Raw genomic sequence first — 45,411 nt, forward strand, 5'->3', positions numbered from 1 at the left:
CCGCCGGTGACGTGACCGGCGGCGTCGCGGTGCTGATGTCGCCCCCGTCGCCGGGCGGCTCGAAGCGGCCCGGCGACGGGGAGGAACCGTTACGGGTGGACGAGAACCTGGGACAGTGCCACGCGTCCGGTGCCCGACGCCACGATCTTCACCGTGCGGGTGCGGCTGTCCAGATCCAGGACGGTCGGACGCAGCGCCTTCCCGCTGACATGGATCGTTCCGTCGTCCGTGACCACATCGAAGTCGGCGGTCGTGGAGGAGGAGTTGTTCCAGATCTCGATCTGGCGGATCCGCTGCTCGCCGCCCAGGTCGACCTGCCACCAGGCCCCTGCCTCGGACAGCGTGCGGGTGTCCGTGTTGGTGTCGCCGTCCAGGGCGAGTGCCGCGCCCGCCGTGCCCTCGGTGGAGGACTGGGTGGCCGTGCCCGTGCGGGCCAGGTCGGTGCGCAGCTGCTCGACCGGACCGCCGTGGGCACCTGCCCGGCGTGCGACGGCGAGGGCCTCGGCCGGTAGCCGGTCCAGGCCGGTGCGGTTGTCCGTCATGACCGAGCCCTCGCCGCCCAGGGCGGGCGCGGCGGTGTCGGTCCAGTTGCCCCGGGCGGTGTTCTGGATTCCGTAGTCCGCCCAGTTCGAGACCCACTTGTACCCGATGCGGGTGATGACGTTCTTCTCGACGAGGATGTGTGAGGACTGTTCGTCGAGGTAGACGCCGTTGCCGTCGCGCTCGGTGTTGCCGAAGGCGGAACGGTTGATGTAGTTGCCGGAGACGACCGTGCCCGGCTGTGCGCCCTGGGTGTAGATCGCGCCACCGTCGTGCTGCGCCTGGGCGACTTCCATGACGTTGGTGATCCGGTTGTCGGTCACCTTGTTGTCGCGCAGGACGGACTTCTGGGACTCCGGCTGGTTCCAGCCCCAGCCGACCGAGATCCCGGAGTACGGGAGGTGGTCCAGGCTGTTGTGATCGATGGTCAGCCCGGCCTCGTACCCGGCCCAGATGCCCACCGCGTCGGTGTACTCGACGCCGGAGCGGGTGATGGTGTTGTACGCGACGGTGTTCCGCTCCCCCGCGAGCGCCGCCGACGGCATCGGTTCGGTGTCGCCCACGTAGACGGCGCCCGAGGACAGGTCGGTGAAGGACGAGCGGGTCACGGAGCTGTCCTTGGTGCCCGCTTCGAGGATCGCGCCCGCCCCGCCGAGCCGGCTGAACCGGGCGTTCTCGATGCTGACGCGCTGTCCGCCGCGGACGGTCACCGCGGCGGACGGCTTGGTGTAGAAGCGGCCCGCGTGGTCGACGGGGCCGGTGGCTCCGGTCAGGGTGAGACCGGCCTGCATGCCCGCATAGCCCTCGTCGGTGCCGGGCTGGCGGTATGCCGCGTAAGCGAAGCCGATCCCACTGACGGTGACGTCATGGGCGCCGTCGACGACGAGCAGCTGTTCGGTGTGCGGGGTGACGGCCCGCGCGTGGCGCATGTTCTCGCCCTTGCGCGGCAGGTAGGTGACGGAGCGGTCCTGCGAGTTCCAGACGAACTCACCGGGCTGGTCGAGGAGTTCGGGGGCGTTCTCGAAGTGGGCGACGCCGCTGTAGCGGGTGGAGTCGACCGTGGTGGAGTCCCAGGCGGGTCCGGTGCGGTTGGTGCCGCTCGCCGAGTTGGTCCAGCAGGGCTGGGCGAAGGTCATGACGTCGCCGTTCACGCCCGTGATTCTGCAGTGGTAGTTGCGCCAGCGGACCCGGATGACGGCTTCGGCGTCGGTGGGGCGCTGCCACTGAGCGATGCCAGTGGCGACCGCGCCGGTCATGCCGGTCCTGGTGGCGTCGCAGGTGCTCGCCGCGCAGGCCTCGCCACGGGCGCGGGTCGCGCGGCGGCCGTCGATGAAGAGCTGGCGGGGGTCGACTCCGGCCGGGACGTCCGCGGTCCAGGTGCCATCGGCGTTCTGCCGCCAGCCGGTGATGTCCTGTCCGCCGGAGAGGACGGGGCGGGCGCCGGGGGCCGCGGTCCAGGTGACGGTGTGGCCGTTCTTCCCGGAGTCGGCGGCGCCCAGCCGCAGCGGCTGGTCGAGCCGGTACGTGCCGTCCGTCAGCAGGACCCGGACATCGCGCCCGGTCTCGGTACGGGCCAGGTCGCGGGCGCCCTCCGGGGTGCAGGGGCGGGCGGCCGTGCAGGAGGTGCCGGCTCCGTCCGGGGCCGTGTACAGGGTGCGGGCGCCGGGGGCGGCCTGGGCGGTCGGGGCCACGAGGAGCGCGGCCAGGACGGCGGCGGAGGCGGCAGCGGCGGTTCCTCGTACGACATTCAGGGAGCGGCGGTTCACGCGGAGGCCTTCCAGTCGGGGTGGCCGGGCATGGGCGGGTTCACGGCTCCGAAGAGCCAGTCGCGCAGGAACGGGTCGAGGGAGGCATCGCCGGTGACGTCGACGGTGTGCCGGATGAACGCCTCGCTGGTGTACGTCGAGTCCTTGAAGCGCTGCACCCACTCGCGCATGACCCGGTCGAACCTCCGTTGACCGATCTGGAGGCTGAGGGCGTACAGGACGAGGGCGCCGCCGTCGTAGATGTTGGTGCCGCCGAGCGCCTTGGGCAGTCCGGGCGGGCCGTCGGCGGCGCGGACCGCGTCGAGCTTCCCGTACGTCGCCTTCATCTTGTCCTCGAAGACCGACCAGCCGCGCTCCTCGCCGTACAGGCCGGCGTAGTACACGGCAGGGCCCTCGTTGAGCCAGGCCTGCTGCCAGTCGTTCGGGGTGACGGAGTCGCCGAACCACTGGTGGACCAGTTCGTGGACCATGGTGGTCTCGTAGCCGGGCTGACCGTTGGCGTTGAGCTTGAACCAGTTGGTGGAGAACAGGGAGAGGGTCTGGTTCTCCAGCGCGTCGGTGTAGCCGTCGTAGATGTGGACGCCGTAGACGGAGAACGGGTAGCGGCCGAACTTCGCCTCCAGCCACCCCAGATGGTCGGCGGTACGGGCGACGATCGGACCGTACTTGTCCTCCTGGCCCAGCGGGACGATGTGCCGCAGCGGCAGTCCGCGGTGGCTGGTGCCGTAGAGATAGGTGCCCTTGACCACGGCGATGCCGATGAGTTCGGTCGCCATCCGCTCGCGCAGGGCGAAGTGCCAGACGGTGGAACCGTCGGCGCGCGGGGTCTTGTGGAGCAGTTCGCCGTTGGCGGCGGCGACATAGCCCTGCGGGGCGCTGATGTGGAAGGTCCAGGTCGCCTTGTCGGACGGGGTGTCGTTGCAGGGCAGGAAGGTGTCGGCGCGGGAGGACTGGGCGGCGGAGGCGAAGCCGCCGTCGGTGCCGAACTTCCAGCCGGTCAGGCCGAGTCGGGGTGCCTTGCCGTTGCCCCGGTAGCGCACTTCGGCGGTGAACGCCTGACCGTCGTGGAGCGGGCGGGCGGGGGTGATGGTGAGCTCCTGGCCGCTCTTGCCGGGCGAGAGCGCCCAGCCGGCGGGGCGGCCGGCGACGATGACGGAGTCGATGGTGTGTCCGTCGGTGTCCAGGTTGAACGCGGAGAGGTCCTGGGTGGCCTTGGCGTTGATCCGCACCACGGCGGTGAAGTCGTAGCCGACCGGCGTGAAGTCGAAGGCCAGGTCGTAGTGGACGACCTGGTAGCCGCCGTTGCCGAGGGTCGGGAAGAGCGGGTCGCCGACTCCGTCCGAGCCCGGCCTCGGGTCGAAGCCTTGCGTCCGGGCGGAGGCGGGCGAGCCGAGGGCGGGTACGGTGACGGCCGCGGCCACCGCCGCGCCGCCGATTCTGAGGGCCGAGCGTCGGGTCGTCACTTCTTCCCCTTCTGGAAGGCTTCCTCGAACTCGCCGCGGGCCTGCTCGCCGCCCTTGGCCAGGTAGTCCTTGACGAGCTGGTCGTAGGCCGACATGGGCTTGCGGCCCGAGATGATGTCCTTGAGGGCGTCACCCTTCAGGGTGTTCAGGCTGCCCGAGCCCTTCGAGTCCCAGGTGGGCGAGGAGTACTGGAGCGTGGGGTCCGGCACCATCATCGGGATCATCTTGGTGAAGGTGTCGTGGACGTGGCGGACGCCCTGCTCCGAGTCGGCGCTGAAGACGGCCGGGACGGCGGAGGCCATGAACTTCCACGGCACGGTGACGTCCTGGGTGCCCTGCTTGGTGAGCGCCGGGTTGCCCTTGGCGTCGCGGGTGAAGTCCTTGCCCTCGACGCCGTAGTTGATGAGGGTGTACTCCTGGCTGCCGAACGGCGAGGCGGCGAAGTCGGCCAGCGCGAGTACCTGCTTCACCCGGTCCCCGGACGCCTTCTTGATGTGCGTGTTCTCCAGCTTGACGTTGTCCATCCAGGCGATGGCCTGCTTGCCGACCGGGACGAAGGGGCGGGGATCGTACTTCTTGTCGATCGCTCCCATGGCGGCGATGTACCCGACGCCGGGCGCCAGGTAGGTGGGCATCCCGTCGTAGACGTAGGCGCCCTTGCCGTTCTTGAACATGTCCGTGTACTGGGCCTTCTGCGCCCCGGACATCTGGAGGGTGCCCGGGTAGTAACAGCCGGCCTTGTACAGCAGCCGGGCGGTCTCCACCGCCTTGCGGAACTCCGGCGTCTCCAGGTCGGTGGTGAACTTGCCGGTCTTCTCGTCCAGCCGCCAGTAGTAGGGCGCGCCCGCGGACATGGCGAGCATGCTGGTGGCGCCCGCGATGATGGCGTACTGGTCCTTCTTGGGGCGGGTCAGTTCCTTGCAGACCTCGACGAACCGGTCGAGGTCGGTGATCTGGTCGAGGCTCGTGACGCCGACCTCTTCGAAGAGGTCGTGGCGGTAGAAGCCGGCGCCTCCGGTGCCGGTGCGGGCGATCGGGATGCCGTACAGCTTCCCGCCGAAGATGGCGGCCTGCCAAGCGCCCTTCGGGATCGCGGCCAGGTTCGGGTAGTCCTTGATCTTGTCCCCGGCGAGGTACGGGGTCAGGTCGGCGCACTTGGCCTGGAGGAAGGCGGCCTTGTTGTCGACACCTCCGACCTCGGGGTACATGAAGAGGTCGGGCAGGCTGTCGCTGGCGACCATGGTGGAGAACTTGGTGCCGTAGTCGTCGGCGGGGACGGCGGTGATGTCCACCTGGCCGCCGAGGAGCTTCTCGATCTCCTGCCAGGCGGCGTTGGCGCCACGGGCGGGCGGCGGCGGGGAGAAGGTCTCCATCGTCGCGCTGATCGGCTTCGCGCCCTTGAGCGGGGTGCCCTTCGTGGCCCGCAGCGGCTTGGCCGGGTAGCTGAAGAAGCCCTGCGGGACGCCGGCCGCGGTGCCTGCCAGGTCGGGTTTGAGGCCGATGTTGCGGACGGCGGTGTTGGGCAGCAGCGAGGCGCTCTTGGCCTCCGCCTTCGCGGTCGTGCCGCCGTCGCCGCAGGCGGCGAGCAGCGGGGCGGCGGCCAGTCCCAGACCGACGCCCGCGCCCATGCGGAACAGTGCTCTGCGATTGATGGGGGTGGAGCTCGACACCTGAATCTCCTTGAGAGAGGGGAAGGAAGGAGTGGGGGGCGGTGGCTGCGCTCAGCGGCTGGCGGGTGACCTCCGACCTGGCGGCCACGCCCTGGCACGCACGCACCGGACCGTGTCCGCTTTCCGATGGAAGGTCGCCCGACGGCCTCTCAGCCCTTGACGGCGCCTGTGAGCACGCCCTTGGTGAAGTAGCGCTGGAGGAACGGGTAGACGCAGAGGATCGGTACGACGGCGATCACCAGGACCGCCATCTGTACGGCCTGCTGCGGGGCGAGCACCTCGCCGGCCGAGGCTGCGTTGAGGCTCTGGCCCTGGAGTACGTAGGTGCGCAGCACCATCGGCAGCGGCCACTTGTCGGAGTCGTTGAGGTACAGGAGCGAGTTGAAGAAGGCGTTCCAGTACGTCACCGCGTAGAAGAGACTGATCACGGCGAGGACGGCCTTGGACAGCGGCAGGACGATCCGGACCAGGATCCTGAAGTCTCCCGCTCCGTCGACCTTCGCGGCGTCGTACAGCTCCTCGGGCAGGTTCATGAAGAAGGACCGCAGGACCACCAGGTTGAACGCGCTGACCAGGGTGGGCATGACGAGCGCCGCGTAGGTGTCGTACAGACCGAGGCCCTTGACCAGCAGGAAGTTCGGGATGATGCCCGCGTTGAAGAGCATCGTGAACAGGGCCGTCATCAGGATGAAGCGGGATCCCGTGACCTCGCGGCGGGAGAGTCCGTATGCCATGCCGACGGTGACGAGGAGGCTGGCGAGGGTGCCGAAGACCGTGATGCCCAGGGAGACGATCAGCGCCCGGGTGACGACTCCGCCGGTGAAGATGGTGCGGTAGGCGTCCAGGGTGGGGTGGTCCGGCCACAGGACGAGGCCGGAGCTCTTGATGATGTCGGTCTGCGAGGCGAAGCTCGTGCCGATGACGCCGACCAGCGGGTAGGCGACGGCGAGGACGACCACGACGATGGCGACCGCTTTGGCGATCTGTCCGACGCGGGTCGGCCGCTCCATCCACGGTGGCCGGCCGTCGGACTTCCGGACGGGGGCGGGGCAGGCCGCCGGTGCGGTGGATTCCGTTGTGGCGCGCGTTTTCTCAGCGGTCAGCACCGCGGTACACCCCTTCGTGGCCGAGTCGGTGGGCGAACTTGTTCGCGCCCAGGACGAGTGCGGTGCCGATGACCGCCTTGACGAGTCCGACGGCGGCGGCGACGCCCCAGTCGTTGTCCTTGATGCCGTGGTAGTAGACGTAGGTGTCGAGGACCTCACCGGCGTCCGGGCCGACCGCGTCGCGCTGGAGCAGGATCTGCTCGAAGCCGACGGAGAGGATCTGCCCGAGGTTGAGGATCAGCAGCAGGATGAGCACGGGGGCGATGCCCGGCAGGGTCACGTGCCACAGGCGGCGTCGCGGTCCGGCGCCGTCGATGGCGGCGGCCTCGTACTGCTGCTTGTCGATGTTCAGCAGCGCGGCGAGGATGATGATCGTGCCCCAGCCGGCGTCCTTCCAGGCCACCTGAAGGGTCAGCAGCCAGGGGAACGCGTCGGGGTCGCTCATCATGTCGTACCGCGGCAGCCCCATACCGCCGAGGACGTCGGGCAGGAGTCCCGCGCCGCCCAGGATCTGCTGGAAGATCGAGACGATGATGACCCAGCCGATGAAGTGCGGCAGATAGACGACGCTCTGCACGAAGCGTCTGATCCGGTCGCTGGCGATGCTGTTGAGCAGCAGGGCCAGGGCGATCGGGACCGGGAAGAAGAACACCAGCTGGACGAGGGCGATCTCCAGGGTGTTGAAGGTCGCGGACCAGAAGGCCGGCTCGCTGAACGCCGCGGAGAAGTTGGCGAACCCCACCCAGACGCTGTGCATGTAGCCGAGGTACGGCTGGTAGTCCTGGAACGCCACGACATAGCCGAGCAGCGGTACGTAGTGGAATACGACGAAGTACAGCAGGCCGGGCAGGGTGAGCAGCAGCATCACCCGGTCCCGCTTGATCCGCTGCCAGAGGCTCAGCCGGTGCTGTGCGACAGCGGCCCCGGCAGCGGGCGGGGAGGGTGTTTCAGCCTTCTGCCGCCGCTTTTCCCGCGGCAACGGGGGTGCTGTTTCAGCCATGGTGCGTCCTGTTCGGCTGGGTGGCGCGTGGTGGGCCTTCTGGGGCCGCAAGTTAGTAAGCGGTTAACCCAAGCGTCAAGAGATCCGGGCGAATGTCGTTGAGTCGCGATGTGTCGGCGGCCGAATCCAGCACCTCGAACCCGTAAATATGCAGCCGAATTGGACAGTTGAGGCGCCAGGGAGCTTGACGGTCGGCCATGACGCTCCATAGCGTGCCGGTCATCCGATAGAACGCGATTACTGTCCGGAGGCAGGGTGCGAACCACCGAAGAGGCGCCGGCTCATTCCGGTAGCGATGCTGCGGCACCGTCCCCGCGACGGCCGCGCACGCTCCTGGTCATGAGCCGCGGACTGCTGGACGATGTCTTTCCGCCACCGGTACGGGCCCGTCTGGAGGAGACCGCAGACCTCCTCAACCCGTCCGTGATCAGCGAGTTCGACTCCCCGGAGGCCGTCGCGGCGCTGGGTGACGCCGAGGTCCTGCTCACCGGCTGGGGCTGCCCGCCCGTCGACGCCGCACTGCTCGACCGGGCGCCCGCGTTGCGCGCAGTGATCCATGCGGCCGGCACGGTGAAAACGTTTCTGTCCCCGGTTGCGTTCGATCGCGGGATCGTCGTCTCGTCGGCCGCCGCCGCCAACGCCGTACCCGTTGCCGAGTTCACCCTGGCGGCGATCATCATGGGCGCCAAGCGGGTGTTCCCGCTGGCCGGGCTCTTCCGCACCCGGCGCACCCACCGCACCGGCGCCGATCTCGACCGGCAGCACTGGCTCGGCACGCACGGGCTGACCATCGGCGTCGTCGGGGCCTCCCGGATCGGCCGCAGGGTCATCGAGCTCCTGCGGGTCCTCGACGCGGAGGTGCTGCTCTACGACCCCTATGTGAGTGCGGCCGAGGCGGAACTGCTCGGTGTCACCCCGACCGACCTCGACACCCTGGTGGCGACCAGCGACGTGGTGACCGTCCACGCCCCCGACACACCGGAGACCCGCGGGATCATCGATGCCCGGCGGATCGGCCTGATGCGCCCCGGCACCCTGCTCGTCAACACCGCGCGCGGACGCCTGGTGGACACCGAGGCGCTGACCGGGCACCTGGTCAGCGGGCGGCTGGACGCGGTCCTCGACGTGACATCGCCCGAGCCGCTGCCGGACGGCCACCCCCTGTGGGACCTGCCGAACGTCTTCCTCACCCCGCACCTGGCGGGCGCCCAGGGCAACGAGGTGGGGCGGCTGGGAGCGCTCGCGGTCGACGAGCTGACGCGGTACGCGCGGGGCACACCGTTCGACCACCCGGTGCACCGGGCCGACCTGGGGAGGATCGCGTGAGCCCGTTGCCGGTGCGGGCGAGTGCAGTGACCGGCGATGTCCGCCCGGAACGGGCGTCGTCCAGTGCGTGCGATCGCAAGGCGGCCGGAAGCCCTTGCAACGGAGCGACCAGGGCTTTCGGCCGACGCCGCGAGCGTGCGTGATGGGCGCCGCGACGGGGCGGAGCTTGCCGGGAGGGGCACTAGGCTCGGCGTCACACAACAGCCACCAGGGGGTGAGCCGGATGCGCCGGCAGAGCACAGCCGGGGACGGACAACGGCGGGCGACGGTCACCGACGTCGCACGGCGCGCAGGTGTCTCGACGGCCACGGTCTCCCGCGTACTCAACCGCAACTACCCGGTCGCCGAGGCGACCCGGGAGCGGGTCGAGTCCGCGATGCGTGAGCTCGGCTATGTCGTCAACGCGCACGCCCGTGCACTGGCCGGCGTCTCCAATCGCACCGTCGGGATCATCGTCAACGAGGTCATCGACCCGTTCTACGCGTACATCGCACGCGGCGTGGAACGGGAGGCGGCACTGGGCGGACGGCTCTGCCTGGTCTGCTGCACCCAGGGCGATCCGCAGCGGGAGCTGGCCTTCATCGATCTGATGCACGAGCGCAGGGCGGACGCGGTGGTCGTGGTCGGCGGTTCCATCGCGGACCGCGGCTACACCACCGAGCTGGCCCGCAGGGCGCGCGAGCTGGACGCGGGCGGATCGAAGCTGGTGCTGTGCGGCAGGTCGCCGCTGGGCGAGGGGGCCCCGACCGTAGCGGTCGAGTACGACAACGAGGGCGGCGCCTTCGCCATCACCGACCATCTGCTGATGCAGGGGCACGAGCGCATCCTCTACCTCGGCGGCCCGCCCAAGCTCTCCACCACCCGCGACCGGCTGGCCGGGCACCGGCGGGCCCTTGAGCTGCGCGGCATCACCCCGGACCCCGAGCTGGTCCAGCCGGGCGCCTTCAGCCGCAACTTCGGCTACCGGAAGATGGCCGAACTGCTGCGGGACGGACCGGACTTCACCGCGGTCTTCGCCGCCAACGACATGGTGGCGGCGGGCGCGGCCCAGGCGCTGGAGGAGGCCGGGGTGCGGGTGCCGAAGGACGTGTCCCTGGTGGGGTACGACGACATTCCGGTGGCCCAGGAGCTGCGGCCGCGGCTGACCACCGTCCATATCCCGCTGGAGGAGATGGGACGCCAGGCGGTACGGCTGGCCGTGAACAGCGGGGACGAGGACGACTGGCGCGAACCGACCACGGGTGCGCTGCGACTCGGCACTCACATCGTGGTACGCGATTCCGTCGCACCGAGGCCCGACCGTACCACCCGGAAGTGACCGGTTACTTCCCACCTGTCCGCAGTTGGCCATAGAAAATCACAGTAACTTCTTGCCTCCCCTTGCCCCTGGATAGCAACCGCTTACATGCTGGCGCCGAGCAGCACCGTTCCGCACGCTTCCGCCCCTCACTCGTTTCCGCAGGGAGAGTTACGCATGCGCATGCCCACAGACTCCGCCGGCTCCTCCACCGCTTCTTCCGCCATTTCCTCCCCCGTCGGCCGGCGCTCCGTGCTCGCCGCGGCCGCCGGCGCCGGGGCGGCCATCGCACTCGGCGCCGCCACCGGAACGGCCCGGGCCACCACGTCCGGCACCGTCACGGAGCGCACGGCCGGCCGGCCGGTCAAGCTGACCGTGACCGCCCGGCCCGCCGCCGAGGCAGAGCGGCTGCGGCTCGGACAGGCCCTGCGCGGCTCGGAGTTCCAGCCCACCGGGCTGTACGTCCCGGCCGGCACTCCTCTCTCGCTCACCGTCCAGCCGTACGACGATCTGCTGCCCACCCTCTGGATCGGCGCCTGGGACTACTACGGCGAGATCACCGAACCCCGCAGCTATCCCCTGACCTCGGGGGCGAACACGGTCACGGACCCGCACGGCGGCCCGGTCTACCTCACCCTGACGGGCCTCGGCGAGCAGGCCGGTGTCGTGATCCGCTCCGGTGCCGACCCCATGCCGGTCTTCAGCCTGGGCCACACCTCGGAGGCCGACTACCAGCGGCAGCTGGACACGCTCACCACATCGCCGTACGTCGAACTGCACGCGCCGCACACGATCATGACGCTCACTCGCGAGGGCGCGCTGCTGTACCGCGGCGAGGACCACGCCGCACTGCTCGAACTGGTCGAGACGATCATCGACTCCCATGCCCGGATCAGCGGCCTGGACGGTTCGAAGCCGGTGCACCGGCGCAAGGCCGGGCCGTACCACTTCACCGAGGTCAGCAAGGTGCCCAGCGGGGTCGGCGCCTACGCCACACACGGCTACAACGGCTTCCCGCGCGCCTACCTCGACCGGGGCACGACCGTGGAGGGGCTGCGGACCCGGGGCTGGGGGCTCTACCACGAACTCGGACATCTCCACCAGCAGTTCGCCTACAAGCCGGGCGGTCTCACCGAGGTCACGGTCAACATCTACTCGCTGGCCGCACAGCGCACCCTGAAGCAGCCGTCCAACCTCCTCACCGTCGACCCGAAGACGGGCCTCACCTACTTCCAGTCCGCACAGCAGAAGTTCGGCACGGCCGGGCTGACGTACGAGAAGTCCTTCGGCGCCTACGAGAAGCTCGTACCGCTGCGTCAGCTGGAGCTGGCGTTCGGCGACGACTTCTGGCCCCGGATGCACAAGCTGGTCCGCGAGGAGAACCCGCAGTCCCAGTACACCGAGAACGACAAGCGCTACCGGGCACTCGCCACCTGTTCCAGCCGGGTCGCGGGCTACGACCTCACGGACTTCTTCGTGAACACCTGGGCGTTGCCGATCGACGCCACGGGCCGGGCCGAGCTGGCCGCGCTGAACCTTCCGAAGCCGCCCGTCGACCCGTCCACACTGGCCGACTGACCGCGAGGACAAGGGAGTTCACCGTGAACCTCAGCAGACGCACCCTGCTCGCGGCAAGCAGCGCCACCGCCGTCACGGCCGCGACGACACTCATGACATCGCCCGGCGCCGCGGACGCCTCCCCCGTCGCGGACGCATCCGCCGAAGCCGGAGCCGGAGCCGAACCCACCGCCACCGCTGACTTCGGCACACTCCTCCAGCGGGCCGAATCCCTGCTCACCGGCGGCGGGTTCGACCCCACCGACACCGACTTCACCGCGGCGGTCGCGGCCCTGGACTCCACCGCCAAGGGGCTGTGGGACACTCTCGACCGCAGCGCCGACCGCACCGCGCTCTGGCCGGACCTCGCGCCGCTCACCGACCCGGGCAACTTCGGCCAGAGCTACACCCGGCTGCGTACCGTCGCGACCGCCTGGGCCACCGAGGGCACCTCCCTCGCGGGCAGCGCACAGGTGGCGGACGCCCTCGTCGCCGCGCTGCGCTTCACCCACGACACCGCGTACAACCCGGCCAGGCGCGAGACCGGCAACTGGTGGTTCTGGGAGATCGGCGCCCCGCGTGCGCTGATGGACTGCTCCGTCGTCCTGCGCGACCGGCTTCCCGCGCCCGACCTGGCGGACTATCTGGCGGTCGTCGACCGGTTCTGCCCGGACGCGGACCGTCGCACCAACTCCCCCACACTTTCCGAGACCGGGGCGAACCGCACCGACAAGGCCGTCATCGTGGCGCTGCGCGGGCTGCTGGGGCGCGACCCGGCCAAGCTCGTGTCGGCCCGCGACGCGCTCTCCGACGTACGCGACTCGGGGCGCAACAGCCTTTTCCGGTACACGAGTTCGGGTGACGGCTTCTACGAGGACGGTTCGTTCGTCCAGCACGACGTGGTCGCCTGCACCGGTTCGTACGGCATCGTGCTGCTCAACGGCACGGCCTGTCTGCTGGCCCTGCTGGCCGGCTCCGAGTGGGCGGTGACCGACCCGAAGGTGTCGGTGATGTACGACGCCGTCGAGCGGACCTTCGCACCGGTGATCTTCGACGGGCTGATGATGGACTCGGTGCGCGGCCGGGCGGTCTCCCGGGAGCGTGCCGGCGACCACCGCGACGGGGCGACGGCCCTCGCGGCGATCCTGCTCCTGGCGTCCGGCGCGCCCGCCGAGTACGCGACGCGCTGGCGGGCACTGGTCAAGGGCTGGCTGACCCGGAACCGCACCACCCCCTTCGAGGCTCTCGCTACGCTTCCCCAACTCGCCCTGGCCAAGGCCGTTCTGAACGACAAGGGCGTGCCGGCCGGACCGCGCAGCACGGGCAGCCATGTCTTCGCCGACATGGACCGCGTCGTGCACCGCCGTCCCGGCTGGGCGTGCGCGCTGTCGCTGTCGTCGAAGCGGATCTCGGCGTACGAGGCGGGCAACGGTGAGAATCTGCACGGCTGGTACACCGGCGACGGCATGACGTATCTGTACGACGGCGACGACCTGGGGCAATTCAACGACGGCTTCTGGCCGACCGTCGATCCGTACCGCCTGCCCGGCACCACGGTCGACACCCGGCAGCGGGCCGATCTCGGCACGGGCGCGGGTACGTCGACCCATCGTCCGGCCAACGCCGTCGCGGGCGGTGCCGTGCTGGAGGACCGGTACGGAGCCGCCGCAATGGAGGTGATCGGCGCCCACGGCACCACCCTGCGGACCAGGAAGTCGTGGTTCCTGCTGGACAACGCGGTGATCGCGCTCGGCGCGGGCATCACGGCGAGCGACGGCCGGCCGGTCGAGACGATCGTCGAGAACCGCAACCTGGGCACCGACGGACGTCACCGGCTGCTGGTCGACGGTGTCGGCCAGCCCGTCGAGCAGGGCTGGAGCGGCGAGTTCGGCCGGGCCCAGTGGGCACATGTCGACCAGGTGGGCGGCTATGTGTTCCCCGGCGGAACCGCCCTGCACGCCCTGCGGGAGCAGCGCACCGGCACCTGGCGGGCCATCGACACCGGGGCGGACACCGGCGGCAGCACCGACCCCGTCACCCGCCGCTATCTGACTCTCTGGACGGACCACGGCCTCTCCCCCACCGACGCCCACTACGCCTATGTGCTGCTGCCCGGCGCATCGGCCGCGGCGACGGAGCTCTGGTCGCGGTCCCGGCCGGTCCGGATCGTCGCCAACGACACCACCGCGCAGGCCGTGGAGGCACGCCGGGAAGGGCTGACGGCGGTGAACTTCTGGCGCGCCGGAACGGCTGCCGGAATCACCGCGTCGGGCCCGGCGTCGGTGCTGGTGCGGCGCCACGGCTCGCAGGTCCGGGTCGCGGTCGCCGACCCGGGCCGGACGCTCAGTACGCTCTCCATCGAACTGCCCTTCCCCGTACGTTCGTTGGCAAAATCCGATGGTTCGGTGAGCCTCGTCCCGGGCCGCAGGCCCGTGCTCACCGTCGCGGTCGGCGGCTCACGCGGCCACACCCACCGAGCCGAACTCATCCAGTAACCCACCCCGCGCACCACCCGAGGAGCAGCACCACCATGTCCGTCGCACCGCATCTGCACCTGCCGCCGCCCGACCGGCTTCTGTCGTCACGAACCGGCTGGACCCGGGCCCACTGGGAGGCGACCGCCGACCGGATGCTGGATGCGCTGGTGCCGTACGCGACCCCCGGCTTCGCCCAGTACCGACTGCCCGGCCGCGGCAGCTGGTCGGGGGTCGTCTCGGACGGTCTCGAAGGGTTCGCCCGGTCGTTCCTGCTCGCCGCCTGCCGGATCGCGGGCGCGGGCGGGGCGGTCGACCCCGCACTGATCGAGCGGTACACGGCGGGGCTGACCGCGGGCACGGACCCCGACAGCGGGGAGGCGTGGCCCCGGCTGACGGACTGCTCGCAGCAGATGGTGGAGGCGGCGTCGGTCGCGGTGGCGCTGCACGAGACCCGGCCGTGGATCTGGGACCGGCTGGACGCCCGGGTGCAGGAGCGGGTCGTCGACTGGTTCTCCGGGTTCGTCGGCGGGCGCACCTGGGACAACAACTGGCGGCTCTTCCAGGTGGTGTCCGAGCAGTTCCTCGCCTCGGTCGGTGCGCCGTACAGCCGCTCGGACATCGAGTCGAACCTGGACAGGATCGAGGACTGGTACGTCGGTGACGGGTGGTACACCGATGGGGACGGCCGGAACTTCGACTATTACATCGGCTGGGCCATGCATCTGTACCCGCTGCTGTGGTCGCGGATCGCGGGCGCCGACGACGGCGGCAGGAGCGAGGTCTACCGGCAGCGGCTCAGCCGGTTCCTGGAGGACTATCCGCACTTCTTCGGCTCCGACGGCGCGCCGGTCCACCAGGGCCGTTCGCTGACGTACCGGTTCGCCGCCCTCGCACCGGTGTGGATGGGGGCGCTGGCCGACTGCACCCCGCTGGCGCCGGGGCTCACCCGCCGGCTCGCCTCGGGCACGATGCGGCACTTCGCGGAGCGCGGTGTGCCGGACGAGCGGGGACTGCTGACGCTCGGCTGGTACGACACGTTCCTGCCGAGCACCCAGCCGTACTCCGGTCCCGCCTCGCCGTACTGGGCGAGCAAGGGCTTCCTCGGGCTGCTGCTGCCGGCCGACCATGCCGTGTGGACGGCGCGCGAACTCCCGCTGCCCATCGAGGAGTCCGACCGGTACACCGCGCTGCCCGCTCCCGGCTGGCTGCTGCACGGCACCCGCGACGACGGCATCGTCCGGCTGATCAATCACGGCAGCGACCACAATCCGCCCTTCGACGAGGCGGCCGACCCGTCCGAGGGCACGGACGATCCTCACTACGCCCGGTTCGCCTACTCGACGGCGACGGCGCCCGAGGCCGCCCCGCACGCCGTGGCACGCTCCGTCGACGGCCATCTGGCACTCCTGGCGCCCGACGGCACCCCGTCGCTGCGCCGCCGGATCCATCCGTTGCGCTGCGAGGACCGCGTCGCCGCCTCCTGGTACGCGGCCCGGCTGCCCGGTGACGATCATCCGTACCGGATCGAGACGACCAGTGTGCTGCACGGCCCGTGGGAGATCCGGGTGCACCGGGTCGAAGCGCCCGAAGGCGCGGTGGTGCGGGAGGGCGGTCACGCGGTCGCCCATGCGGAGAGCCCGTTCGCCCTGTCGGGTCCCGACTGGGCACTCGCCCGCACGGCCGACGGTCTGAGCAGCGCCCTGATCGCGCTGCACGGCTGGGACGGCGGTACGGAGGGGGCCGCTGTGGCGCGTGATGTCCAGTCCAACGCGTACGGGCCGCATTCGGCGATCCCGTATCTTCGTAGCGGGCCGCACCCGGGCGGGCGGAGCATCCATGTCTCGCTGGTCGCCCTCTCCCGGGACACCGTGCATCCGGAGGCGCTGCGCGATGCGGTGCGGGTGCGTGCCGGTGCGGACTCGGTGGTGCTGACCTTCCTGGACGGTACGACGATCGAGGTCTGATCGCGGTCGAGGTCCGATCCCGGCCGGGGTCGTGGGCCGGTCAGGGTCGCGGGCCGGGGCACGGGCCGGGACCCGATCAGATTCCGATGCTGTTGCCCTCCCGCTGATCGATGTGCCCGACGAGTTCCATGGCCAGCGACTTGATCGTGTCGAGCCCGGCCCTGCCCCACGGGCGGGGCACGGTGTCGACCGCGCAGACGGCGCCCAGGGCGATGCCCGTGCGGTCGATGAGCGGTGCGCCCAGATAGGAACGGATGCCTATTTCATCGACCACCGGATTCCCTGCGAACCTCGGGTAGTCGCAGACGTCCTCCAGGACGAGCGCCTTGCGCCGCACGACGACGTGCGGGCAGTAGCCGCGGTCGAGCGCCACATACCTGCCGCTGCGGCTGCTGCGCGCGGCCGCGGCGCCCAGGTCGGAACCCCTGTGCGTGCCGGCCGGGGTGTGCAGCCCGGCGAAGAACTGCCGGTTGCCGTCGATGAAGTTGACCATCGAGAAGGGCACCTCGGTCACTTCGGCCACCCGGTCGGCGAAGGCGTCGAAGTTGTCGAACGTTGCGTCGGCGCGTTCCCCGAGCCCGAGCGTCCGCAGCCGCAGACTGCGGACGACGGCATCGCGGTCGACGGGCGTGAGCAGCATGCGGCCGGTGGTGTTTCGGGTCACTGGTGGGCTCCGAAGCCGGTCAACGGGGCCGGCGCCGAGGTGGCGTTGATCAGGTGCTGGACGAGCGTGACCAGGGCCCCGGTGCCCGAGCTGGCGATCCGGGCGTCGCAGAGCACCACCGGTACGTCCGGGCCCAGGTCGAGCGCGGCCCGGATCTCTTCGGGTGCGTAGCGGTAGGCGCCGTCGAACTCGTTCACCGCGACGATGAATCCGATGCCGCGCCGCTCGAAGAAGTCGACGGCGGCGAAGCACTCGGCGAGCCTTCGGGTGTCCGCGATCACCACCGCTCCCAGCGCTCCCTGGGAGAGTTCGTCCCACATGAACCAGAAGCGTTCCTGGCCCGGGGTTCCGAACAGGTAGAGCACGTGCTGCTCGTCGAGGGTGATGCGGCCGAAGTCCATCGCCACGGTGGTGGCGGTCTTGGACTCGATGCCGTCGAGGCTGTCGGTCGCGGCGCTGACCTGGGTCAGCAGCTCTTCCGTGCTCAGCGGTGCGATTTCGCTGACCGCGCCGACGAACGTCGTCTTGCCGACGCCGAACCCGCCTGCCACCAGCACCTTGAGCGCGACGGGAAAGCCTTCGGAGCCCGTGGGGCCGCCGGATCCCGAGGCATCCTGGGCGCCATCGGGACCGCCGTAGCCGGGCCCGGCCTGCTGGCTCGGAATATCCCCGTAGCCCTGCGCGCCACCGTAGTTCTGCGTTTCCCCGTAGTCCTGCGCGTCTCCGTACGCCTGACGTTCCCCGTAGTCCTGCGCGTCACCGTAGCTCTGCCCGCCCCCGTAGTTCCCCGGGTGTCCGTGGCTCCCCCGGCTCCCACAACCCTCGGACCGGCCATGGCTTCCATGGCTTCCGAAGCCTTCGGGGCTTGCGTTGTTCTCGTACGCGGCAGAGCTGCCGAAGCCGTCAGAGCTGTCGTCGTAAGCCATCGAGCACTGCCTCCAGCAGAGATCGGTCGGTGGGCATGTCATGGAAGGCGGGCGGGTGCGCGGTCACTGCCCCGCAGTCGACCAGGTCGGAGACCAGCACCTTGGTGACGACTGCGGGCAACCGCAGATGGGCGGCGATCTCGGCCACCGAGGTGGGGCCGCCGCACAGCCCCAGCGCGACGGAGTGCTCGGGGCCGAGATGCATCTGCGGCTCGGTCCCCGTGGCCATGATCAGGGAGAGCAGATCGAGCACGGCCGTAGGACGGGTACGGCCGTTGCTCACGGTGTACGGGCGGATGAGCCGGCCGGCCGCGTCGTCGAGCAGCGGCCCGTCCTGCGGGACCGACACCCTCACAGCCCCGTGGCGCCCGGTGCCCCGGCCGCTTGTCTCACAGGAGTCATCAGATAGGGCCGGACGCTCTTGACCAGCATGGTCATCTCGTAGCCGAGCACCGCCGCGTCCGCCTCGCGCCCGGCGAGGACGGCGAGGCAGGTGCCGGACCCGGCGGTGGAGACGAACAGCAGGGTCGAGTCGAGCTCGACCACCACCTGCCGTACCTCGCCGCTGTCGCCGAAGCGCGCGCCCGCGCTCCGGCCGAGCGAGTACAGCCCCGCGGCCAGCGCCGCCATGTGGTCGGCGCTGTCGGCGTCCATGCCATGAAGGGATTTCACCAGCCCGTCGGCGGAGAGGAGAACCGCGCTGCGCGTGTACGGGACACGCTGGACCAGTCCGCTCAGCAGCCAGTCGAGGTCCGAGACCTGACCGGACGGCATATCGGTCGCCATGGTGCATCTACTCCTTGGAGGTGTTCGTTTCGAGGGCGTCGTCGGCCGGGGCCGCGTCCGGATCCGGGGCCTGGCCCGAGGGGTACGGGGCGACGGTCGCCGCGAGTCCGCGTACCGGCAGCGGTTCGAGCGGAGCCCGGGGCTGCCAGGACTGCGGGTCCGCCGCCGTTTCCAGCCCCGGGTCCGGGTTCGGGGCGGTGTCGGCCTCGGATTCGCTGCGGGCCTCGGCGAGTTCGATGCCTCGCCGGAAGGCCGCCATGAGTCCCGGGTCGTGCAGGGCCTGCTCGTCCTCGGTGCGCGGGGCCGGGGCCTTTCTGAGCTGCGGGACCAGGTGCTCCTGGTTGGCACGCCTGGGCAGTTGGGGCCGACCCATGGTGCCGCGTACGACGCCGGGCTCGGAGTGCGGTGCGCCGGGTGCGTCGTCCGCGGGCCGGGTTCCGGGGCCGGCCTCGGTCGGGGCGGGACGGTCGAGGCGCTCGGCGCGCAGCGGGAGCGGTGGGGCCTCGCCCTGGCCCTGCGGCTGCTGGGGCGGTTGATGCAGACGCAGAGGTTGGCTCGGAACGTACGGCTGACGGCCGGTGCTCGCCTGCGGACCCGGTGCGGTGCTCGGACCGGGGTTCAGGCTCGGGTCGGGGCCCGGGTTCGGCCTGTGGTGGCCGGCCCTTTCGTCCTCGGCCGGTGGACGGTGCACGGGACCCGGGGGCGGGACCGGGGCCGCGCCCGCCTCGGCCGGAGCGTCCCCGTCCACGCCGAGCAGGGACTGCGGGAGGACGAGTACGGCCTGCGTGCCTCCGTAGATGTTGCTCTGCAGCCGGACCGCGATGCCGTGCCGGCGGGCCAGTGACGCGACGACGAACAGCCCGATCCGGCCGTCCTGCAGCAGATGGGCCACATTGACCTGGTCGGGGTCGGCGAGCAGGGCGTTCATCCGCCTCTGCTCGTTGCCCGGCATGCCGAGTCCCCGGTCCTCCACCTCCAGAGCCAGTCCGGCGGTGACCTGCTGGGCGCGCAGGAGCACTTGGGTGTGCGGGGCGGAGAACACGGTCGCGTTCTCCACCAGTTCGGCCAGCAGATGGATCACGTCCGCCACGGCATGGCCGCGCAGCGTGCCGTCGATCGGCGGTACGAGCTTGACCCGTGGATACTGCTCGACCTCGGCGATCGCCGAGCGCAGGACCTCGGTCATGGTGACCGGGTTGCTCCACTGCCGCCGGGAGACGGCGCCACCGAGGACGGCGAGGTTCTCGGCGTGCCTGCGGATGCGGGTGGCGAGATGGTCGACGTGGAAGAGGCCCTTGAGCAGATCGGGGTCCTCGACCTTGTGCTCCAGCTCGTCGAGCAGCTGGATCTCGCGGTGCACGAGCGACTGCAGCCGACGGGCGAGATTGACGAAGACCTCGACCTTCTGGTCCTCGCCGGAGTGGTCGGAGAGCCGGGAGACCTGGACGACCGCGGTCACGGCGGCCTCCTGCTGGCGGCCGAGTTCCTGGGCGAGCAGCTCGAAGGCATCGCCGCCCGGAGCGGTGGGCCGTACGGGCCTGCGTGCGGGCAACGGTTCGCCGTTGCGGAGCTGTTCCACCACCCGCTGCAGTTCGGCCTGGCCGTGGGCGCTGGCGCGGCGGAGCGCCAGACAGCGGCTGAAGACGGTGGTGGCGACGCGGTTGGCGGCGAGGTACGCGGCCAGTACCGCGGCGAGCGCCAGTGCTCCGGCCGCGCCCAGCGCGATCCAGAGTTCGGTGGAGGGCCGGGCTCCGGTGGAGCGGGCGGTGAAGATGACCGCTGCGGCTCCGCTCAGTACCGCCGCGACGGCCGGCAGCACCGCGGTGCGCAGGAGTTGGGGGCGTATACGCGCCTCGGCGGACGGCTGGGCGGCGCGCGGCCTGCCCGTGGCCGAGTAGGAACGGGCACCCGGTCGGCCGTGCCGTCCGCCCTCTCGGCGTTCCGGTCGCGCTTCGGGTGCGCGAAGTTGAGACATCAGAGTCCTTGGTACGTGGGGCACCATGAGTCGGCGTTCATGCGGTGGCACCTACGGTGGTCGGTCAGGCTCGGATCATCGGTCGGGCGGGCTCGGAAGTTGTGAGCCCACCGTTGATCACCGACCACACACGGTAGTCGTCAAGCACGCGGGCGTGGCGGGCAGTTGTCGAACTTGCCCGCCATCCGTCCCGCTCTGGTATGACCGCTCGCACAAGGGGCCGATTACTCCGCATTGACACCTGGTCGGCCGACACCCGAATGGCCGAGCGGCGTGAACCCATGAGCACACGAAACGGCTCGGCCCGTCCGGCGGTGCCGGACGGACCGAGCCGTCTGATGTGCCACACGCGATCCGTACCCCGCGACCGGATCCTGCTACGGCGTCGGCGCCACCTCGGCGTGGTCGGTCTCCGCCTCCGCGTCGTCGGACGCCCGGCCCGTACCGCCCACCGGATGGGCCGACAGGTCCGTGATCCTGGCCGCCCCCGCGGGCCGGCGCTCCAGCGGCCGCGGAGCCACCGCGCGCCACCAGGGCTCGGAGGGAACGGTCTGCGCCGTGGGTTCGAAGGGCTCACCGGGTCGCGGCAGCGCGACCCGGGCGCCCGCGTCCTGTGCCGCGGCGAGGGTGCCCTCGCCCGGCTCGGCCCACGGGTGCGGGGCGAGGTTGAAGGTGGCCCAGTGGATCGGCAGCATCGCCCCGAGCGGCTTGCCGCCCTGGAGATCCAGATGGGCCCGCATGCCCTCGGCCGGAGTCATGTGGATGTCGGGCCAGTACTCGGAGTAGGCACCGATCTGGATCATCGTCGCGTCGAACGGTCCGTGTTCGGCGCCGATGTCCTTGAAGCCGGGGAAATATCCGGTGTCGCCGCTGTGATAGATCCGGTGCTCGGGCCCGGCTACGGCCCAGGACGCCCAGAGCGTGTGCTGCTGGTTGCGCAGGCCGCGGCCGCAGAAATGCCGCGCCGGGGTGGCGGTCAGGCTGATCCCGGCGATCTTCGTGGTCTCGTTCCAGTCCAGTTCGCGCATCCGGTCGGCGGACACGCCCCACCGCTCCAGGTGGGCGCCGACACCCAGCGGAACGGCGAACACCGTGTCCGTACCGGCGAGAGCCCGGATGGTCGGCAGATCGAGGTGGTCGAAATGGTCGTGGGAGATCACCACCGCGTCCACGGGACCGAGCGCGGCCAGCGGCAGCGGCACCGGGTGCAGCCGCTTCGGCCCGGCGAAGGCGAAGGGCGAACAGCGCTCGCCCCACACCGGGTCGAAGAGCACCCGTCGGCCGTCGATCTCGGCGAGCACGCTCGAATGGCCCATCCAGGTGAGCCGCAGCCCCGTGGCGGGCGTCTCGGCAAGATCGGCGTAGGTGGTGGCGTGGACGGGCACGGTGCCGGCCGGCGCCCTGCGCGCCCGCTCCTCCTTGCGGAAGTAGACCTTCGCGAACTCCAGAATGGATCCGGACGGCCTGGTCCGCGCCCCCACCGGGTTCTGGAAGACACCGTCGGCGAAGTTGGGCGAGCGGCGGATGCGCTCCATGCGGGCACCGCCCGGATCCGCGCCGAAGGCTGCGGGGCGCAGCGAACGCAGCCGGGTGCGGAGCGGAGGCAAGGGGTTGGCGCCGGTCACAGCATCTCCTGGGAGAGTCGGTGTCGTCTCATTATGGGTGGGGGGTACGACGGTGCGAGAGCGGAAGGTCCGGGGGACCGACAGCCGGAGCGGGCCGCGTCAGCCACGCGGCTGCCCGTACACGTGCTCGATGCGCAGCCGCAGCACGATGCGCCGGTCCCGGACCATCGCACGGCGGTAGTCGTCCCAGTCGGGGTGTTCGCCCTGGACGTCGCGGTAGAGCGCGACGAGTTCCTCCACCGTCGCGTCGTGCGGATCGGCGGCGACCGGGGACAGCTCGGCGGTGGCGTCCACGACCGTCCATGCCCAGCGGTCCGCGCTGGTGACGTGGTAGCTCGCCCGGGGGTCGCGGCGGAGGTTCTTCGTCTTCGCCCGGTCGTCGGTGATCGACACGCGGACGAGGCGCTCCCGGGGGTAGTAGAAGTGATTGACATTGGACAGCTGGGGCCTGCCGTCCCGCCTGAGTGTCACGAGCACTCCGCCGTTCTCCTCGGCGAGCAGCCCGAGCAGCGCTTCCTGCTGTGCGTCGAATCCCGTCATGCCGGATCCAACGTCCGTACCCGCCGCAGGATTCCGCATCCGGCCGCACCGCCATGTCACATCCGAGGGACCCTGGTCCGTCGCATCGGTGGAAGCAGCCCGTCCGGCGGCGTCCCGCCACGCCGCCGGACGGCACCCGAGCCGTACCGAAGGAGACCGGCCATGACCGCCCGAATCCCGCTGGACCCGCCCCGTACCCTCCTCTTCCGCGCCGTGTCGTGGTACTCGAACCGTACGTACGGCAAGGTCATCGATCCGCTTCGGGCCGCCGCCCACCACACCGGGGTGCTCTGGGCCGGAGCCCGTTTCGAGCTGTCGGTGGGCCGCTGGAAGAAGCTGGACCCGCAGCTCAAGGCGCTGGCCGTGATGACGGCCGCGGCCACCATCGGCTGCAGCTGGTGCATGGACTTCGGCTACTGGGAGAACCACCGGCACGGCATGGACCCGCGCAAGCTGCGCGATGTGCCGGTGTGGCGGGAGAGCAAGGTGTACACCCCGCTGGAACGTGACGTCATGGAGTACGCGGAGGCGATGAGCGTCACCCCGCCGGAGGTCGGTGACGAGCTGGCGGAGCGGCTGCGGACCGCGCTCGGCGAGGCCGCGTTCGTCGAGCTCACGACAATGATCGCGGTGGAGAACATGCGCTCCCGGACGAATTCCGCTCTCGGCCTGACCAGTCAGGGCTTCAAGGACCGGTGCGAGGTGGAACGCCCCGCGAACCGCTGACCGGGCACCCGGCCGTCGCACGGCCCGGTGTCCCGCCACGCTTCCCGCAGCCGGTGCGGCGGGTAGCTGCCATGGCAGCTACCCGCCAGTCCGCACTCGCTCGCCAGCCGCCATGTTCCTGACACTCTCACCTCACCACCCCCTGAGAACCCACGAGTTCACGAGGTGAGAATGAGACGGACCAGATGGACGGCGGTCTGCGCCACCGCGCTCGCCGCCGCCCTCGCCGGTGGAACACTGCCCGCCGCCGCCGACAGCACCCCCGCCTTCGCCGACCCGTCCGCATCCCCGGCAACGGCCGGCCGGGGCAGCACCGTCACCCTGCTGACCGGCGATGTGGTGACGTACTCCGGCCGGGGGAACGGCGTACAGATCAGCTCGATCGTGCCGGGCGCCGGCCAGATCTCCCGGGGCCGGGTGGACCAGCGGCTGTTCGACATCACCGAGCTCGCCGCCTCGGGCTACGCGGATGCCGACACCGACTCGCTGCGCATCCTCGTCGGCGGCGCCACGGAGGCGTCGCGGAGCCCCGGGGCCCCGAAGGGGCACGTCTCGCCGCGGCCTTCCCGACCGCCCGGACCACCGCGCTGGACGTGCCCAAGAAGTCGGCCGGGACCGTCTGGAAAGAGCTCGGCACACCCTCACGGGCCCGTGACCGGGGCATCGGAAAGGTCTGGCTCGACGGCAGGGTGCGGGCCACGCTCGACAGGTCGGTCCCGCAGATCGGCGCCGACCGGGCGCACCGGGCCGGTATCACCGGGAAGGGCACCAGAGTCGCCGTTCTCGACACCGGTTACGACCGGAGTCATCCCGACCTGAAGGGCGCCGTCGTCGCCTCGCGGGACTTCACCGGGGACGGCAACGTCCAGGACATGCAGGGCCACGGCACCCATGTGTCCTCGATCATCGCCGGTTCCGGGGCCGCGTCCGCGGGCCGGTACGCGGGGGTCGCGCCGGGCGCGGAACTCGTCGAGGGGAAGGTGCTCGACAACGACGGCTACGGCTACGACTCCTGGATCCTGTCCGGCATGGAGTGGGCCGTGGACCAGGGCGCCGAAATCGTCAACATGAGCCTCGGCACGACCGTGGCGTCCGACGGCACCGACCCGTTGTCCGCCGCCGTCGACCGGCTCTCCGCCGAACACGGCACGCTCTTCGTCATCGCCGCGGGCAACAGCGGTGACCACACGATCAGCGCGCCCGGTGCCGCCGATGCCGCCCTGACCGTGGGCTCGGTCACCAAGTCCGGTGCGATGTCCTCGTTCTCCTCACGCGGACCGCGCCAGGGCCGGCCCGCCGTCAAGCCGGAGATCTCGGGCCCCGGCAGCGACATCGTCGCCGCGCGCGCCGGGGGCACCCTGGACGACGCCGCCGTCACCGAGCAGTACGCCTCGCTCTCGGGTACGTCGATGGCGAGCCCGCATGTGGCGGGCGCCGCCGCCCTGCTGGCCCAGCGGCACCCCGACTGGTCCGGCGCCCGGCTGAAGGCGGCACTGGTCGGCAGCGCCGCGCGGGTGGACGGTGCGACGGTCTCCGACACGGGGTCGGGCCTCACCGACGTACCGGCCGCGCTGGCCACCGCAGTGGTCGCCGAACCCGCCACGCTGGCCGCCCGGACCACGTACCCGAATTCCTCCGCGCAGCCGCAGAGCCGCGAGCTGACGTGGACGAACGCCACCGACAAGCCGGTGCGGCTCACGCTCTCCGCCGGGCAGGGCGGTGCGGTGCGGATCGGTGCGCGGACGCTGACGTGCCCGCGCGGTCCTCGGCCGTCTCGAAGGTCACCCTCGAACCCTCCGAGGTCGAGGCCGGAACGACATACGACGGTGCCGTGACCGCGACCTGGCCGGGGCACGGACGGGCGACCGTACCCGTTTCGATCCAGGCCGATCCGGAGACGTACACCCTCACCCTGACCGGTCCCGCACCGCGTGCGGGCAGCGAGGCCGCCTCGACGGGCGTGGTCCTGCAGAACGAACGCACCGGCGCGTCCCAGCTGATCGGGCTGACCGGCAGCACGCCGAGAAAGGTGACGCTGCCGCGCGGCAGCTACCGGGCCCTCGGGCACACCTGGGAGTACGACACGGTGGGCAACACCGTCGTCGGGACCACGGCGATCCACTTCGCCCGGCGGGTGACGGTGGACCGGGACGCCTCGGTCGCACTGGACACCGAGGGCGCCGAACCGGTACGGATCGGGGTGGATGACGGGTCCGCCCGGGTCGCCCTCCAGTCGGCGACCGGAATCGCCTCGCGGATCGACACCGGCTCCGGCACCGTGGACAGCGGACTCGTCGCACCGAGTTCCGCCGGGCAGTACCGCGTGGAGGCCGTGCCCACCACCGGCGGGACGCTGGACGGGCTCACCTTCTTCGGCGGGCTCAGCTGGCAGCAGCGTGAGGTCGACGCACACGAACCCGGCTCCTCCCCACAGGCCCTGAAGCTGCTGCTGTCGCAGTACAGCATCTACAGCTGGCTGGGCTCGACGACCGGCGAGGTCGTCGACATCGGCACCGGGGCGCACACCGACCCGGCGGCGATGGACTTCAAGGGCAAGGTCGTGCTCTGGACACCGGCGACCAGCGACACCTCGTTCAACAACGCGCTCTACCGAAAACTGACCGACGCCAATACGGCCGCCATCATGTACGTCGGCTACGGGCTCTCCGTCTACCGGCCGACTCCGGTGCTCCGGCTGGACCCGGCGAGCGTGCCCGCGCTGCGGGACCGGCTGGCCCAGGGCCCGCTGACACTCACCCTGAACGGCGTCAGCACCGGGGCGGACGCCTACTTTCTGCACCACACGGTCGACGGCCGGGTCCCGGCCGGAGCCGACTCGCGCAGGGTGACCGGAAGGCGCTGCCCATCGCCTCGTTGAAGGTCTGGTACGCCACGGACGGCACCGACTGGAAGCCGGCCGGAACAGCCCGTGGTGCCGATGGCCACTGGAAGGTCACCGTGCCGGCCCTGGGGACCGCCAAGGTCGATCTGAGGTCCCACCGTCACGGACTCCTCGGGCGCTTCGCTGACGGAGACGCTGATCGACGCCTACAACTCCGGCTGCGCCGACCTCTGGTGCTGACGGTACGGGCCGGCGCCGAGCGCGCCGGTTGAGGAGGGGGGCGGGGCCGTGCGCGGCTCCGCCCCCCGTTCTTCCCGTGCGGGGCATATTCGTTAGGGTGACGCCGTGGCAAGAGTGCGGTTGAGCGTGGCGGAACGGCGTGAAGAGCTGCTGCGCGCTGCCGTCGAACAGATCGAGGTGCGGGGCGTCGCGGCGGTCCGGATCGCCGATGTGGCCGCCGTGCTCGGAGTGAGCAACGCGCTCGTGCTCTACCACTTCTCGACCAAGGAGAAGCTGGTCGCCGCAGCCTTCGCGCATGCCGCCGAGGCCGACCTCGCGCAACTGCGCAAGGTGCTCGGCCGCCGCACCAGCGCGGTACGGCGGCTGCGCGCCGCCGTCCGCTGGTACGCGCCCACGGGGCAGGCCAAGGGGTGGCGGCTGTGGATCGAGGCCTGGGCCGCCTCGCTGCGCGATCCGGCGCTGCGCAATGTGGCCGGCGATCTCGACCAGCAGTGGAAGGCGGAACTGGCCGAGGTCATCGAAGAAGGCGCCGCCGCCGGTGAGTTCCACTGCGACGACCCGATGTCCGCGGCCTGGCGGCTGACCGCCCTGCTGGACGGTCTGGCCGTGCAGACGACGTCGTACGCGGGTCCGCTCTCCCGGGCCACGATGCTGGCCTGGACCGACGAGGCGCTCGCCCGCGAACTCGGCATCGACCACGAGGCACTGACGGCCTGACCGCGCCCGCCCCGGCCGGGTGGTCCGGGCGGCGGTTGGGACGGCGGTTCGGGCCGGTGGTTTCGGCCGGCCGGCGGCGGTCAGGTCTGGCGCACGGGTGCGTACGCGTCGCCGTCGAGTCCGAAGGTCCACGCCACACCGCCCTTCGCGGTCCTGGTGCCGGGCGGCACCCGCAGCCAGTAGACACGGTGTGTGCCGTCCGGCTCGGGGGTGGAGTTGACCACCTCGACCATCACCACGTCCTCGTCGCCGTCCAGCGCGATCCGCCACAGGACGCCCGTCTCGTCACGGTGGACCGGCTCCGCGCCGGATTCGGTGAGGTATCGGTCGTAACCGTAGAACTCCAGCATCACGCGGCGCAGTTCCGCGTTCTCCTCCTCGCGTATCCGCTTCGGGGTCAGGGAGTTCAGTTCCTCCAGGAACTGGGCGGGCACCGGCATGCCGCGCCAGGCGTGGAGAGCGAAACCGTCGCGGTAGGCGAGCGCCGGGCCGTCCCCGCGGTCGAGCCGGCCCGCCTCGTCCCGGTGCAGCGCCTCCGGCCGCTCACTGATCACCACGGCGCGCTCGTAGGGCCACCACCAGCCCGCGTGCCTGGCCACCTCCGCCAGACCGTCGAGCCGGTCGCCCCGGCCGTCGAAAGCGGCGAGCCAGGCCGCGTCGTGCTGGCCCAGGACCGCGTCGAGCAGCACCAGCCGGACGTCGGACTCGTCCTCGGGGCGCTCCGAGAGGTCCGCGACGACACCGGCCCTGATCCGCTCGGCGAGCGCCGCGGTGGTCTCCCAGAGCTGTGCGCCCGTGGCGGACCACAGCGCGGACCAGCCCGCCGGGCCCAGCTCGTCGTACATCCGCCGCCGCTCCTGCGCCCAGGGCCGCGTCCGTACCTCGTCGCGCACCGAACGTCCGGCGTCGGCGAGCTTCTCGACGGCCTCCACCGCGGCCCTGGGCGAGTCGACCCAGACGATCCGCTCCGGCTCGGCGAGTCCTGCGCTGCGGTAGGCGAGCCGCAGCCCGTCCTCGGCCGCGGACCGGTCGGCCGCGCCGGTCGCCGCTGCCACGGCCCGCCATGAGTCCACGTACTGCATCTGTCTTCCCCGTCCCCTGTGTTCCGTCTGTCCTGTGTGCCGTATGTTGTGTGTTGTGTTCTGTGTTCTTCGTGGCGCGTAGTGCGCTGCGTGGGCCGCCGTCAGTCCGCGACGATGCGGACCGCCCCCGGTGTGTACTCCCGCTGGCGCACCACGCGGTACCAGCCCTTCGACAGCGGTATCGCCGCGTGCTCCTCGTGCACCACGCGACCACCCTCGGGGAGATGGAGCAGCATCGGCCCGAACACCCCCGCCTCGCGCATCAGCCGCCCCGGCCCCTGAACCGCGTGGGCATGGCCGGTGACCTCGCCCAGCGCGAGGACCATGCGGCCCTTGCCGTCCCTCGGCTCACCCGGCGCGTCCACGAGATGCGCGGGCACCGCCGACTCCTCCAACGACACGATCAGTACATCGCCCTGCCGGTACACAGACGTCTCCCCTCGATGGCCGCACCCGCTGTGCCGGCCACGGAGAAAACGCTACGGGGAGGGTCTGACAATCGACCGGCGGCGGCCGAGCCCGGCGGCCCCTCGCGGAGGTCCCGGGTGCGCCGTTGTCAGTGCGGCTTGATAAACCTTGTGAACATCAGCCGTCTCCCAGTACCAGGAGCTCAGGGTCATGTCCGGTGTGGACCATCTGCACGAGTTGCTAGGCCTTCCCGCTGTCGACTTCCAGCACGCGACGGGTGAGGCACCCGGGCAGGCCGCCGATGCGGCAGCCTGGCGCATCTCGGTCGATCCGTACGACGACGAGTCCGAGATGACCTGGGAGGACGCCTTCCAGGCATTCCTGAAGGCGGTCGACCCGGCCGGTGTCCGGGCCCTGATCGTCGGTCAGTGGGGCGAGTCGTACGAGGAGCCCTCGTCCTACCCGATCGATCTGATCATCGCCGCCGCCGACCGGCTGACCTCGCTGGAGGCCGTCTTCGTCGGCGACATGACCATGGAGGAGAACGAGATCTCCTGGATCGAGCAGTCGGATGTCACGGCGCTGCTCAATGCTTTTCCCGGACTGCTCGAACTGGGTGTGCGCGGCGGCACGGACCTGGTCTTCTCCCCCTCGAAGCACGAGCGGCTGCGTTCGCTGACCATCGAGACCGGCGGCCTGCCGGTCGGGGTGATCCGGGGCATCCTGGACAGCGAGCTGCCCGCGCTGGAGCGGCTCGACCTCTGGCTCGGTGTCTCCGCGTACGGGGGCGACGCCGATGTGGCCGACCTGGCCCCGCTGCTCTCCGGCACGCGCTTCCCCCGGCTCACCCATCTCGGTCTGCGCAACAGCGAGTTGCAGAACGAGATCGCGACGGCCGTCGCGAGTGCCCCGGTCGTCGCGCAGCTGCGTGTCCTCGACCTGTCGAACGGGACCATGGGCGACGAGGGCGCGGCGGCGCTGCTGGACGGCCAGCCGCTGACCCATCTCGAACGGCTCGATCTGCACCACCACTTCATGACCGAGCCGATGGAGCGCCGGGTCACGGAGGCGCTGGAGCCGCACGGCGTGCGGGTCGATGTGTCGGAGCGCGAGAAGCCCTGGGGCGACCGCGGCGTCGAAGGCCGCTACACCTCGGTCTCGGAGTGAAGTGCAATGACTGACATCGAACACCCCGAGACCTTTCACGGCCTGCCCGTCCATACCCTTCCCGGGCCCGACGGGACCCCCGGCATCCCCCTCCCGGACGCCGGTTCGGTCGCGTGGCGGCTGGAGAGCGCCTGGCAGGGCGATCTGACGTTCGGCCCGCTGTGGCAGCACTTCGTCGACACGGTCGACACGACGCAGGTGCGGGCCCTGCTGATCGGCCCCTGGTGGCAGGAGGAGTACGAGTCCTTCGCCCCGGTCGTCGATCTGCTGGTCGGTCATGCCGACCGTTTCCCGGCCCTGCGGGCGCTGTTCCTCGCCGATGTCGTCAGCGAGGAGTGCGAACTGTCGTGGCTGGAGATGTGCGACATAACCCCGGTGGTCGAGGCGTTCGGCGAGCTGGAGGAGCTGGCGGTGCGCGGCTGCGGCGAGCAGGTCGACGACCGGCCTTCGCTCGGTCTGCGGCCGGTGCGGCACAAGTCGCTCAAGTCGCTGCGGTTCGAGTCCGGCGGGCTCCCGTCCGACATCGTGCGGGCGATCGGCGCCTCCGAGCTGCCCGCGCTGGAACGCCTCGAACTCTGGCTCGGTGTAACCGAGTACGGCGGTGACACCACGGTCGAGGACCTTGCTCCGCTGCTGTCCGGTGCGTCGTTCCCCGCCCTGCGCCACCTGGGGCTGCAGAACAGCGAGATCCAGGACGAGATCGCGGCCGCCGTGGCCTCCGCCCCGGTCGTCGCCCAACTGGAGTCGCTCTCCCTCGCGATGGGAACCCTGGGTGACGAAGGCGCCGAAGCGCTGCTCTCGGGCCAGCCGCTCACCCATCTGACCTCGTTGGATCTGCACCATCACTACATGAGCGACCCGCTGGTGGACCGGCTGAGGAAGCTCCTCGGTCCGGATCGGGTGAACGGCGAGATCGACGAGGTCGAGTACTGGGATCCGGAAGAGGACGTCGACCGCTATGTCGCCGTCAGCGAGTAGCACGGCAGGCCCGTCGCCGCGCTTCGCCGTCGTGGGTGTGCCCGGCAACCGCCGGGTCACGCTCTTCCAGGACGCCGTGCGCGCCGCCGGGCTGCCGACGGCGCGCGTCGTGACCTGGCTGGACGTACTGCGCGGCGAGGCCGTGTTCCTGCCCGGCGAGACCGTACGGCTGGATTCGCCCGGTGAGGACACCGAGGTGGAGCGGCTGCTCCGCACGGTCGGGGATCCGACCAGGGTCGAGGGAACCGCCCTCTGGTACGCCCGGTTCACCGCGGCCGTGCGGGAGGTGGCGCGGGCGGCGGGCGCTGCCGGTGCCGTGCTGCTGGACGATCCCGGTGATGTCGCGGTGCTGTTCGACAAGCGGCTCTGCCATGCGGTGCTGGACGGCGCCGGGGTTCCGGTCCCGGCGTCGCCGACCTCGGGAGCCGGGGCGCCCGTGGTGCGGGACTGGGCGGACGTCCGCGAGCGGATGGCGGACCACGGCATGCCCAGGATCTTCGTGAAGCTCGCGCACGGCTCGTCCGCCTCGGGGGTCCTGGCCGTGGAGACGGCCGGGCCCGGCCGGGTCAGGGCCACCACATCGGTGGAGCGCGACGCATCCGGCCGGCTCTTCAATTCCCTGCGGGTGCGCCGCGTCACGACGGAACGGGAGGTCGCGGCGATCGTCGACGCACTCGCACCGGACGGGCTGCACATCGAGCGCTGGCTGCCCAAGGCCACTCAGCGCGGCCGGGCGACGGATCTGCGGGTCGTGGTGGTGGCGGGCCGGGCCACCCATGCCGTCGTGCGCACCAGCCATTCCCCCATGACCAACCTTCACCTCGGTGGCACGCGCGGAGATCTCGACGACGTCCGCGCGGCCGTGGAGGCGGCGGGCGGCGGCTGGAGCGAGGCCCTGGCCGTGTGCGAGCGGGCCGCGGAGTGCTTCCCGGACACCCTGTGTGTGGGCGTCGATCTGCTGCCCTCGACCGGCTGGCGGCGCTTCGCCGTCGGCGAGGTCAACGCCTTCGGAGATCTCCTGCCGCGGCTGACCGGCCTTCCGGGCAGCGGCGCCGAGGGCCTGGACACGTATGCGGCGCAGGTCGCCGCCGTAATGAACAGAGCAAGGAACCACCGTGCAACCGCCACTGCCTGACACCGCGCGCACCCCCGCGGACGCCCGGAACCCCGACATGAGCGAGGTCGTGGGCAGCCACGACCTGCTGCTCGTCACCCTCGACACACTGCGCTACGACGTGGCGGTGGAGCTCACCGCCGCGGGACGCATTCCGCATCTGGCGCGCCATCTGCCGGGCGGTGTCTGGGAGAAGCGGCATGCGCCGGGAAGCTTCACCTACGCCTCCCACCAGGCGATCTTCGCCGGCTTCCTGCCCACACCGGCGGGCCAGGGGCCGCACCCCCGGCTGTTCGCGGCGCGTTTCGCGGGCAGTGAGTCCACCGCCTCGGACACCTTTGTCTTCGACACCCCGGACCTGCTCTCCGGCCTCGTCGGCGTGGGCTACCGCACGGTGTGCATCGGCGGTGTCGGCTTCTTCAACCGGCGGGGACCGCTCGGCTCCGTGCTGCCCGGCATGTTCCAGGAGAGCCACTGGGAGCCGGAGTTCGGCGTGGCGTCGCCCACCTCCTTCGAGGCACAGGTGGCCCGTGCCGAGCAGGTCGTCGCCCAACTCCCTGCGGAGCAGCGGCTGTTCCTCTTCGTCAATGTGTCCGCCATGCATCAGCCCAACTGGTTCCACCGGCCTGGCGCCAGCCGCGAGGCGGGCGACTCCCGCGCCACGCACGCCGCGGCCCTGGAGTACGTCGACGCCCATATCGGCAGGCTCTTCGCCGCCGCGAGCAGCCGCCGCCGCTGTTTCGCCATCGTCTGCTCGGACCACGGCACGGCGTACGGGGACGACGGCTACACCGGTCACCGGCTCGGTCACGAGTCCGTCTGGACCGTTCCGTACGCGCACTTCTTCCTGGAACCGGGGGCCACCGCACCATGAGCCGCACCACCACCGCCGCGCCGGCCACCCGGCCGTACCAGAGCTATGTCTACGCCTATCCGCACAAGACCGCCTACCGGCCGCTCGCCGACCGGCCGGGGCTGCGCGAGCTGTGGGCGGCCGAGCGCAAGGACGCGCTCTCGCTCTACCTGCACATACCGTTCTGCGAGGTCCGCTGCGGCTTCTGCAATCTCTTCACCCGGATCGGTGCTCCCGACGAGCTGACGACCCGGTACCTCGACGCGCTGGACCGGCAGGCCACCGCGGTCCGTGATGCGCTGGGCGACGACGGGCCGGTGCGTTTCGCCGCGGCCGCGTTCGGCGGGGGTACGCCCACGTTCCTGACCGCGGCGGAGCTGGAGCGGCTCTGCGACATCGCGGAGAAGCGGATGGGCGCCGATCTGCGGTCCGTTCCGCTCTCGGTCGAGACGTCGCCGTCGACCGCGACGGCCGACCGGCTGGCCGTCCTCGCCGACCGCGGTACGACCAGGATCAGCATCGGGGTGCAGAGCTTCGTCGAAGCGGAGGCGCGGGCCGCGGTGCGCCCGCAGCGGCGGGCCGATGTGGAGGCGGCGCTGGACCGGATACGCGATGCCTGTATCCCGGTCCTCAACATCGACCTGATCTACGGCATCGACGGGCAGACCGAGGACAGCTGGCGCACCTCGCTGGACGCGGCGCTCGGCTGGCGGCCGGAGGAGCTGTATCTCTACCCGCTGTACGTGCGCCCGCTGACCGGTCTGGGACGGCTCGACGCGGACGGCGGGGCGTCGGCCGACGCGGCCTGGGACGAACAACGGCTGCGGCTGTACCGGGCGGGCCGGGACCATCTCCTGGCCCATGGCTACGAGCAGGTTTCGATGCGGATGTTCCGCCGCGCCGACGCCCCGCGCACGGACGGCCCCGACGACTACGCCTGCCAGACCGACGGCATGATCGGCCTGGGGTGCGGCGCCCGCTCGTACACCACCAAGCTGCACTACTCCTTCGACTACGCGGTCGAGATGCGGGAGGTGCGGGCGATCATCGACGGCTACGCCGCCACCGAGGACTTCTCGCACGCGGAGGTCGGACGGTACGTCGACGGCGACGAGGCCCGCCGGCGCCATCTCCTGCAGTCGGTCCTCCAGGCCGAGGGGCTGCGACTGGCCGACTACCGGGAGCGGTTCGGCACCTCGCCGGCCGACGACTTCCCCGCCGAGCTGGCCCGGTTCGAGGCACGCGGCTGGCTCGACGCACCGGCCGGGGCGTCCGGACTGCTACGGCTCTCCCCCGAGGGCCTGGCCCACTCCGACGCGCTGGGCCCGGAACTCTTCTCCCCCGACGTACGCGCCGCGATGGCCGCGTACGAACTGAAGTGAGCCCGCCCATGGACCTGACGATCCTCTACCGCGGCCCGCTCTCGTCGTGCGACTACGACTGTCCGTACTGCCCGTTCGCCAAGCGGCGCGACAGCCCGGAGCAACTGCGTGCCGACCGGGCCGCGCTGGAGCGGTTCACAGCGTGGGCCGCGGCGCAGACCGATGACCGGATCTCGGTCCTGTTCACGCCGTGGGGCGAGGGCCTGGTCCGCTCCTGGTACCGCCGTGCGCTGGTCGAGCTGGCGCAGCTGCCGCACATCCGCCGGGTCGCGATCCAGACCAACATCAGCAGCCGTACGGGCTGGCTGGCCGAGGCCGGTGAGGTGGGCCGCGAGAAGATCGCGCTGTGGTGCACGTACCACCCGGGGCAGACGCCGCACGAGCGGTTCCTCACCAAGTGCCGGGAGCTGACCGCGCTCGGCATCCGGCACAGTGTCGGTGTGGTCGGGCTCGACGACCATCTCGACGAGGCACGGCGGCTGCGCGCCGCGCTGCCGGACGAGGTCTATCTCTGGGTGAACGCGGCGGAGGGCCACACCTATACGGACGAGGAGGCGGACCGCTGGACGGCCATCGACCCGCTCTTCCCCTACAGCCGGCATCCGCACCGGTCGGCCGGGCTGCCCTGCAGGACCGGTGAGTCGGTGATCTCGGTGGACGGCGACGGCACCGTGCGGCGCTGCCATTTCGTACCGGCGGAGCTCGGCAACCTCTACGACGGGAGCTACCGGCGGGCGCTCGGGCCGCGCGCCTGTCCGCTGGCGGTCTGCGACTGCCACATCGGCTATGTGCACCTGGAGACGCTGCCGCTGTACGACGTCTTCGCGGGCGGTGTGCTGGAGCGGATACCGGCGGATCCGCTGTCGTGGCCCGCCGGACCGGCCTGAGGTCCAGGCGGGTCCGGCGAGCGACCCCGGCCTTGCTACGAGGGCGACCTGCTGCTTGTCACCGTCAATGTCCCCGCTTCGTCCTGGTCCCCGCTCCCGGACCTCGGCGCGCGGCTGCGCGCCGTGATCACGACATTGCCGGAGGCGGTGGTGGCCTGCCTGCCCCGCGGCTCCGCCGAGGATCTCGCCCGCTTCGTCACGCGGCCCGAATCGCTTCGCCGACCGGATGAGGGCACGGGCGAAGGAACCCGCGAGGGGCCAACGATCCGAAGCGGGGATTCGCCGGCAGTGGGCGGCGACTTTGTCGAGGATGAGCAAACCGCGGCCAGCGGAGACACTTCCGCAATCAAGTGGCTTCTCGACTGGATCACGCCGGGCTCGCGGGGTCCGGCCTGATCCAGACGAAAGACCCTAGAGCGGCAGGAGGTCCGGGCGCTTGGCTTCGACGTGGTCGCCCGAGGACTCGCCGCGCAGCCGTCGGCCGATCCACGGAACCAGGTACTCGCGCGCCCAGTGGATGTCGTCGCGCCGCACTTCGAGGGTGCCACGCTGTGCCTGCGGGGGCCATTCCTGGTCGGGGTCGGCCGGCACGTCGATGCCGAGGACCTGGGCGGCGCGCAGCGCGACCCTGGTGTGTCCCTCGGGCGACAGATGGAGCCGGTCGTCGTCCCAGGCGCGCCGGTCCTGGACGGACCGCAGCGACCACAGGTCCAGGACCGGGCAGTCGTAGCGGTCGGCGATGGCCCGTACATGGGCGGTGTACGTGGCGATCTTGCCGCGCAGATGGCGCAGCACGGGAACGCCACGGGTGTCGAAGCCGGTGGTGACCATGACCGTGCCGACCGCCTCGGTCAACTCGGCGACGGCGCGCTCGAAGCGCTCGGCCACGTCGTCGGGGTCGGTGCCCGGCCGGATGATGTCGTTGCCGCCGGCGCAGAAGCTCACCAGGTCGGGTGCGAGCTCCCTGGCGCGGGGCACCTGCTCCTCGACGATCTGGTCGAGGAGGCGTCCGCGTACGGCGAGATTGGCGTACCCGAAATTCCCGTGCGCGGAGCCTTCGGCGCCCGTCGCCGCATCGGGGTCCGGGAGCTGGTCCGCGAGGAGTACCGCGAAACGGTCCGCCCAGCCGACGAAGGTCCCGTCCGGGCCGGGGTCGCCGACTCCCTCGGTGAAGCTGTCGCCGATCGCCGCGTACGACCCGATGACGCCCTGTCGGTTGTTGACGCCACGTTGGTTTTTTCTCGAATCGTCTGCCACAAACGCTTATCCTGCACCGCTGAATGTGACCTACGCGACCGTAATAAGGGGTTGACGGGTGGTGAGATAGACCACCCGGTCAGTTTTTGGTAAAGGGGGAATAAGCAGAGGGGCGGTGCGCCGCCGCGCACCGCCCCTGCTGTGTTGCTCAGGTCATGCTTTGTCGCTCAGCTGCCCGGCCGTTCGGCTCAGACGTAGATGCCGTGCGAGGCCAGGAAGGCGATCGGGTCGATGTCCGAGCCGTACCCCGGGCCCGTGCGGACCTCGAAGTGCAGGTGCGGGCCGGTGGCGTTGCCGGTGGCACCGGAGAGGCCGACCTGCTGGCCGGCGCTCACGGCCTGACCCGCCGAGACGGAGAGGGAGGACATGTGGCCGTACTGCGAGTAGTGGCCGTCGGCGTGCCTGATGACGACCTGGTTGCCGTACGCGCCGCCCCAGCCGGCGGTGACGACGGTACCGGAGGTGATGGCCTTGACGCTGGTGCCGGTGGCGACGGGGAAGTCGATGCCGGTGTGGCTGCCGCTGGACCAGTTGGAGCCGGAGGCCCGGTAGTTGGTGGTGTGGTTGCCGGGGACCGGGTGGGCGTAACCGGAGGCGGTGCTCCGGGCGGCCGGGGCCTTGGTCTCCGGGGCGGCGGTCACGGACTTGGCCGGGGCGGACTTCTGCGCGGCCGACGAGGCGACCGAGGGCGCCTTCGACGGGAGGGCCGAGCCGGTGCCGGCGCCGGTGGGCGCGGCGTTGCCGGACGCCTTGGCAACGAGGGTCAGTTTCATGCCCGGGAAGATCAGGCTGGGATCCTCGCCGACGACCTTGCGGTTGTCCTGGTACAGCTTCTGCCAGCCGCCCTTGATCTTGTGCTCGGCGGCGATCTTCGACAGGTAGTCGCCGGAGACGACGGAGTACGTCGTGGTGGCGGCCTGCTTCTGGGAGACCGGCGCGGCCTGCGTGGCGGCGGCCGACTTCGGTGCGGCGGCCGGAGCGGCCTGCTCCACGGCGTGGGCACCGGTGGCACCGAGCAGCGGCAGTGCGACGACGGCGCCGCCGGCGCTTGCCGCGGCGACGCCACGGGCGATGGTGCTGATCTTCGGACGACGGTGCTTACCCGATATGGGCATGAAGTACTTCCTCTCCGGCGCCTACGAGGTGAGCTGTCGGGTTCGGGCTGGAGATGCCCGGCCGCGCCGAGCGCGACTTCACCCCGAGCCGACCGGATTTCTCCGGTCGGCGGCTTACCTGGTTCCCCCGCTCCTGCCACGCGATGAGTGGATGCGGATTCCGGTCGGCGGCAGGATTAGGCGGTCCGTCCGGATTGACGGTGACCGTAAGCGAGCCGGGACGACGAGAACAAGCCACGGGTTCCACGCCGGAATCCGCGCCGGGAATTCAGCGCGGAATTCCGGTCACACTCCGTGGATTAAGGATCTTTGATTTCCGCGCCGCGCACGGATGCCCCAACATTGCCGTCACCACACACCGTCACGGATATGATTCCGCTCACGAGGCGGCACCCATGTCCCGCATAAACGGGGCATGTTATGGCAAATAACCGCATTACGGACATGCCGCGAGTGTCACCCCCGTCGGAGCCTCAGCACCCGCGCGTCGAGATCGCCTCGGAGTCCGGTGTGCAGTCCCTGATGCAGCAGCGCCGAACCGTGGTGCACCGCCCCCGTGTCCAGGCAGGTGTACGTCGCCGCGGGGTCGAGCCCGCGCAGCCGCAGAGCCGGGGGCCGCTCCCCGTACCTCTGCGCCTCCAGCCACATCAGGACCACGGTCTCCTCCCCGTGGACGTACTGGACCGCACTGAGTCCGCCGCGCGGCTCGCGCAGCCGGTACAGCTCGCCCCACTGCACGATCGGCCGGATCTCCTTGTAGATGTCCACCCAGGTCCGCGCCTCGGCCAGCTCCTCCTCGCTCCATTCAGTGAGGTCCCCGCCGACCCCGAGCACACCGGCCATCGCGCTCACGAAACGGAAGCGCAGCGAGCTGACCCTGCCGTTGAGCTGGTGGTTCGGACTGTCGGTGACCCAGGCGGCCATCACCCGGGCCGGATGGAGGTGCCCGAAGCCCTCCTGGATGGCGAGACGGTCGAGCGGGTCGGTGTTGTCGGAGGTCCACACCTGGTCCGTACGGGACAGGATCCCCAGGTCGATCCGGCCGCCGCCGCCCGAGCAGGACTCGAACGCGACCGAGGGATGCGCGGCCCTGAGCCGGTCGATCAGCGCGTACAGCGCGTCCACGTGCTCGATCCAGAGCTTCTGCGGGTACTCCTCGCCCGGCCAGCCCGCATCGGTGAAGCAGCGGTTGAAGTCCCATTTCACATAGTCGACAGGTGTTTCGGAGAGCAGCGTGTCCAGCTGCTCCCAGAGATACTCCTGCACATCGGGGCGAGCCAGATTGAGCACCAGCTGATGGCGGTACTCCGTCCGCGCCCGCCCGGGGAAGTGCTGCACCCAGTCGGGGTGGGCGCGATAGAGATCACTGTCCGCATTGACCATTTCCGGCTCGACCCAGATTCCGAACTGCATGCCGAGCCCGTGCACTTCGTCGGCGAGCGGCTTCAGGCCGCCGGGGAAGCGGTCCGGATTCGGCGTCCAGTCGCCGAGCCCGGCCCGGTCACTGGTCCGCTGCCCGAACCACGCGTCGTCCACCACGAACAGCTCGACGCCCATCGCGGCGGCGCGCTCGGCGAGGGCACGCTGCTGGTCCATCGAGATGTCGAAGCCCGTCGCCTCCCAGGAGTTGTAGAGCACCGGCCGCAGGTTCTCCGCGTCCGGGATCACATGGGCCAACTGCCAGGCATGCCAGGCGCGGCTCGCGCCGCCGAACCCCTGCCCGCTCCACAGACCGGCGAATACGGGCGTGGTGTACGACTCCCCCGGCGTGAGCCGCAGCAGTCCGGAGTCGTCGTAGCCGGCGCCGCCGGTGATCTGTACGAGCCCGTCGGGCAGCCGCTGCACGGAGATCCGCCACGACCCGGACCAGCCGAGCGCGCAGCCGTAGACCTCGCCGCTCTCCTCGGTCGCCGCACCGTCGGCGTCCAGCGCGACCCACGGCAGGTACTGGTGGCCGGTGTGGCCCCGCCTGCTGGAGATGACGCTCTCGCCGTAGGTCAGCTCCGCCCGCGCGATCCGCGACTCCGCCGCCCAGCGTCCGTGCAGCCGGCTCAGCCGCCAGCCGTCCCGGGCGGGCAGCGACCAGGCGGCCGCGTCGGCGCGCAGCAACTCCAGCGGCGCGCCGTCCGGTCCGGCGTGGGCGACGGTGGCCCAGCGCTCCACGACATCGGAGTCGTCCCGCATCCGGTAGTGCAGGGTGAGGGCGAGCCGGTGCACGGAGTCGGTGAAGTCGATCCGCAGTTCGTCCCCGTCCACCACGGCGGCGCCGAAGGCCCACTCGGTGCCGCGAACCTCGGGGGTGCGTACCGAGAGTGCCGGGCGGACGAACCTGGGGCCGCCCTCCACCGGATACTCCTCCCGGCCGTCGAGATGGGACTCGAAGGCCCTGAAGGGCAGCTCCGGTGCCGCGGCCAGCGCCTCGGCCGCCGCGAGAGTGATCCTCGGCCCCCAGTGCAGATGGATCAGCTCGTCCTGCTCGGTCAGTCGCAGTGCGTAGCTGCTGCTCGCCCCGGTGAGCAGCCAGGTCCGGCCGGTGTTGCCCGTCTCGATCATCGTATCCCCACATTCAAACAGTTCCGCACATCATCGACCATCGGCGGGGCACGGGCAACGGCCTGGCGAGGAATTCACCGGGCGGATTCGCCGCGGGAGAACCGGAGTTCGCCCGGGTATCGACAGGGAAAGGCCGAGATGATTGCCTGAGGAATCAATGTCGTATCGTCGCCGGAGTGGCCTCGCCGGTGACTCGCGCCGGCACCAGACACTCCAGGAGTCACCGTGACGCAGCAGTTGCCACAGGTCCCGTCGACGGAACCCGAGCTGGCGGGTGTCCGTAACTTCCGCGACGTGGGCGGGCTGCCCACCACGGACGGCCGGCGGGTGCGGCACGGGCGGCTCTTCCGCAGTGGTCACCTCGCACACGCCACCGCCGAGGACGCCTCCTTCCTCGGCGGCCTCGGCCTGCACACGATCTTCGACTTCCGCAATGCCGCCGACCGCAGGCTCGACGGGCTGGACGTGGATCTGCCGGGCGTACGGAATGTGAGCATCCCGCTCTCCGACCCGGCCGACGGCTCACAGTTCTGGCACATGGTCCGCGACGGCGATGTCGAGCAGCTGCGCTCGGTCCTCGCCGACGGCAAGGGAACGAACCGGATGATCGCCTCGTACCGCTCGATCATCCGGGACCGCACCGCCGAGCACAGCCGGGTCCTGCACTCCCTGGCGGAGGACAGCGTGCCCGCCCTGATGCACTGCGCGGCGGGCAAGGACCGGGCCGGTCTGTCGATCGCGGTGTCACTGCTCGCCGTCGGCGTCGAGCGCGATGCCATTGAGGCCGACTATCTGAAGTCCAACGACGCGCACCGCCGCTACAAGGTGCGTCGCAGCGACACCTCGGCGCAGGGCATGTCGGCCGAGGTGGTGGAACTGCTGAATCCGCTCTTCGGCGCCCACGCCGAGTACCTCGCCGCGGCGTTCGCCACCATCGACGAGACCTGGGGCAGCACGGAGCGCTACTTCTCCGAAGGCCTGGGACTCGCCCCCGAGACCCGTGAGCGGCTGCGCGACCGGCTCCTCGACGAGGCGTAGCCGGGCCCGCCCGGCGGCGGTGGTCAGCCCTTGCCGGCCACCGCGAAGAGCAGATAGAGGAAGGCCGCGAAGATGTGTCCGGCGATGAGGTAGGCGAACAGCCGGATCACCACACCGCGCGGAAACTTCCGCTCCTGGGCCTCGTAGTTCTTCCTGGACCCGAGCGGGTCGAAGTTCTCTGAATCGGACATGACAGTCCTCTCTGGCGACCGGAGTAACCGGTCTCAGCGACGGTGGACCCCGCTGCCGAGGCACAGCTCGGCGGCGGGGCTCTGCAGCAGGGTGTGGACGAAGAGCAGCTCGGCGCCGTCGCGGTCGACGGCCGTGATCCGGTGCGGGGTGAGCGAATCGAAGTGTGCGCTGTCACCGGAGGCGAGGTCGTGCACGGTGTCCCCGAGCCAGACCCGGAGGTGCCCGGCGAGCACGTACAGCCACTCCTCGCCGGGATGGACGCGTACGAGATCGCCCTGCGCACCGTGCGGAACCCGGACGCGGAGCGCCTGCATCGCCCGGCCGGAACCGCCGGCCTGCTGGTACATCCAGCCATCGGCCTCGGCTCCCTCGAACGTCCCGCCGCGGATGATCGCGTCACGTTCCGGGGGCTTCTCGCCGAGCAGCTCGGAGACCGTCGTACCGTAGATCCTGGCAAGACCGAGGAGCATCGGCAGCGACGGCTGGCGACGGCCCGTTTCGAGCCGGGAGAGATGGGCGGGTGAGAGCCCCGCCCGCTGAGCGGCGGTCTCCAGGGTGAGACCACGGCTCCGGCGCAGGTCGCGCAGGCGTGGCGCGACTCCGGGCAGCTCGTCGGCCGCCTCTCCGTCTGGAGGATTCATGTACCTATTGGGCCAGGAACCTGCCTGGGAGGCAAATTTCTTGCCTCTCAGGCAAAAGGTATCCGGCTCAGCGGTTGGCGACGGCCTGTTTCACCAGTGTCCTGCCGAAGTCCCACATCAGCCCGCCGCCGCTGTGTGCGTCGTCCATCACCGCGGTGAACGCCGTGACGAACCGGTCGACGTCCGATTCGTCGATCACCAGCGGCGGAATCAGCTTGATCACTTCCAGGTGATCGCCCGAGACCTGGGTGAGGATGCGGTGCTTCTGGAGCAGCGGCACCACCACCATCTGCGCGAAGAGTCCCTTGCGGGCCGCCTGCAGCATCGTCCAGCGGCTGCGCAGCTTGAGGGACGACGGCCGGCCGAACTCGATGCCGATCATCAGCCCGCGCCCGCGCACCTCGTGCAGCAGCTCGTAGCGGTCGACCAGTGCGGTCAGTCGGTCGCGCAGCAGCTCGCCGGTGCGGCGCGCATGCGCGACGGTCTCCTCGTCCTCCATCACCGCGAGGACCGCGAGCCCGGCCGCCATCGCCTGGGCGTTGGAGCCGAAGCTCGCGGAGTGGACCAGGACCCGGTCCATCGACGAGTAGACCCGCCGGAAGATCCAGTCCTTGCCCAGGGTCGCCCCGACCGGCACATAGCCGCCGGAGAGCGCCTTGGCGACACAGACCAGATCGGGCTCGACCCCCTCCTCGTGCTGGTACGCGTAGAAGTCGCCGGTCCGGCCCAGGCCGGTCTGCACCTCGTCGGCGATGAGCAGGGCCTTGTGCCTGTGCAGCAGCTCCTGCGCGTCCCGCAGGAAGCCGGGCGGCACGGCGTGGACGCCCTTGCCCTGGATCGGCTCGACGACCAGTGCCGCCACGTCTCCGCGTTTCAGCTCGCGCCGCAGTGCGTCGAGATCGCCGAGCGCGATGGCGGTGTCCGGCAGCAGGGGGGCGAAGCCGTCCCGGAAGCCGTCCTCCCCGTTGACCGAGAGGGAGCCGGTCGTCAGCCCGTGGAAGGCGTGGGTGCAGTAGAGGATCCTGGGCCTGCCGGTGGCGTAGCGGGCGAACTTCAAGGCCGTCTCGACCGCTTCCGTGCCGCTGTTGCCGAAGAAGACCCGGTCCAGGTGCGGGCTGTGCGCGAGCAGCTTCTCGGCCAGCAGCCCGGGCAGCGGCTGACAGTCGAAGCGGGTGAGGTCGGCGAGCGAGGCGTCCAGGACATCGTGCAGGGCCTTGCGTACGACGGGGTGGTGCCGGCCGAGACCCATCACGCCGAATCCGGCGAGCATGTCGAGGTAGTCGTTGCCGTCCGCGTCCCAGAAGTGTGCGCCCTCGGCCCGTTCGTAGACCTTGTCGAAGCCGATGGTACGGAGCATCCGGGGCAGCTGGTGGTTGAGGTATTTCGTGTGCAGCTCGTAGCGTTCGGCGCCGCGCTCCGCGAGGAGCCGCGCCAGGTCGAAGCCCTTGGGCCCGTCGTCCTTCATGCCCCGCTCTCCTCGGTTCCTGTCGCCGCCTCCCTGGCGGCCAGTACGGCGCTGATCCGGCCGGCGATCTCGACCGGGGTGAGCCCGATGTCGGCCAGCACCTCGGCACGCTTGCCGTGCGCGAGGAACTGCTCGGGGATGCCGAACGTGCGCAGCGGTACGTCCACCCCGGCGTCCCGCAACGCCTGCCCGACCGCCGATCCGACGCCCCCTGCCCGGCTGTTGTCCTCGACGACGGCGACCAGCCGGTGCCGTCCGGCGAGCGGGGGCAGCTCCTCGTCGACCGGCTTGACCCAGCGCGGGTCGACGACGGTGCAGCGGATGCCGGCCCCGGCGAGCAGATCGGCGGCCTTCAGACAGACCGGGGCGAGCACTCCGACGGCCACGAGCAGCACATCGGGGTTGTCCGCCCGGTGCAGCACGTCCATGCCCCCGATCCGGCCGATCGCCGGGACCGGCTCCCCCACCGCCTCCTTGGGGAACCGGATCACGGTGGGTGCGTCGTCGACGGCGACGGCCTCGCGGAGCTGGGCCCGGAGTTCGTCGGCGTCGCGCGGGGCGGCGATCCGCAGCCCGGGGACGACCTGGAGCACGGACATGTCCCACATGCCGTTGTGCGAGGGTCCGTCGGGTCCGGTGACGCCGGCCCGGTCGAGGACGAAGGTCACCCCGCACCGGTGCAGCGCGACGTCCATCAGCAGCTGGTCGAAGGCCCGGTTGAGGAAGGTGGCGTAGACGGCGACGACCGGGTGGAGACCGCCGGTGGCCAGTCCCGCCGCGGACACGGCGGCATGCTGCTCGGCGATGCCGACGTCCCAGACCCGGTCGGGGAACGCCTCGGCGAACTTCGTCAGTCCGACGGGGTGCAGCATCGCCGCCGTGATGGCCACGACGTCCGGCCGCTCCGCGCCGATCGCGGCGATCTCGTCCCCGAACACCGACGTCCAGGAGGGCCCGCCGGCCGGGGCGAGCGGTGCGCAGGTCAGCGGGTCCATCGCGCCGACGGCGTGGAAACGGTCGGCCTCGTCCCGGAGCGCGGGCGGGTAGCCGCGGCCCTTCTCGGTGAGGCAGTGCACCAGCACCGGGCCGTGGAAGCGTTTCGCCCGGTGCAGGGCGGATTCGACGGCCGCGACGTCATGGCCGTCGATCGGCCCGACGTACTTGAGCCCGAGGTCCTCGAACATGCCCTGCGGGGCGAAGGCGTCCTTGAACCCCTTCTTCGCGCCGTGCAGCGACTCGTACAACGGCTGTCCGATGACGGGCGTCTGCTGGAGCACGTCCTTGCCCCAGGAGAGGAAGCGTTCGTATCCGTCGGTGGTACGGAGGGTGGCGAGGTGGTTGGCGAGGCCGCCGCTCGTGGGGCTGTAGGAACGCTCGTTGTCGTTCACCACGATGATCAGCGGCCGGTCACGCGCGGCCGCGATGTTGTTGAGCGCCTCCCAGGCCATCCCGCCGGTGAGCGCCCCGTCGCCGATGACGGCCACGACGTGGTCGCTCCGGCCCAGCACCTGATGGGCCTTGGCGATGCCGTCGGCCCAGCCGAGGACGGTCGAGGCGTGCGAGTTCTCGATGACGTCGTGCGCGGACTCCTCGCGGGACGGGTATCCGGACAGGCCCCCTTTGCCGCGCAGCTTGGAGAAGTCCTGCCGTCCGGTGAGCAGTTTGTGCACATAGCTCTGGTGCCCGGTGTCCCAGAGGATGCGGTCGACGGGCGAGTCGAAGGTCCGGTGCAGGGCGATGGAGAGCTCCACCACCCCGAGGTTGGGCCCCAGATGACCACCGGTCCTGGCCACCGCCTGGATGAGGAACTGCCTGATGTCCCCGGCGAGTTCGTCGAGTTGTGCGCCGTTCAGCGCCTTCAGGTCGTGCGGCCCCCGGATGCTTTCCAGAATCGTCACGCTCGGCCCCCTCTCTGGTTCTGTCTCAGCTCACGGTGACGGCGGGAACCCCCGAGGGCATCCCCGCCCCGTCCATGCCCTCGGCGATCTTCATGGCCTCTTCGATCAGCGTCTCGACGATCTTCGACTCGGGCACCGTCTTGATGACCTCGCCCTTCACGAAGATCTGCCCCT

General features: G+C 70.8%; 39 protein-coding genes, 1 pseudogene and 1 riboswitch. Of the genes and pseudogenes, 17 read left to right on the forward strand and 23 right to left on the reverse strand.

The annotated features are described in order from the left end of the window. Window positions 1-89: 89 nt before the first annotated feature. The 5 genes from ABZY11_RS18380 to ABZY11_RS18400 all read right to left on the reverse strand — a co-directional run bounded on the left by ABZY11_RS18380 (window position 90) and on the right by ABZY11_RS18400 (window position 7,545). The gene (locus ABZY11_RS18380; RefSeq protein WP_356480117.1) at window positions 90-2,306 is read right to left on the reverse strand and encodes a right-handed parallel beta-helix repeat-containing protein; all 2,217 of its coding nucleotides are present in this window, start codon (window positions 2,304-2,306) and stop codon (window positions 90-92) included. Then, window positions 2,303-3,769: a M1 family metallopeptidase gene (locus ABZY11_RS18385; RefSeq protein WP_356480118.1), complete on the reverse strand. Its 1,467-nt coding sequence runs from the start codon at window positions 3,767-3,769 to the stop codon at window positions 2,303-2,305. Before ABZY11_RS18385 ends, ABZY11_RS18380 begins: the two co-directional genes overlap by 4 nt. Further along, entirely contained in the window at window positions 3,766-5,439 is a 1,674-nt protein-coding gene (locus tag ABZY11_RS18390) for an extracellular solute-binding protein (RefSeq protein WP_356480119.1), read from the reverse strand. The genes ABZY11_RS18385 and ABZY11_RS18390 overlap by 4 nt, the downstream gene beginning before the upstream one ends. A 149-nt stretch (window positions 5,440-5,588) precedes the next feature. Continuing rightward, a complete protein-coding gene (locus ABZY11_RS18395) occupies window positions 5,589-6,449 on the reverse strand; it encodes a carbohydrate ABC transporter permease (RefSeq protein ID WP_356480120.1) in 861 nt (286 codons plus the stop codon). An 82-nt stretch (window positions 6,450-6,531) separates the two neighbouring features. Then, window positions 6,532-7,545, reverse strand: coding sequence for an ABC transporter permease subunit (locus ABZY11_RS18400; RefSeq protein WP_356480121.1), 1,014 nt, complete (start codon window positions 7,543-7,545; stop codon window positions 6,532-6,534). Between the two features lie 339 nt (window positions 7,546-7,884). Between ABZY11_RS18400 and ABZY11_RS18405 the strand changes: the two genes are divergently transcribed. The 5 genes from ABZY11_RS18405 to ABZY11_RS18425 all read left to right on the forward strand — a co-directional run bounded on the left by ABZY11_RS18405 (window position 7,885) and on the right by ABZY11_RS18425 (window position 16,166). Next, a complete protein-coding gene (locus tag ABZY11_RS18405; RefSeq protein WP_356480122.1) occupies window positions 7,885-8,871 on the forward strand; it encodes a hydroxyacid dehydrogenase in 987 nt (328 codons plus the stop codon). A gap of 223 nt (window positions 8,872-9,094) precedes the next feature. Continuing rightward, entirely contained in the window at window positions 9,095-10,189 is a 1,095-nt protein-coding gene (locus ABZY11_RS18410; RefSeq protein WP_356480123.1) for a LacI family DNA-binding transcriptional regulator, read from the forward strand. A 156-nt stretch (window positions 10,190-10,345) separates the two neighbouring features. After that, the gene (locus ABZY11_RS18415; RefSeq protein ID WP_356480124.1) at window positions 10,346-11,746 is read left to right on the forward strand and encodes a M60 family metallopeptidase; all 1,401 of its coding nucleotides are present in this window, start codon (window positions 10,346-10,348) and stop codon (window positions 11,744-11,746) included. A gap of 23 nt (window positions 11,747-11,769) precedes the next feature. After that, window positions 11,770-14,220, forward strand: a complete 2,451-nt coding sequence (locus ABZY11_RS18420) for a polysaccharide lyase 8 family protein (protein WP_356480125.1) — start codon at window positions 11,770-11,772, stop codon at window positions 14,218-14,220. Between the two features lie 35 nt (window positions 14,221-14,255). Continuing rightward, window positions 14,256-16,166 carry a DUF2264 domain-containing protein gene (locus ABZY11_RS18425; protein ID WP_356480126.1) on the forward strand — a complete coding sequence of 637 codons (1,911 nt, stop codon included), beginning with the start codon at window positions 14,256-14,258 and terminating at the stop codon, window positions 16,164-16,166. Between the two features lie 76 nt (window positions 16,167-16,242). On the opposite strand, the gene ABZY11_RS18430 is transcribed toward ABZY11_RS18425, so the two are convergent. From ABZY11_RS18430 to ABZY11_RS18460, 7 genes are all read right to left on the reverse strand, one after another. Then, the gene (locus tag ABZY11_RS18430; RefSeq protein WP_356480127.1) at window positions 16,243-16,830 is read right to left on the reverse strand and encodes a GAF domain-containing protein; all 588 of its coding nucleotides are present in this window, start codon (window positions 16,828-16,830) and stop codon (window positions 16,243-16,245) included. Further along, window positions 16,827-17,387, reverse strand: a complete 561-nt coding sequence (locus tag ABZY11_RS18435) for an ATP/GTP-binding protein (RefSeq protein WP_356480151.1) — start codon at window positions 17,385-17,387, stop codon at window positions 16,827-16,829. The genes ABZY11_RS18430 and ABZY11_RS18435 overlap by 4 nt, the downstream gene beginning before the upstream one ends. 346 nt (window positions 17,388-17,733) lie before the next feature. After that, on the reverse strand, window positions 17,734-18,105 hold the full coding sequence (locus ABZY11_RS18440) for a DUF742 domain-containing protein (protein ID WP_326769257.1): 372 nt from the start codon (window positions 18,103-18,105) through the stop codon (window positions 17,734-17,736). Window positions 18,106-18,107: 2 nt separating this feature from the next. Next, window positions 18,108-18,542 carry a roadblock/LC7 domain-containing protein gene (locus tag ABZY11_RS18445; RefSeq protein ID WP_356480128.1) on the reverse strand — a complete coding sequence of 145 codons (435 nt, stop codon included), beginning with the start codon at window positions 18,540-18,542 and terminating at the stop codon, window positions 18,108-18,110. 7 nt (window positions 18,543-18,549) lie between these two features. Beyond that, window positions 18,550-20,517, reverse strand: a complete 1,968-nt coding sequence (locus ABZY11_RS18450; protein WP_356480129.1) for an ATP-binding protein — start codon at window positions 20,515-20,517, stop codon at window positions 18,550-18,552. 377 nt (window positions 20,518-20,894) lie between these two features. Then, a complete protein-coding gene (locus ABZY11_RS18455; RefSeq protein ID WP_356480130.1) occupies window positions 20,895-22,142 on the reverse strand; it encodes an MBL fold metallo-hydrolase in 1,248 nt (415 codons plus the stop codon). A 99-nt stretch (window positions 22,143-22,241) separates the two neighbouring features. Then, the gene (locus tag ABZY11_RS18460; protein ID WP_356480131.1) at window positions 22,242-22,682 is read right to left on the reverse strand and encodes a PPOX class F420-dependent oxidoreductase; all 441 of its coding nucleotides are present in this window, start codon (window positions 22,680-22,682) and stop codon (window positions 22,242-22,244) included. 162 nt (window positions 22,683-22,844) lie between these two features. Between ABZY11_RS18460 and ABZY11_RS18465 the strand changes: the two genes are divergently transcribed. Beyond that, window positions 22,845-23,408, forward strand: coding sequence for a carboxymuconolactone decarboxylase family protein (locus ABZY11_RS18465; RefSeq protein WP_356480132.1), 564 nt, complete (start codon window positions 22,845-22,847; stop codon window positions 23,406-23,408). A gap of 158 nt (window positions 23,409-23,566) precedes the next feature. Here ABZY11_RS18465 and ABZY11_RS18470 read toward each other — a convergent pair whose 3' ends face one another. Next, complete coding sequence (locus tag ABZY11_RS18470) at window positions 23,567-23,851, reverse strand: hypothetical protein (RefSeq protein WP_356480133.1); 285 nt, start codon at window positions 23,849-23,851, stop codon at window positions 23,567-23,569. Window positions 23,852-24,001: 150 nt separating this feature from the next. Here ABZY11_RS18470 and ABZY11_RS18475 point away from each other — a divergent pair, with 150 nt between their 5' ends. The 3 genes from ABZY11_RS18475 to ABZY11_RS18485 all read left to right on the forward strand — a co-directional run bounded on the left by ABZY11_RS18475 (window position 24,002) and on the right by ABZY11_RS18485 (window position 27,207). Continuing rightward, window positions 24,002-25,243 carry a S8 family serine peptidase gene (locus ABZY11_RS18475; protein WP_356480134.1) on the forward strand — a complete coding sequence of 414 codons (1,242 nt, stop codon included), beginning with the start codon at window positions 24,002-24,004 and terminating at the stop codon, window positions 25,241-25,243. Further along, window positions 25,240-26,286, forward strand: coding sequence for a hypothetical protein (locus tag ABZY11_RS18480; protein WP_356480135.1), 1,047 nt, complete (start codon window positions 25,240-25,242; stop codon window positions 26,284-26,286). Before ABZY11_RS18475 ends, ABZY11_RS18480 begins: the two co-directional genes overlap by 4 nt. A 309-nt stretch (window positions 26,287-26,595) precedes the next feature. Beyond that, complete coding sequence (locus tag ABZY11_RS18485) at window positions 26,596-27,207, forward strand: TetR/AcrR family transcriptional regulator (protein ID WP_266429819.1); 612 nt, start codon at window positions 26,596-26,598, stop codon at window positions 27,205-27,207. An 80-nt stretch (window positions 27,208-27,287) separates the two neighbouring features. Here the strand turns inward: ABZY11_RS18485 and ABZY11_RS18490 are convergent, their stop codons facing one another. Beyond that, window positions 27,288-28,289 carry a DUF6745 domain-containing protein gene (locus ABZY11_RS18490; protein WP_356480136.1) on the reverse strand — a complete coding sequence of 334 codons (1,002 nt, stop codon included), beginning with the start codon at window positions 28,287-28,289 and terminating at the stop codon, window positions 27,288-27,290. Between the two features lie 101 nt (window positions 28,290-28,390). Next, complete coding sequence (locus ABZY11_RS18495) at window positions 28,391-28,717, reverse strand: hypothetical protein (protein WP_356480137.1); 327 nt, start codon at window positions 28,715-28,717, stop codon at window positions 28,391-28,393. Between the two features lie 190 nt (window positions 28,718-28,907). Between ABZY11_RS18495 and ABZY11_RS18500 the strand changes: the two genes are divergently transcribed. The 7 genes from ABZY11_RS18500 to ABZY11_RS18530 all read left to right on the forward strand — a co-directional run bounded on the left by ABZY11_RS18500 (window position 28,908) and on the right by ABZY11_RS18530 (window position 35,474). Beyond that, window positions 28,908-29,864 carry an STM4015 family protein gene (locus ABZY11_RS18500; protein ID WP_356480138.1) on the forward strand — a complete coding sequence of 319 codons (957 nt, stop codon included), beginning with the start codon at window positions 28,908-28,910 and terminating at the stop codon, window positions 29,862-29,864. A 6-nt stretch (window positions 29,865-29,870) separates the two neighbouring features. Beyond that, on the forward strand, window positions 29,871-30,842 hold the full coding sequence (locus ABZY11_RS18505) for an STM4015 family protein (protein ID WP_356480139.1): 972 nt from the start codon (window positions 29,871-29,873) through the stop codon (window positions 30,840-30,842). Beyond that, window positions 30,823-31,977 carry an STM4014 family protein gene (locus ABZY11_RS18510; protein ID WP_356480140.1) on the forward strand — a complete coding sequence of 385 codons (1,155 nt, stop codon included), beginning with the start codon at window positions 30,823-30,825 and terminating at the stop codon, window positions 31,975-31,977. The genes ABZY11_RS18505 and ABZY11_RS18510 overlap by 20 nt, the downstream gene beginning before the upstream one ends. Window positions 31,978-32,014: 37 nt before the next feature. Beyond that, window positions 32,015-32,830 carry an STM4013/SEN3800 family hydrolase gene (locus tag ABZY11_RS18515; protein WP_356480152.1) on the forward strand — a complete coding sequence of 272 codons (816 nt, stop codon included), beginning with the start codon at window positions 32,015-32,017 and terminating at the stop codon, window positions 32,828-32,830. Next, entirely contained in the window at window positions 32,827-34,191 is a 1,365-nt protein-coding gene (locus ABZY11_RS18520) for an STM4012 family radical SAM protein (RefSeq protein ID WP_356480141.1), read from the forward strand. The genes ABZY11_RS18515 and ABZY11_RS18520 overlap by 4 nt, the downstream gene beginning before the upstream one ends. 8 nt (window positions 34,192-34,199) lie before the next feature. Next, complete coding sequence (locus tag ABZY11_RS18525; RefSeq protein ID WP_356480142.1) at window positions 34,200-35,078, forward strand: STM4011 family radical SAM protein; 879 nt, start codon at window positions 34,200-34,202, stop codon at window positions 35,076-35,078. Between the two features lie 123 nt (window positions 35,079-35,201). Next, window positions 35,202-35,474, forward strand: coding sequence for a hypothetical protein (locus ABZY11_RS18530; RefSeq protein ID WP_356480143.1), 273 nt, complete (start codon window positions 35,202-35,204; stop codon window positions 35,472-35,474). Between the two features lie 15 nt (window positions 35,475-35,489). On the opposite strand, the gene ABZY11_RS18535 is transcribed toward ABZY11_RS18530, so the two are convergent. The 3 genes from ABZY11_RS18535 to ABZY11_RS18545 all read right to left on the reverse strand — a co-directional run bounded on the left by ABZY11_RS18535 (window position 35,490) and on the right by ABZY11_RS18545 (window position 40,003). Further along, window positions 35,490-36,335 (reverse strand): SGNH/GDSL hydrolase family protein, encoded by an 846-nt coding sequence (locus ABZY11_RS18535; RefSeq protein ID WP_356480144.1) that lies wholly within the window; start codon window positions 36,333-36,335, stop codon window positions 35,490-35,492. Window positions 36,336-36,523: 188 nt separating this feature from the next. Next, the gene (locus ABZY11_RS18540; protein WP_356480145.1) at window positions 36,524-37,450 is read right to left on the reverse strand and encodes a peptidoglycan DD-metalloendopeptidase family protein; all 927 of its coding nucleotides are present in this window, start codon (window positions 37,448-37,450) and stop codon (window positions 36,524-36,526) included. A 5-nt stretch (window positions 37,451-37,455) separates the two neighbouring features. After that, window positions 37,456-37,610, reverse strand: a riboswitch (cyclic di-AMP (ydaO/yuaA leader). A 296-nt stretch (window positions 37,611-37,906) separates the two neighbouring features. Continuing rightward, entirely contained in the window at window positions 37,907-40,003 is a 2,097-nt protein-coding gene (locus ABZY11_RS18545; protein WP_356480146.1) for an alpha-galactosidase, read from the reverse strand. A gap of 225 nt (window positions 40,004-40,228) precedes the next feature. Here ABZY11_RS18545 and ABZY11_RS18550 point away from each other — a divergent pair, with 225 nt between their 5' ends. Then, the gene (locus tag ABZY11_RS18550) at window positions 40,229-41,041 is read left to right on the forward strand and encodes a tyrosine-protein phosphatase (protein WP_356480147.1); all 813 of its coding nucleotides are present in this window, start codon (window positions 40,229-40,231) and stop codon (window positions 41,039-41,041) included. Window positions 41,042-41,064: 23 nt separating this feature from the next. Here the strand turns inward: ABZY11_RS18550 and ABZY11_RS18555 are convergent, their stop codons facing one another. The 5 genes and pseudogenes from ABZY11_RS18555 to ABZY11_RS18575 form a co-directional block, all read right to left on the reverse strand. Next, window positions 41,065-41,232 carry a DUF6126 family protein gene (locus tag ABZY11_RS18555; RefSeq protein ID WP_176729046.1) on the reverse strand — a complete coding sequence of 56 codons (168 nt, stop codon included), beginning with the start codon at window positions 41,230-41,232 and terminating at the stop codon, window positions 41,065-41,067. A 33-nt stretch (window positions 41,233-41,265) separates the two neighbouring features. Further along, window positions 41,266-41,874: an XRE family transcriptional regulator gene (locus ABZY11_RS18560; RefSeq protein ID WP_356480148.1), complete on the reverse strand. Its 609-nt coding sequence runs from the start codon at window positions 41,872-41,874 to the stop codon at window positions 41,266-41,268. A 67-nt stretch (window positions 41,875-41,941) separates the two neighbouring features. Continuing rightward, window positions 41,942-43,339: an aspartate aminotransferase family protein gene (locus ABZY11_RS18565; RefSeq protein WP_356480149.1), complete on the reverse strand. Its 1,398-nt coding sequence runs from the start codon at window positions 43,337-43,339 to the stop codon at window positions 41,942-41,944. Further along, window positions 43,336-45,237 carry a 1-deoxy-D-xylulose-5-phosphate synthase gene (gene dxs, locus ABZY11_RS18570; protein WP_356480150.1) on the reverse strand — a complete coding sequence of 634 codons (1,902 nt, stop codon included), beginning with the start codon at window positions 45,235-45,237 and terminating at the stop codon, window positions 43,336-43,338. Before dxs ends, ABZY11_RS18565 begins: the two co-directional genes overlap by 4 nt. A 25-nt stretch (window positions 45,238-45,262) precedes the next feature. Then, window positions 45,263-45,411 (reverse strand): annotated as a pseudogene (locus ABZY11_RS18575) (4-hydroxy-3-methylbut-2-en-1-yl diphosphate synthase); the annotation flags it as partial.

This window comes from Streptomyces sp. NPDC006510 (genome assembly GCF_040611955.1).
In the GTDB taxonomy this organism is placed as follows: Bacteria; Actinomycetota; Actinomycetes; order Streptomycetales; family Streptomycetaceae; genus Streptomyces.

Excerpts from the sequence above, each read along its gene's own strand:
- ABZY11_RS18560 (WP_356480148.1), bottom strand. The coding sequence starts at position 41,874 with ATGAATCCTCCAGACGGAGAGGCGGCCGACGAGCTGCCCGGAGTCGCG.
- ABZY11_RS18565 (WP_356480149.1), bottom strand. The coding sequence starts at position 43,339 with ATGAAGGACGACGGGCCCAAGGGCTTCGACCTGGCGCGGCTCCTCGCG.
- ABZY11_RS18395 (WP_356480120.1), bottom strand. The coding sequence starts at position 6,449 with ATGGAGCGGCCGACCCGCGTCGGACAGATCGCCAAAGCGGTCGCCATC.
- ABZY11_RS18525 (WP_356480142.1), top strand. The coding sequence starts at position 34,200 with ATGGACCTGACGATCCTCTACCGCGGCCCGCTCTCGTCGTGCGACTAC.
- ABZY11_RS18510 (WP_356480140.1), top strand. The coding sequence starts at position 30,823 with ATGTCGCCGTCAGCGAGTAGCACGGCAGGCCCGTCGCCGCGCTTCGCC.
- ABZY11_RS18415 (WP_356480124.1), top strand. The coding sequence starts at position 10,346 with ATGCGCATGCCCACAGACTCCGCCGGCTCCTCCACCGCTTCTTCCGCC.
- ABZY11_RS18505 (WP_356480139.1), top strand. The coding sequence starts at position 29,871 with ATGACTGACATCGAACACCCCGAGACCTTTCACGGCCTGCCCGTCCAT.
- ABZY11_RS18515 (WP_356480152.1), top strand. The coding sequence starts at position 32,015 with ATGAGCGAGGTCGTGGGCAGCCACGACCTGCTGCTCGTCACCCTCGAC.
- ABZY11_RS18540 (WP_356480145.1), bottom strand. The coding sequence starts at position 37,450 with ATGCCCATATCGGGTAAGCACCGTCGTCCGAAGATCAGCACCATCGCC.
- ABZY11_RS18460 (WP_356480131.1), bottom strand. The coding sequence starts at position 22,682 with ATGACGGGATTCGACGCACAGCAGGAAGCGCTGCTCGGGCTGCTCGCC.
- ABZY11_RS18450 (WP_356480129.1), bottom strand. The coding sequence starts at position 20,517 with ATGTCTCAACTTCGCGCACCCGAAGCGCGACCGGAACGCCGAGAGGGC.
- ABZY11_RS18465 (WP_356480132.1), top strand. The coding sequence starts at position 22,845 with ATGACCGCCCGAATCCCGCTGGACCCGCCCCGTACCCTCCTCTTCCGC.
- ABZY11_RS18520 (WP_356480141.1), top strand. The coding sequence starts at position 32,827 with ATGAGCCGCACCACCACCGCCGCGCCGGCCACCCGGCCGTACCAGAGC.
- ABZY11_RS18500 (WP_356480138.1), top strand. The coding sequence starts at position 28,908 with ATGTCCGGTGTGGACCATCTGCACGAGTTGCTAGGCCTTCCCGCTGTC.
- ABZY11_RS18405 (WP_356480122.1), top strand. The coding sequence starts at position 7,885 with ATGAGCCGCGGACTGCTGGACGATGTCTTTCCGCCACCGGTACGGGCC.
- ABZY11_RS18490 (WP_356480136.1), bottom strand. The coding sequence starts at position 28,289 with ATGCAGTACGTGGACTCATGGCGGGCCGTGGCAGCGGCGACCGGCGCG.
- ABZY11_RS18410 (WP_356480123.1), top strand. The coding sequence starts at position 9,095 with ATGCGCCGGCAGAGCACAGCCGGGGACGGACAACGGCGGGCGACGGTC.
- ABZY11_RS18555 (WP_176729046.1), bottom strand. The coding sequence starts at position 41,232 with ATGTCCGATTCAGAGAACTTCGACCCGCTCGGGTCCAGGAAGAACTAC.
- ABZY11_RS18400 (WP_356480121.1), bottom strand. The coding sequence starts at position 7,545 with ATGGCTGAAACAGCACCCCCGTTGCCGCGGGAAAAGCGGCGGCAGAAG.
- ABZY11_RS18425 (WP_356480126.1), top strand. The coding sequence starts at position 14,256 with ATGTCCGTCGCACCGCATCTGCACCTGCCGCCGCCCGACCGGCTTCTG.
- ABZY11_RS18445 (WP_356480128.1), bottom strand. The coding sequence starts at position 18,542 with ATGGCGACCGATATGCCGTCCGGTCAGGTCTCGGACCTCGACTGGCTG.
- ABZY11_RS18545 (WP_356480146.1), bottom strand. The coding sequence starts at position 40,003 with ATGATCGAGACGGGCAACACCGGCCGGACCTGGCTGCTCACCGGGGCG.